Origin of the sequence: Spirosoma validum (genome assembly GCF_014699035.1) — a bacterium.
Taxonomy (GTDB): Bacteria; Bacteroidota; Bacteroidia; order Cytophagales; family Spirosomataceae; genus Spirosoma; species Spirosoma validum.
In genome coordinates this window covers 1-44,161 of the sequence record NZ_JACXAA010000028.1, presented here as the reverse complement: position 1 = coordinate 44,161, position 44,161 = coordinate 1, and the positions used below count along the sequence as shown (strand labels likewise).

37 protein-coding genes are annotated in these 44,161 nt (G+C 53.7%); 22 read left to right on the top strand and 15 right to left on the bottom strand.

Annotated features, from left to right (window positions below):
• Window positions 1–419 (bottom strand): outer membrane beta-barrel family protein (locus tag IC230_RS34320; RefSeq protein ID WP_262893206.1); only part of this gene is annotated, 419 nt, incomplete at its 3' end.
• On the opposite strand from IC230_RS34320, the gene IC230_RS34315 reads away from it, so the two are divergent.
• Window positions 396–563, top strand: coding sequence for a hypothetical protein (locus IC230_RS34315; RefSeq protein WP_223861007.1), 168 nt, complete (start codon window positions 396–398; stop codon window positions 561–563). The genes IC230_RS34320 and IC230_RS34315 overlap by 24 nt on opposite strands.
• Window positions 564–679: 116 nt before the next feature.
• Here the strand turns inward: IC230_RS34315 and IC230_RS34310 are convergent, their stop codons facing one another.
• Window positions 680–1,636, bottom strand: a complete 957-nt coding sequence (locus IC230_RS34310; RefSeq protein ID WP_223861006.1) for a TonB-dependent receptor — start codon at window positions 1,634–1,636, stop codon at window positions 680–682.
• 806 nt (window positions 1,637–2,442) lie between these two features.
• Between IC230_RS34310 and IC230_RS32855 the strand changes: the two genes are divergently transcribed.
• From IC230_RS32855 to IC230_RS34715, 3 genes are all read left to right on the top strand, one after another.
• Entirely contained in the window at window positions 2,443–2,688 is a 246-nt protein-coding gene (locus IC230_RS32855; protein ID WP_191043330.1) for a helix-turn-helix domain-containing protein, read from the top strand.
• Window positions 2,689–2,945: 257 nt separating this feature from the next.
• On the top strand, window positions 2,946–6,650 hold the full coding sequence (locus tag IC230_RS32850; protein WP_191043329.1) for a choice-of-anchor Q domain-containing protein: 3,705 nt from the start codon (window positions 2,946–2,948) through the stop codon (window positions 6,648–6,650).
• The gene (locus IC230_RS34715; RefSeq protein ID WP_317171889.1) at window positions 6,580–7,188 is read left to right on the top strand and encodes a choice-of-anchor Q domain-containing protein; all 609 of its coding nucleotides are present in this window, start codon (window positions 6,580–6,582) and stop codon (window positions 7,186–7,188) included. The genes IC230_RS32850 and IC230_RS34715 overlap by 71 nt, the downstream gene beginning before the upstream one ends.
• Before the next feature lie 443 nt (window positions 7,189–7,631).
• Here the strand turns inward: IC230_RS34715 and IC230_RS32845 are convergent, their stop codons facing one another.
• Both IC230_RS32845 and IC230_RS32840 read right to left on the bottom strand, forming a co-directional pair.
• Entirely contained in the window at window positions 7,632–8,099 is a 468-nt protein-coding gene (locus tag IC230_RS32845) for an RES family NAD+ phosphorylase (protein ID WP_191043328.1), read from the bottom strand.
• A 3-nt stretch (window positions 8,100–8,102) separates the two neighbouring features.
• The gene (locus tag IC230_RS32840) at window positions 8,103–8,531 is read right to left on the bottom strand and encodes an antitoxin Xre/MbcA/ParS toxin-binding domain-containing protein (RefSeq protein ID WP_191043327.1); all 429 of its coding nucleotides are present in this window, start codon (window positions 8,529–8,531) and stop codon (window positions 8,103–8,105) included.
• Window positions 8,532–8,806: 275 nt separating this feature from the next.
• On the opposite strand from IC230_RS32840, the gene IC230_RS32835 reads away from it, so the two are divergent.
• Window positions 8,807–9,373 carry a recombinase family protein gene (locus IC230_RS32835; protein WP_191043326.1) on the top strand — a complete coding sequence of 189 codons (567 nt, stop codon included), beginning with the start codon at window positions 8,807–8,809 and terminating at the stop codon, window positions 9,371–9,373.
• A gap of 169 nt (window positions 9,374–9,542) precedes the next feature.
• A complete protein-coding gene (locus tag IC230_RS32830) occupies window positions 9,543–12,056 on the top strand; it encodes an ABC transporter permease (protein ID WP_191043325.1) in 2,514 nt (837 codons plus the stop codon).
• A 309-nt stretch (window positions 12,057–12,365) separates the two neighbouring features.
• On the opposite strand, the gene IC230_RS32825 is transcribed toward IC230_RS32830, so the two are convergent.
• From IC230_RS32825 to IC230_RS32815, 3 genes are all read right to left on the bottom strand, one after another.
• A complete protein-coding gene (locus IC230_RS32825) occupies window positions 12,366–13,007 on the bottom strand; it encodes an LEA type 2 family protein (protein WP_191043324.1) in 642 nt (213 codons plus the stop codon).
• Window positions 13,008–13,031: 24 nt separating this feature from the next.
• Window positions 13,032–13,778: a hypothetical protein gene (locus IC230_RS32820; protein WP_191043323.1), complete on the bottom strand. Its 747-nt coding sequence runs from the start codon at window positions 13,776–13,778 to the stop codon at window positions 13,032–13,034.
• 180 nt (window positions 13,779–13,958) lie between these two features.
• Window positions 13,959–14,375 carry a YtxH domain-containing protein gene (locus tag IC230_RS32815; RefSeq protein WP_191043322.1) on the bottom strand — a complete coding sequence of 139 codons (417 nt, stop codon included), beginning with the start codon at window positions 14,373–14,375 and terminating at the stop codon, window positions 13,959–13,961.
• Window positions 14,376–14,742: 367 nt separating this feature from the next.
• Here IC230_RS32815 and IC230_RS32810 point away from each other — a divergent pair, with 367 nt between their 5' ends.
• Window positions 14,743–15,219 (top strand): response regulator, encoded by a 477-nt coding sequence (locus tag IC230_RS32810; RefSeq protein WP_317171888.1) that lies wholly within the window; start codon window positions 14,743–14,745, stop codon window positions 15,217–15,219.
• 371 nt (window positions 15,220–15,590) lie between these two features.
• Here the strand turns inward: IC230_RS32810 and IC230_RS32805 are convergent, their stop codons facing one another.
• Both IC230_RS32805 and IC230_RS32800 read right to left on the bottom strand, forming a co-directional pair.
• Window positions 15,591–16,058 (bottom strand): RES family NAD+ phosphorylase, encoded by a 468-nt coding sequence (locus tag IC230_RS32805; protein ID WP_191043320.1) that lies wholly within the window; start codon window positions 16,056–16,058, stop codon window positions 15,591–15,593.
• A 4-nt stretch (window positions 16,059–16,062) separates the two neighbouring features.
• Window positions 16,063–16,593 carry an antitoxin Xre-like helix-turn-helix domain-containing protein gene (locus IC230_RS32800; protein WP_191043319.1) on the bottom strand — a complete coding sequence of 177 codons (531 nt, stop codon included), beginning with the start codon at window positions 16,591–16,593 and terminating at the stop codon, window positions 16,063–16,065.
• A gap of 373 nt (window positions 16,594–16,966) precedes the next feature.
• On the opposite strand from IC230_RS32800, the gene IC230_RS34940 reads away from it, so the two are divergent.
• From IC230_RS34940 to IC230_RS32790, 3 genes are all read left to right on the top strand, one after another.
• Entirely contained in the window at window positions 16,967–17,245 is a 279-nt protein-coding gene (locus IC230_RS34940; protein WP_317171887.1) for a recombinase family protein, read from the top strand.
• Window positions 17,196–17,549, top strand: coding sequence for a recombinase family protein (locus IC230_RS34935; RefSeq protein ID WP_317171886.1), 354 nt, complete (start codon window positions 17,196–17,198; stop codon window positions 17,547–17,549). The genes IC230_RS34940 and IC230_RS34935 overlap by 50 nt, the downstream gene beginning before the upstream one ends.
• A 135-nt stretch (window positions 17,550–17,684) precedes the next feature.
• On the top strand, window positions 17,685–17,825 hold the full coding sequence (locus IC230_RS32790) for a hypothetical protein (protein WP_191043318.1): 141 nt from the start codon (window positions 17,685–17,687) through the stop codon (window positions 17,823–17,825).
• Between the two features lie 140 nt (window positions 17,826–17,965).
• Here the strand turns inward: IC230_RS32790 and IC230_RS32785 are convergent, their stop codons facing one another.
• Window positions 17,966–19,582: a PKD domain-containing protein gene (locus IC230_RS32785; protein ID WP_191043317.1), complete on the bottom strand. Its 1,617-nt coding sequence runs from the start codon at window positions 19,580–19,582 to the stop codon at window positions 17,966–17,968.
• A gap of 700 nt (window positions 19,583–20,282) precedes the next feature.
• Between IC230_RS32785 and IC230_RS32780 the strand changes: the two genes are divergently transcribed.
• Window positions 20,283–20,657 carry a hypothetical protein gene (locus IC230_RS32780; RefSeq protein ID WP_191043316.1) on the top strand — a complete coding sequence of 125 codons (375 nt, stop codon included), beginning with the start codon at window positions 20,283–20,285 and terminating at the stop codon, window positions 20,655–20,657.
• 319 nt (window positions 20,658–20,976) lie between these two features.
• Window positions 20,977–21,906 (top strand): hypothetical protein, encoded by a 930-nt coding sequence (locus tag IC230_RS32775; RefSeq protein WP_191043315.1) that lies wholly within the window; start codon window positions 20,977–20,979, stop codon window positions 21,904–21,906.
• A gap of 232 nt (window positions 21,907–22,138) precedes the next feature.
• On the opposite strand, the gene IC230_RS32770 is transcribed toward IC230_RS32775, so the two are convergent.
• The 4 genes from IC230_RS32770 to IC230_RS32755 form a co-directional block, all read right to left on the bottom strand.
• Window positions 22,139–22,486, bottom strand: a complete 348-nt coding sequence (locus IC230_RS32770; protein ID WP_191043314.1) for a hypothetical protein — start codon at window positions 22,484–22,486, stop codon at window positions 22,139–22,141.
• A gap of 129 nt (window positions 22,487–22,615) precedes the next feature.
• Window positions 22,616–22,933: a LytTR family DNA-binding domain-containing protein gene (locus tag IC230_RS32765; protein WP_191043313.1), complete on the bottom strand. Its 318-nt coding sequence runs from the start codon at window positions 22,931–22,933 to the stop codon at window positions 22,616–22,618.
• Window positions 22,934–24,185: 1,252 nt separating this feature from the next.
• Window positions 24,186–24,740: an RNA polymerase sigma factor gene (locus IC230_RS32760; protein WP_191043312.1), complete on the bottom strand. Its 555-nt coding sequence runs from the start codon at window positions 24,738–24,740 to the stop codon at window positions 24,186–24,188.
• Window positions 24,741–24,826: 86 nt separating this feature from the next.
• Window positions 24,827–25,444, bottom strand: a complete 618-nt coding sequence (locus IC230_RS32755) for a hypothetical protein (protein ID WP_191043311.1) — start codon at window positions 25,442–25,444, stop codon at window positions 24,827–24,829.
• 677 nt (window positions 25,445–26,121) lie between these two features.
• Between IC230_RS32755 and IC230_RS32750 the strand changes: the two genes are divergently transcribed.
• The 6 genes from IC230_RS32750 (at window position 26,122) to IC230_RS32725 (ending at window position 41,273) form a co-directional block, all read left to right on the top strand.
• On the top strand, window positions 26,122–28,173 hold the full coding sequence (locus tag IC230_RS32750; protein ID WP_191043310.1) for an ATP-binding protein: 2,052 nt from the start codon (window positions 26,122–26,124) through the stop codon (window positions 28,171–28,173).
• Between the two features lie 6 nt (window positions 28,174–28,179).
• A complete protein-coding gene (locus IC230_RS32745; RefSeq protein ID WP_191043309.1) occupies window positions 28,180–28,605 on the top strand; it encodes a response regulator in 426 nt (141 codons plus the stop codon).
• A 239-nt stretch (window positions 28,606–28,844) separates the two neighbouring features.
• Window positions 28,845–28,985 carry a hypothetical protein gene (locus tag IC230_RS32740; protein WP_191043308.1) on the top strand — a complete coding sequence of 47 codons (141 nt, stop codon included), beginning with the start codon at window positions 28,845–28,847 and terminating at the stop codon, window positions 28,983–28,985.
• A 95-nt stretch (window positions 28,986–29,080) separates the two neighbouring features.
• Window positions 29,081–33,100, top strand: coding sequence for an ATP-binding protein (locus IC230_RS32735; protein WP_191043307.1), 4,020 nt, complete (start codon window positions 29,081–29,083; stop codon window positions 33,098–33,100).
• Between the two features lie 135 nt (window positions 33,101–33,235).
• Window positions 33,236–38,872, top strand: coding sequence for a choice-of-anchor Q domain-containing protein (locus IC230_RS32730; RefSeq protein WP_191043306.1), 5,637 nt, complete (start codon window positions 33,236–33,238; stop codon window positions 38,870–38,872).
• Window positions 38,873–39,242: 370 nt separating this feature from the next.
• Window positions 39,243–41,273, top strand: a complete 2,031-nt coding sequence (locus IC230_RS32725) for an exo-alpha-sialidase (protein ID WP_191043305.1) — start codon at window positions 39,243–39,245, stop codon at window positions 41,271–41,273.
• A 132-nt stretch (window positions 41,274–41,405) separates the two neighbouring features.
• Here the strand turns inward: IC230_RS32725 and IC230_RS32720 are convergent, their stop codons facing one another.
• Window positions 41,406–41,852 (bottom strand): VOC family protein, encoded by a 447-nt coding sequence (locus IC230_RS32720; RefSeq protein WP_191043304.1) that lies wholly within the window; start codon window positions 41,850–41,852, stop codon window positions 41,406–41,408.
• Window positions 41,853–42,076: 224 nt separating this feature from the next.
• Here IC230_RS32720 and IC230_RS32715 point away from each other — a divergent pair, with 224 nt between their 5' ends.
• The 4 genes from IC230_RS32715 to IC230_RS34895 all read left to right on the top strand — a co-directional run bounded on the left by IC230_RS32715 (window position 42,077) and on the right by IC230_RS34895 (window position 44,058).
• Entirely contained in the window at window positions 42,077–42,427 is a 351-nt protein-coding gene (locus IC230_RS32715) for a hypothetical protein (RefSeq protein ID WP_191043303.1), read from the top strand.
• A gap of 266 nt (window positions 42,428–42,693) precedes the next feature.
• A complete protein-coding gene (locus IC230_RS32710) occupies window positions 42,694–43,185 on the top strand; it encodes a Crp/Fnr family transcriptional regulator (RefSeq protein WP_191043302.1) in 492 nt (163 codons plus the stop codon).
• Between the two features lie 112 nt (window positions 43,186–43,297).
• Window positions 43,298–43,987 carry an SDR family NAD(P)-dependent oxidoreductase gene (locus IC230_RS32705; RefSeq protein WP_262893205.1) on the top strand — a complete coding sequence of 230 codons (690 nt, stop codon included), beginning with the start codon at window positions 43,298–43,300 and terminating at the stop codon, window positions 43,985–43,987.
• Window positions 43,963–44,058, top strand: a complete 96-nt coding sequence (locus IC230_RS34895) for a hypothetical protein (RefSeq protein WP_394355516.1) — start codon at window positions 43,963–43,965, stop codon at window positions 44,056–44,058. The genes IC230_RS32705 and IC230_RS34895 overlap by 25 nt, the downstream gene beginning before the upstream one ends.
• Window positions 44,059–44,161: the final 103 nt, after the last annotated feature.

The window sequence follows — 44,161 nt, the reverse complement described above, 5'->3', positions numbered from 1 at the left end:
TGGGTGGTCTGAAAATCACCATCGATGAGCGTTTGTTCGAGTCGCAGACCCGTATTCAGGTTCCACTTGTGGCGATTACTGAATGTAAGGGCCAGGTATCCCGAATAAACCCGTTGCCGGTGGGCAAAATCGTTCGACAAAGCCCGCACCGGCACCAACTCTCCCGCCCCATCGACCGATTGATCGACGCGAAACTCGCTGCCGATGTTACGCAGAATGGCTTTGGCTCCCAGGTCAAGTTTGATGGCCGTCGTGTCGCGGCGGGTACGGCGGGTGAAGGGGTGGGTGTAGTCGGTTTGAACCGTGTATTCTTGGTTGCGGCTATAATTGCTACTGTGCTGGCGATACACCAGCTGGCTGTAGTCGGCTAGGGTAGCGGAACTATACCGGTCCGTATGGTAGAAATAATTATCCGGCATCCGGCTGTACTGGGTCAGAATCGAAAATTCCCGGGTGCCCTCAACGCCTTTTCTGGGGATAAATGTTTTGGTGTAGCCCAGGTCGATCTGCCCATTGCCGTACGGATTTCTGAACCGGACATCATTGCGAAATTGCTGGAGTAGGGTTCCGTCGGGTGCACTCAGCCGGTTATACGTGACGCTGTTGCTGGGAAAATCCCCCCCCCAGATGGTGGCCGCTGCGTTGAGCCGGTTGGTGCTATCCAGGTCATAGTCGATGCTCAGTTCACCATTGCCCGCGGTCGACAGGTTGCTGCTCGAACTCTGCTGAATAAGGGTGTTGAGCGGCAGCCCGTTGACGAAGGTTGTCCGGCTGGTTTCACTGCTGTTGATCTGCTGTTGATCTGCTGAAACTGATTGGGGTTCAGCGACAGCGCCATCCCCACTTTCTTAGTACGCAGGTTCAGACTGGCACCTACCGTTCGGTACACCCGGTCATAGGCACCGGCCGCCGCTCTGACCGATCCGCTGAATCCCTGCAAGGCTTTTTTGGTGATAATGTTGATGACGCCCGCTGACCCTTCAGCGTCGTATTTGGCTCCCGGGCTCGTAATCACTTCGATGGCTTTGATGGTGTTGGCGGGCATTTGCCGCAGGGCATCGGCCAGGTTACGGGCCATCATGGCTGAGGGTTTACCGTTGATTAATACCTTGATGTTACCACTCCCCCGCATCTGCACGTTGCCGCTCACATCGACGGCCAGCATGGGGACTTTCCGCATCACATCGGCGGCCGTACCACCGGCGTTGGAGATGTCCTGTTCGGCATTATAGACCAGCCGGTCGCCTTTATCTTCGATGAGGGCTTTTTGCCCCGTCACGGTTACCTCACCCAGGAGCTTGCCTTCGGGGACCAGCTTAATGGGACCGAGGGTTAGGGTTGGGGCCTCGGCCGTCAGGGCCACGGGTCGGGTTTGACTACGGTAGCCCACAAAGGAGATGGTAAGGGCATGCGTCCCGAAGGGAAGGGTCGTTAGCACGAAGGCGCCTGCGCTGTCGGTGGTCGTTCCGGTGATGAGCTGGGTGCCGTTCAGCAGGGCAACGGTGGCATAGGGGATGGGTTTGTTCGTCGTGGAGTCCGTGAGCGAACCGGTGATCTCACCCGTGTTGGCCCCCGATTGGGCCAGCGCGTGAGCCGCTACGGTCAGGAGTAGAAAAAGCCAGAAAAAGTGTTTCATGAACGGGGCTGAGCCGTCTTAGTTGATGAGCGGCCAAAGATAGGCTTCAAGAACGCAGTTGGCTCAGGCCTTAACATTGTTTAACATAGGCGTCCGGTTTTACGGACGGCTGTGGCTTTTGGCCGCTACCTGGTTGGCCATAATGTACCCGACAAAAATGTTGCCTATACAACTGTCTTACAAAAATGCTCCCTTGTGAGACAAAGCTGAATTTCCGTATCACCAATTCGGGCGTTTAATTGGGCAGCTCGTTTTGATAACTGTCAAGCGGTACCGCACCGGCGGACCGGCCACCGCGGTACTATCCGTAACATACGAGTAAGGGCCAACGAACCCTGATCGTCGGGCGTATTGGACGAGTGGCCGCCAGGCGGACGGCTTGTCCGGGCCTAGGATGGGTCGGGCAGCGGTCGGGTTGTTTCCACTATATTTTTGTCATGGCCGGGGGACAAACATCCTGGCCAGTGAATCTCACCGTATAGGTACTGGTCTACCGGGCCAATACGTTTGACGCCTGACCACCTAGGTCAAGCTTTCATCAGCCCCCCTATAGACCTCAAACAGGGGCAATGCCCCTAGGTCAGACAGGCCTTGCCAGGGCTGTGCCTGTGATTGGGCGTAACGGCCCCACTCATCAGCCTACCAGCCCAGCCGGTCCCTAAACCCCAAAGGGACGGTGCCGCTTTGATCCCCGCCGCCAACAGGGCCCTACCTTCACCGATCTGCCCGACCATCCGGCTTCCGGCGAGTTACAGCCGATCGGGTCGGATGGGGAGGCCGCCTTTCTGGAAGAACTGGCCCAGGCCATGGGCCTGAGCCGGGTGCACCTGTATCGAAACGTGAAAGCGCTGAATGGGCTCACCGCCACCGAATGGCTCCGCCACTACCGCTTGAAACAAGCGACCCGGCTGCTTCAGGCCGGCTGTTGGGTGAGCGATGCCGCTTACCAGGTGAGCTTCGAGAGTCCGGCTTACTTGGCCAAATGCTTCCGGGAGTTATACGGGCTGACCCCCACGGATTTTCGGAATCAGCCAACGGATAGGCCGATATAAGAAAAAAAAGGGCTCCCCGGCCTGATTTAGGCCAAAATGTAACATCTGTTATAGGGGCATGTAACATCTGTTATCGTCCAGGTCGTAGGGAGCCCCTAGCTTTGCGCCTGGGGGAAGACCTGCTGCCCTTCCGGCTCGCTATTACCGAACCGGGTAGACTAGTGAGCGCTTATGTTACAGCAGTACGTACTTGATCAGCCGGTTTTTTACCTCCTTCTCCCCCGTCAACTCAATCAACTCAATCAACGCGTACCTTTATGAAACCATCGTTTTACGAACTCAACCCGTGGGTGAAAACCCTACTGGTTCTTATTGTCCTGAGTGCCCTGGGCGGGCCTAGCCAGGCCCAGACCATCCGCTACGTCTCTACCACGGGTACTGCCACCGATCCGGCCAGTGCCACCAGTTGGGCGGCCTCCACCACGGCCCTGCAGGGGGCCATCGACGCCAGTAATCCCGGCGACCAGGTCTGGATCGCCGGGGGCACCTATAAACAGGTCATTCCCCTTGTCTTGAATACATTATTGGATACATTAAACCTGCCAACAGAAGTATTGAATTTGTTGAATCAGGACAACGGGTTCAGAATGAAAAATGGGGTGGCCATCTACGGGGGCTTTACGGGCCAGGAAGCCCGCCTGGACCAGCGGCCGACCAGTAGCCCCTCGTCCACCATTCTCTCGGGCGACATCATTATTCCCGGCGGCTTGGTAGGGCCTGGGCTTAAAAGTAGGCATGTCATCTATAACACGGGCCTTGACCATACGGCCGTCCTGGATGGGGTAGTCATCACGGCGGGAGGTGGGGGAGCAAACCAGCTACTGGTGTCTCTTTCTACGGGGCTAGGCGGGGGGATCTGCAACCTCAACAGCAGTCCCCGTTTTATGAACTGTCTGATCCAGGGGAACACGGGGACCCAGGGGGGCGGGGTCTATAATGAATCGAGCAGCCCTCAGTTTACCAACTGTACCATCCAGGGGAACACTATTTCTGGCCCAATAGCGATACTTTCTGGTGCTGGCGGTGGGATGACCAATAAGAGCAGCAGTCCGGTGCTGACCAATTGCCGCATCATCGACAATGCTTCGGTGGTTCAGGGCGGGGGCCTCTACAACGACCGAAGCAGTCCCCTGCTGATCAACTGTGTGATCAGTGGTAACTCGGCCAACCAAGGGGGTGGGGTGGCCAGCATCAACTACAGCAGCCCGCGTTTTGTCAACTCTCTGATCCGTGACAATTCGGCTGGACTGGTAGGGGCCGGTATCTATGATGAAGCGAGCAACCTGACGATGACCAACTGCACCATCACGGCTAATAGGGGGGGCACTGCGTCAGCCATTTTCCACGGCACCGGCCTCCAGGGTTTGTCCCCCGGCCCGATCTGGCTGACCAATTGCATTATCTATAACAGCGGTACGTTTGTTTTCGAGCCAACGGCTGCGCACGCTAGCTATTGTCTCTTCGGGAAAAGAACCAACACCGACAGGTATGGCTTTCCCATTCCGCCCCCCCAGGGTACGGGGAATCTGATACTGGATGAGGCAACGGATGCATACCCCTTTGTCAGTTATTTCGACGCTACGCTCATAGCCTGTAGCCCGGCCATCAACGCGGGGGACCCGAATGCGACCACCGATACCAACGGGTCGACCGATCTGGCGGGCAATCCCCGGCTTGTTGACTCCGCCATTGACATGGGGGCCTATGAGTTTGCGGGGCTAGGCAGCGCCGGTGGCTTTCCCATTCGTATCCTCCAGCAACCCGCCAGTGGCAGTGCGGTAACGGCCAGCAGTACGGTAACGGCCACGGTGGGGGTAAGCGGCAGTAACCCCACCTACCAGTGGTACAAAAACGACCTCAACAGCCCCGTCAGTGGCCAGACGTCGGCTACGCTCACCCTGACCAATGTGCAGTTGTCCGATGAAGGGGTCTACTTCGCGGTCGTGACGGGCTGCAATGCGCTCACCTCGACGAGCTTCTTTTTGAACCTGGAGTTACCCATCCGCTACGTAAAAGTGGGCGGCACGGGGTACGGTTCGTCCTGGACCGATGCCGCGGGCGACTTGCAGGCCATGATCAACAAGCTGGGCCAGCATCAGGTCTATGTGGCCGGGGGGCGCTATACCAGCTCGGCCAGCCCTGGCTCCTTTATAATGCGGAACGGGGTCGCCATTTACGGCGGATTTAACCCGGATACGCCCGAGAGCAGCCCGGCGAACCGGGCTTCGGTCAACCCCCTCACGAACCTGCCCTTCTCCACCACGCTGACCGCGAACCTGCCCTCCTCCACCACCACGGTGATCACCAACCCTGGCAACGTCTTGGTCAACGTCATTACGAACAGGGACCTTGACCATACGGCCATCCTGGATGGGTTTATCATCACCGGCGGTTATGCCAACGGCAGCAGCGGCACCAACAACCTGGGGGGCGGCCTCTATAACAGCAATAGTAACCCCCGGCTGCTCAATTGCATCCTGCGCCAGAACACGGCCCAGGGCAACGGGGGCGGGCTGTACAACACCAACAGCAGCCCCACCCTGATCAACTGTAGTGTGCAGGCCAACCAGGCCCTGGGTAACGGGGGCGGCCTCTACAATGTGAACTTCAGTAGTCCCCAACTGATCAATTGCCTGCTGTGGGGCAACACGGCCAGTTTAGGCAAAGCCATTGACAACCTGAATTACAGCCGGCCGACGCTAACCAACTGCATTTCGTGGAATCACGATGGACCGAGTGCCTTTCTCAACGAAGATGGCAACAGTAGTCTAACCGCGTCGTTTTGCCTGATCGAGCCCGATGCCACCAACTACAACGGGTCCAATACCCTAACGGGTGATCCGCGGTTCGTGAATGCGGCCGGGGGTAATTTCCGGCTCATGGCGGGCTCACCCGCTGTTAATGCGGGCAGCCCGGACGCCTATACGGCGGCTAGTGGCCCCGCTACCGATCTGGCGGGGCAGAGTCGCCTGTCGGGGGGCGTCATTGATCTAGGTCCTTATGAGTATCAGGCCCTGCCCACCCCGCCTATTCGCTACGTGCGTCAGAACGGGACGGGGGACGGCACCTCCTGGGCCAGTGCCGCGGGCGATTTGCAGAGCCAGGTCAACGCCCCCGGGGTGACCCAGGTCTGGGTGGCGGCTGGCACCTACACCCCCGGCCCCGATCGTACCGACCACTTCAGTCTGAAGAACGGGGTGAGCATCCTGGGCGGCTTTCCGCCCGCCGGTACGCCCCCGCTGACGGATCGGAATCCGGCCAGTTACACCACCATCCTGTCGGGCGACATTGGCCAGCTGGGGGATAACACCGACAACAGCTACCAGGTCGTTAGCAATACCAACAGCGGGCTGGACGGCACGGCCGTGCTGGAGGGCTTCCTCATCACGGGCGGCAACGGCAATAGTGGTGGGGGTGGGGTCCGCATCGAGAACGGCAGCCCGCGGCTGGTCAACTGCCTGCTGACGGGGAACCGGGCCTACCAGGGGGGCGGGCTCTATACCGCCTACAGCAGCCTGACGCTCATCAACTGCACCCTCAGCGGGAACACGGCCGACTACGGCGGGGGGATTTATACCAGCCGGGGCACGGTCGTGGTGATCAATGGGCTCATCCGTGACAACACGGCGACCAGCGACGGGGGGGGGTATGTTCACCAACAACAATGGGGACATCAGCCTGCTCAACGTAACGCTCAGCGGCAACTCGGCGGTCCGGGGCGGGGCGCTGCTCAACCAGGCCAGCAACCCCAGTCTGGTCAACAGTATTGTCTTTGCCAATGGGGAAGCCACTACGTTCGCGACCAGCATCAACAGCCCGACCTTCGTCATTCGCACCAGCTATTGCCTGATCGAGTCAACCGCTACCGGCTACAGCTCGGGCTCGGGCAATTTGACGGCCAGCAGCTCCCCCTTCGCCAGCCCGCTCCGTTTTCAGCTCCAGGCAGACTCCCCGGCCGTTAATGCGGGCAGCAATGCCGCCTACACCGGGGCCAATGGCCCCGCCACCGACCTGGGGGGCCAGATCCGGATTCAGAACGGGACGATAGACATGGGAGCCTATGAATTTAGCTTGCCCCCCGATCTGACCCCCATTCTCTATGCCCGGCCTTCCATTGCCGTTGGCACAACAGACATTACCCTGGTGGTGGATGTGGTGGAGCTGAACGGCGTGGCCACCAGCGGCAGCCTGACGCTCAAGCTGACCAAAGACGCTAAAGTTACTCTGAGCTGGCCCCAGAGTGCAACCTTTGTCGGGGGGCGAGGGGTGAAAAACGAGGGCTGGACGTTTAGCGAGACGGATCCGAATTATTACGTGCTGACGAGCAGTCAAGTGATCGGGGCTGGGGATAAACTCTCGGTTGGCCTGAGGGGGGTGTTGCGTCCGGGGGCCACTACAGGTGTGATCAACCTGAGTGTTATTGTGCTGCCCAGCGGCATGGCCGAAGCCCGCACCACCAACAACGCTGACGCCGATAAGATCGAATATTTCCAGCAGTAAAGAGCGACGGTCTACGATCAACTACCAGGTTAGGGCTATGATTCCAACCTGGTAATTGATCGTAGACCATCACATAATGCATTCTCACAAATCGCGCCCACCCGAGACGATTAAGCGGCATAGAACCCCCTGGGAGGTTGAGTGGTGTTTGGGCATGTAGACCAGATGTTGTTTAGAATGGGCTTACCTTTACCCCGGTGGGCTTGATTGGTAACCTTGTCCACGCGTCCCCTACGTAGCGGTTCTCCAACCTGACGCGTAGGGGTTTTTGTTTTTACCAGTTGACTACCTGGTTTTCCCGGCTGGGTTCTTTAGGTCACGGTAGCCGACTAAGTTTCCCGGTTAGTGGCGTATGTGACGGATTGTATTGAACAACTAGTAAAAGATTACCGTCTTATAAAAAGGCTCCTACTTGAGACAAAGTGGATTACTGTTCCTTTTGCCTACTTCGACCAAAGGCGAGGGTCAATTACTAATGGCTTCTCGTCAATCACCCGTATTGATGCGTAGCTGCTATGGGCCGGATGCAATAAGTAGTTGATGCCATCAGGCATAACCGAGGAGGGTACACCTAAGGCTAACACATCCGGTTTGGCTAACCAGTCAGCCAGAAGATGCTGACTACGGTTGTAAGTGTTTTCCTGCCAATAAGGCGGTAGCTGAGTCGCATTCAATACGCGCTGACTATCAGGGGGTAACTCCAGACTCAACAACCGATAGGTGGGTAACTCATCATAAGGCACCTGGGGCATATGCACTAAGATTTCCACCAACGCGAGTGCCGAATGTTCTGCCGTATAAAGAATGCCGACACCCGGCGGATTCCACCGGCCTCCGTTGAGCCATGTGCCGGTAACATCTAGGGGTTGGGCGGCATACTTCTGACGCACCACTCGATACACAACAGCCATCGCTTATCCGAAGATGCCATAGTCAATACGGCCCAGTACCCGATTCACCAAAGTATAGCCCGTAACAGTATCTAGTGTCTGAAGGGGTGTTTGGTAGTCAAGTTCACGTAAGGGGGCGCGCAACCAGTTGAGAGCAGTTGAAGCACGTCCTTCAAAGGTATCTAACATGTGTAGAAGTAAGTTCTCTAGCAGCAGCAGTCGCTCGGAGGCATCCTGACTAATGCGTTGATCAACTTTCAGCCGATGCAGGTATGAAGCTGATAAGTCTAAAGCAATCGCCATTTCTTTGTCGGTTAAGCCAACTAACCTTGCTACGCGGTCAGCTTCCGCTCGTAGCACGCCTTGCCGACTACGAGTGATAATCTCCTGTTCGGTCATGAGCCGGGGTAACAGGGCTTGATTAGGCGGTAAGAAAGGCAAAGAGATGGCCATAGGAATGAATTTTTACACTAAACTAACTATAAAAGTTCACTCGATCAAATTCGCCGTATGCTTGGCCAGCCTGATAGCATGTGATAGCGAGCGTACAGCAAAATGATAGTTTCTTATGAAGATGCAACTGACGGATTGTTAGTCGCATCTTCATAAGAAACTATAGCTAAAGTCATGGCTTTTAATTGGCTCCACCCCTACTGATTCACTTACGAAGTATATGGTTAGCCGCTGTTAGTTCAGACTCGCTCCCTTTTCTATATTGAAATAATAGTATGCTATTCGGCTACGCCCATGTTTCGACCCAAGATCAGAACTTGAACTTGCAATTGGATGACCTGAAAAAAGCAGGTTATCAAAAAATCTTCCAAGAGAGAGTTTCCTCAGCTAAAGAGAGGCCCCAGTTACGAAAGTTACTGGAAATGCTACGAGAAGATGATATGGTCATTGTTTGGAAACTTGACCGACTGGGTAGGTCATTAAAAGAACTCTTCACACTGGTCAACGACTTTCAAGCCAAAGGAATTGGCTTCCGTAGTTTAAATGATGCGATTGATACCACCACCGCTCAAGGCCGCTTGGTGTTCAACCTGTTTGCTTCATTAGCTGAATTTGAACGAGATTTAATTCGGGAACGGACCAAAGCCGGTTTAGCTGCCGCACGAGCTAGGGGACGCATCGGCGGGCGACCAAAAGGACTCACGCCCGAAGCCCAAACGAAAGCACGGGCTGTGAAGTCGATTTATTCTCTTAAAACCCATACGATTTTAGAGATTGGTCAGTTGTTTCACCTAAGCCGAGCGACAGTTTACCGCTACTTAGCTTGGCAAGAGATAAAGTAAAAGTTGCTTCATAAATTGGGCATTAAAAGAGACAATAGTTTAGGCGATCACCCGAGCTATTGAGCGGTTCAACGTCAGCTTGCCAAGTCTGGAAGAAAATACGAGTTATGGATTTTTTCGCAAAATAACATCTATACTCATAGTCCTAAAACCATGACCGATCTGTACCATGATCCCTTCTCCGAATGGCAACCGCTTCGTTGGGCCAGCAGCTAAACTCAATCGCTTCACCAATAGCATGCTTAATAATTACGTCAAAAGTGCTTGGCGCAGTGTAAAGCGCCAGAAACTGGCTTCATTTATTAATCTGCTCGGATTAATCGTCAGTGTAACCAGTTGTGTGCTGATTATGCTGTATGTGCAGCATGAACTTAGTTATGATAATTACCACCTCAAGGCCAACCGCATCTTCCAGTTAACGACTCAATTGACCGTCGATGGAAAAGAAAGTCATACGGCTTGGGCTCCTAACTTTATTGGCCAGCAGCTAAAGGCCGACTATCCCGAGGTCGAAGAGGTCATTCGACTGCAAGCCAATCTTGGCCACGTTTCCTTTAAGCTGGCCGCTCAGCCAACCCCTAAAGCGCCACGTGTAATTAGTCTGGATCAGGTGTACACCGTGTATGATCCAACCTTTTTGACCGTCTTTACCTATCCCCTGTTGACAGGTGATCCCAAAACGGCCTTAGTTCGCCCCGGATCGCTCGTCATGACGGAAGGAGTAGCCCGGCGATTGTTTGGTAACGACTGGAACCAGGGCAAAGGGGTCGTTGGTCAACTGCTCCAGTCAGGGGGCAATAGCTATCAGATCACAGGCGTGCTGCGCGACATCCCCTCCAACACCGATATGCCCTTCCAGGTACTGATTGCCCAAGAGCCTGGGAAACTAGAGAAGCAGGCGTGGTGTAGTAGCTACGTGTTGTTTAAACAGACCGCTAGTGGTAGCGACTTTTCCCCAAAACTGGCCCAAGTCGCTCAGCCCATTCAGGCGGACTTTGCCAAACGGGGTGGCCATATAACTTTTGTCTTAGAAAATCTGAGGGACATTCACTTGGAGGAATCTAAACTCTTTGATACACCCAAAGCCAATCAATCCTACTTACTGATCTTCTCGCTGGTAGCCGGGTTTCTGTTGCTGATTGCCTCCATCAATTATATCAATCTTTCTCTGGCTCAATCCGTTGGGCGAAGCCGGGAAGTGGGCGTTCGCAAAGCGATTGGAGCCGCTCGCTTCCAGGTGCTGATTCAATTTCTGAGCGAGTCTTTACTGTTGACCGGCCTAGCCATTGTGCTCTCGCTGCTACTGGTAACGCTGTTATTACCCGTTTATAACCAGATAACGGATATGCACTTCACGCTTTCCTCCCTGCTGACTTGGCCGATGGGGGGCCTGCTGGGCGCTATTTTTGTCATCGTGGGTGTTCTAGCCGGGAGCTATCCCGCTTTCTACCTGGCTTCTCTCCAACCCGTAACGGCACTAAAGGGCAAACTTGGTGCGGGCAGCAAATCTGCCCGAGCACAAATCAGTCAGTTGCTAGTGGTGCTCCAGTTTACGATTTCGATTACCATCATCATTGGCACACTGGTCGTCTATAAGCAATTGCACTATCTGCAACAGAAGAATTTGGGCTTTCAAGGGGGACAGGTATTAGTGTTAGATATTCCCCAGGAAGCCGTTAATACTGGCACTACAGCCTCCTTACAAAAGGCACTATCCGGCTTAGCGTATGTACAGAGTGTAGCGCTAATCGGCTCCCATTCGCTACCTAGCCAGGAAATGAATCTGTCCGCGTTCAATCTGGAAAGAGACGGAAAAATGCTACCACTGCCCCAACGATCCATCGACGTAGATGAAAACTACCTGACTGTATTGGGTATTCCCCTACTCGCCGGTAGGAATGTCGTCGATGCCAGAATGAGTAGCGTTAAGTACGGTGAAGTAGTCCATGAGGTACTCGTCAATGAAGCATTGGTGAGCAAGATGGGGTGGAAAGTAGAAGCCGCCATCGGTAAGAGCATCAGTCAAGGCCCACTTGGCGCAGAAACATGGCGCGGGCGGGTGGTCGGGGTCGTCAAGAATTTCCATTTTCAGTCCCCCCAACAGCCAATCGAGCCGATGGTCTTGCAAAACAATGCCTGGCAAGGGCCTGAAAAAGTGCTGGTACGTTTATCCACCGGCGCGCTAAAGGATCAGCTTAACTTAGTCGAAAGCCAATGGAAACAAATCTTGCCGGATCATGCGTTTGAGGTTACGTTTCTGGATGCAACCTTTGCTCAGCAATACCGTCAAGAACAACGCCTGGTTAGGATCTTTACCTATTTCAGTCTGCTAACGATTGTCGTAGCCTGCTTGGGTTTATTCGGTCTGTCCTCTTTTGCCACCGCTCAGCGAACGAAGGAAATAGGGGTTCGTAAAGTAATGGGTGCTGGGTCGTATAGCCTAATTTACCTGCTATCTAGGCAATTTATCTTGTTAGTTAGCTTGTCCATTCTGTTAGCGAGTCCACTGGCTTGGTTTACGATGCAGCGCTGGTTACAGGATTTTGCCTACCATATTTCGATTGGCCCTGGCGAATTTATACTGGCTGGCATCATAGCCTTTTTGATTGCTAGTCTAACCACGAGCTATCATGCGATCCGGCTGGCTCGTACGAATCCAGTGCGGGCTTTGCGGTATGAATAGTGATTTAGTCAGCCATGTAGACGAGGGGTAAGCAGATAAATAACATTTGCCTTAATCTCGTAATACGCTCCCAATTGAGACGATGAGGCTATTTGTCGCTAGATAAGATAGTGTTCCCGGGCTGGCTGGTATCAACTAAGCATTTGAGCCAAATAGCCGGAGCAGCCTATGATTTACCAAAGCACTAGGCCCCGACAGCGCAAGCTAGACAAGTTGGTGGTCATTCCTCATCTATGGCCATACGCGACTCGCGCCGTTTTAGTGTCGCTTGTCGGGTTAGGACTCAGAATTCAGTCCTTCGTGCGTTGGCTACGGTGCTGGTTTGTTGCTTGGGGAAAGCATATCCCGGGTAATCTCCTTGTCGATGTCAATATAGCCGGGGTATTTAACCTCCTTGTTGCCAAGCAGCAACGTTGGCTTTATTTTAAGTGTAACCCGGGACGGGGAAACCTGATCGCTGCCGGCCAGGCTACGAACCAGATCGACAAATGCGTTCCGTGTCGATGAACTGCTGATCAGGCTGTACGCGTTCGCGTTTACGGGTATGGGGACGATCGTTTTGCCACCTGCCGGTACTTCGACCCGCTGATTGACCGTACCCGAAGCCAGTTCATTGCCAGCCAGTAATAACTTGTAGTCGAACTGATTGATGGCTGCTACGTCGTTGGTCGGGTTCGTGATCTCTACGTTGAGGTTCGTCCGGAAGGGAACATCGTGACTGACCAGGCCAGCGGCAATTCGGGGGTAGTTAAGTGGATTGACGTCTTCCAGCCCCCGCATGTCTTTGAATTCCCGAATGTCATACCCGGCAATGGTCATGTTGTCGGCCGAGAGGATGGCGTAGTTGCTTTTGCTCAAGCCTTTGGCCTGCTGAACCTGCCGGTTGATGCCGCACCGGGAAAATAGCAGGGGTGCGGTGACTAACAGGATTGCTGTAATAATGTGTCGCATAGTTGTACGTGCGTATAGTGTTGACTAGTTCAAGCGATAGGTGAGAAGTACGTTAAGCGTCGGCAAATAACCATACTGACCAAGCTTGGTGTCGATCTCGTTGTCCAGATTGCCGTATAGCCGCTGGGTAACGCCGAGGGCATCGACGGCTGACCGGTTCGACGAGAACGTGTTTTTCGTGGTCAGAATTTTTCCCAGTCCCAGCTCTGTATTAAGGCCAAAACGGGAGTCGGCAAACTGGAACGAGCGCCCTACCCGCAGACCGGCAACCCAGAGGTTCGACTGTAGGTTGAAGACAAAAGATGGTGAATTGAGCAGGTTAAAACCGGAAAAATCTTGGTTGAAATAAATTCCCAGGCCATCAGCCGGTGTGATCGGTCCCGCTGAAAAATGAATGTACTGGCCATATAGCGTGCCATACCAGGGTGAGTTGGCATGAACCGTGACGCCCAGGCTCACGGAGCTACCCTGCCTGAACGAACGATCAATGACCCGGCTGAGGTCTGGGTCCAGCCCAAAGCCTTCCAGGAGCTTGAGTGTATATTGCTCGAAGGGGGCTGCGATCAGACCACCCTGCGCCTGAACGGATAAGCGCCTGCTAAACTGGTAGCGGTAGCCCAGCGTGTAGTTGAGAGGAATTTGTACGCCAGCAAATACCGTGTGGCTAGCCTGGAAAGGCCTGCCCGTGGTAAGGGAGTCCTGTCCCTGGCTCATGAAGGGTGAGCTAAATGGCAGGACGAACAGTAATAATCGGGCAAGTATATTTCCCATAGCTGATGCAAAAATTGACGGGTAGTAAAGTGAATCTCGCTTGATTGATAGCCATCGGTTACCAACCAGCTAACAGGGTGGGTTACAATTAATCTAACTCAATCTGGGATGGGTCGATCCGGCCTTGATGATCAAGAGGGTTGGGTCGAGTAGAAGCACTAATCAATGTCGAAACATTCATTAACCGAGCTTGCGGGTATCTTTAAACGTATCGATGGACGACTTGGCCTCCCTGGCCAGACGGTCGGCTTCTTTCAATGCTTCGTCGGCCTCTTTTTCGGCCTTGTGAGCCTGCTGCCTAGCTCGATCGACGTATCGGCCAAACTCGTCCTCGGCTTCATCAGCCGCCAGGCCCACGTTGGTTTTGATTGTGTTAATGGTCTGCTTGGCTTGCCAGCTGGTCTTATCCCATTGGTGCTGAAGGTCTTTGGTCTGGTCGTTGACTGTGCCCACGATCTGTTTGCGCAGTTCTTTACCGGACCGGGGAGCAAATAGAAAACCAACCGTCAAACCGGCGACCATCCCAGTTAACAGGCCTGCCAGATACGGATGGTCAGCGATGGAGTCATGTGGATACTTACGTCGTTGAAAATGCATGCTTGGAACGGGGTTAGTTGGGAAAATATAGACTGGTCGGCAAGCTAGAGTAGCCAACTCAGCGATGTGTAGCACTAAAAACTGTGCCAATTGATGTATATACATATAATTTATTGGTAATCAACTGCATAGTTGCACGATGATTGAGTAAAAACACTAAATATATGTAGGTGATTGTACTCAAATTCGGGTATCTGATTGCTCAACCTGTTGATTTCTGCTTTTCCGTGATCGTTGCTGACGAGCTGTCTGGATATGGACTCATCACCAGGTAATTAGGACTTGTGATTTCGTTATGGCACTGTCACGTAAGGCTAATAATAAGGATTAGAAAGGATTAGATTTATACGTAATCGGGGAAATCTAAATGAACAGTTATATCGTATGCCTGAGTATATTTACTCTATCAATTACTGCCCACCCACATTTAATGAGCTTGCCGCCAACTCTTTCTATATTTGTTATTGATGATGATGATGACGACCGGTTTTTGACACAAAAAGCTTTCCAAACCGATTTGCCCGCTACCCAGGTGTATGCCGTGGCAAGTGGCCAGCAAGCTTTTGAGTTATTTGGTTCACTGGAGGCTTTGCCCTCGGTCATGCTGCTGGATTTGAATATGCCCCGGATGAATGGTTTTGAAGTGCTGGCCCAGCTCAAGCAATCGGCCCGGTATCAATCGATTCCGGTGTTCATCCTGACGACCTCCCAAGCGGCCGCCGATCAAGAACGGGCCAAGGAATTGGGAGCAGAGGCATTGATCACCAAACCCACTAGCTATGCCGGCCTGGTTAGCGTTGCGCAACGGATTCGTCTTTGGTGGTTGGCGGGCTTGACTGGCTAGTCAGGGTTAGATCGTGACGCGCCTACTCAACTTGTCACCGCCTTGGGTCAGCTTTCTCTCACTGGGGCTGGTATACTAAAAAACCCTGCTGTCTGTGAAGGCAGGATTTCCCTCGCACCGCTCCGATGGACTGTGTGCGACCTCTGTTTTAGTCACACCCTTGTAAAACTAAAGCCTTAGACCGTTTCCCAGCCGAGGCAAAGGGGTTCAATTCAGATTTCCAGTTGAGCGTGATAGGTCTGTCCCTTTTAACGCACCCCAAAATGAGATGAGTAATTTATGATCGTTGCATTTATGATGAGTATTTATAGAGATAGTCCTTCACGAAGCAGTCAGTCTTCGGCGTCAATCTGATTATTCTCAACAAACGCTCATTTACGCAGTCGACTATCGAGTGGTATGGGAGATTGACCAATGACCTCCACTTCCGCAAAGGAAGCATGTTGGGGGTGCAACAAGAGATTGTACGACATCTCCAAGATGACCGATGGTACCGCTATGGCTAAGCAAAATGGGGCTTGCAACCATTCGGTTAGGATCGTTTGGGTTTCGCCTAAAGTACCACTCTTCCAATAAGCCGGTAGCTTGCTCGGATCAAGCCAAAAAATACTGTCAGCTTCGACAGGCAAACGCAGCCTACTTAACCACAGTTGAGGCAGTTCGGCTAAAGTTAAGGGAGGTAAATGCACTAATGTTTCCAGCAGAGCCAGTTCGGGTGTACGACTGGTATACAGGATTCCCATACCTTTGGGATTCCAGCGGCCCCCATGTCGATGGCTTCCCACAACGGATAATGGCTCCTGATGGTAAGGCTCTTTGTTAATACGATAGACGTCCATTGTCTTACCCTACTAGGCCCCACTCGATGCGACCCAGTACATCTTCGGCCAGTGAGAAACCTGATACCGTATCCAGTACAGCTAGAGGAGATTGGGCTACCACTGAGTCATTAGACAACGCAAGGGGCGTTTCTTTGATAGCTGGCTGAGTAGTCTGCTCAATGGGTTGACTAAAGCTCCCCATATCTCGAAGGGAGCCAGGGGCGATTAGTTCAAGATTCAAGTCCGTCTCTGGACGGTAGGCCAATTCAGCCAGTGGCGTACGTAACCAACGAACCAGCAGGTCGGCTCGTCCGTCAAAGACGGAAAGGCCTCGCTGGACGAGTCGCTCCAGCAATAAGAGTCGTTCACTAGCGGCCAAACTCAATCGTGTCGCCGTGGCTTTGCCATGCAGGCCTCTGATGGACATGTTCAGGATACGGGCCATCTCTTTATCGGTGAGTCCCACCAGGCGAGCGACTTCATCGACGCGTCGGCGCAAGACACCTTGTCGGGCTTGGCTAATAAGGCTGGTAACTGGCAGAACCGCTTGCATAAGCTAGGTATGAATGTATAGTGCAAAACTACACATTATAAATGGCAAATTTGCACTAAAAGTTTCTCACCCTACATACAACTCAAACATGTTAATCTGTATGTTTTAATTATACCTCGTTTAGTCAACGAGAATAGATGAAGGCGGGGTGGCTAGGCATGACTTCACCTAACAATATTCCTCAAATAAGTAGTTATCGTTACCGGTATCCCAATCTCAAAAAAGATGCTCCTTTGTGACAAATAGGTTTTATGATCTACTTCTGGAGCGTGGTGAAAGAAGATGGTTTTTAATGAAAATTCAACTCATAATCAGGCTATTGCATCTTCATAAAAACCATGATTTATTCATCAAACCTTTTTGAAGTACTACTATGCTATTTGGATATGCACGCGTGTCTACTCAGGATCAGAACCTAGCTCTCCAGTTGGATGACCTCAAAAAAGCAGGTTGTCAGAAAATATTTCAAGAAAAGGTGTCTTCAGCCAAAGTACGACCGCAACTTCAAAAGCTATTAGAGGTCCTTCGAGAAGGAGATACAATTATAGTTTGGAAACTGGATCGGCTAGGTAGATCACTAAAAGAGCTATTTACATTGACCAATGACTTTCAAATTAAAGGACCGGGTCGCCGGAGCGATCGGATTTCGTAGTTTGAATGACGCCATTGATACTACGACCGCTCAAGGACGATTAGTGTTTAATCTGTTTGCGTCGCTGGCTGAGTTCGAACGAGATATGATCCGCGAACGAACTAAAGCCGGTTTGGCGGCGGCACGTGCTAGGGGACGCATCGGCGGACGACCAAAAGGACTCTCGGCCGAAGCCCAAACAAAGGCACGGGCCGTGAAGTCGATGCATACTCTTAAAACCCATACGATTTTAGAGATTGGTCAGTTGTTTCACCTAAGCCGAGCGACAGTTTACCGATACTTATCTTGGCAAGAAGTAACATAACGGTTGCTTTATAAAATGGGTGTTCTGTTCGACGTATTTGACTATTGATTTAGGCTAAAACTTGCCTGAATACTTAAACACCTGAAACATCGAAATTTAAATACAAGCTATAGTTGGCAACCAAGATTTTCAACGATGTACAACGGTGTTTCAATTGAGGTAGTTGAATTGTGGATTAAGGAGATAAAAGCAGAGATAGGCTGGAAACCGAAAGGTAAACAGGTATTCCCACCCGAGTCGACCAGCGCATCATCGAACACATCGGCCAACCCATAATCCTTAATGTTCTGAATTCTTGAGAATATTGCTTTGCAACAAAAAAGGGAGACTTAACTGGTCTCCCTTTTTTGTTGCAAAGCAATTGGCATTATAAAGCAAATTGACTTTGATGTGAATGCTGATTGTGAGAAATTTAGTTATTTGACCTTCACTACCCAGTAATCATAATCTCCTCCTCGGTAGGGATCGAACTTATCGCCATCCTGATCGGATCTAGAAGTACCCGCTAGCGAAAAGCCTCCGTCCGAAGTGACTAACAGTGAATACATTATATCATTGCTACCACCGCCAAAGGTTTTATCCCAGAGTTTATTGCCACCACCATCGATCCTCACCAACCAGTAATCACTAGCTCCTCGGTAGAGATCGGACTTATTACCATCCTGAGTGGGGCCGGAAGTACCCCCCAGCAGAAACCCCCCATCTGAGGTGGCTACCAGAGAACGTAGTTCATCACTGGAACTACCGCCAAAGGTTTTATCCCACAATTTAGTCCCATTCCCATCGATCTTTACCAACCACATATCACCTTGTCCTCGGTTAGGATCGGACTTATTGCCATCCTGACCGGATTTAGAAAGGCCACCCAATAGAACTCCCCCATCCGAGGTGGCTACCATAGTGTACAGGTAATCATCGGCACTGCCGCCAAAGGTTTTATCCCACAATTTGGTCCCATTCCTGTCAATCTTCACCAACCACATATCAGAACCTCCTCCCCCTCGATTGGGATCGGACTTATTGCCATCCTGACCGGAGCTAGAATCGCCCCCCAGCAGAAAGCCCCCATCTGAGGTAGCTACCATAGAGTACAGACTTTCATTAGCACTGCCGCCAAAGGTTTTATCCCACAATTTGGTCCCACTCATATCGATCTTCACCACCCAGTAATCAAAGCGTCCTCGGTTAGGATCGGACTTATCGAAAATCTGGTCGGAGAAAGAATCACCGCCCAGTAGAAAACCCCCATCCGAGGTGGCCACCATAGCGGATAGATAATCTGAATTCCTGCCGCCGAAGGTTTTATCCCAGAGTTTATTGCCACTTCCATCAATCTTCACCAACCACATATCAGAATCTCCTTTGTTTAAAGCGGACTTATTACCCTCCTGACCGGAATCAGAATTGCCCCCCAGTAGAAACCCACCATCCGATGTGGCCAATATAGTGGATAGGGCATCACTACCAGTGCCGCCGAATGTTTTATCCCAGAGTTTGTTTCCATTTCCATCGATCTTCACTACCCACATATCATTTTGTCCTCGTTTGGGATCGGACTTATTGCCGTCTTGACCAGAGCTAGAAGAGCCCCCTACCAGAAAACCGCCGTCTGAGGTAGCTACCATCGAGCGTGGACCATCATTGTCTTTGCCACCAAAGGTTTTATCCCACACTTTATTAACCACCGGAGTTGCCGGTTTATTGATCGTTATCGTCTTCTGGCTACTGTTGATACCAACACTGTTGGCCGCTGTGAATTTAACGGTATATGTACCTGCCGTAGTAAACTGCCGCGTGAAAGTGGCATCGGTCGATACACGACTGCCGTCGATCTCCCAAACATAGGAGGTGGCGTTTGGGGAGGTACTGGTGAAGGTCGGTGCACAGGGGGCTATGCAACCATCGTTGGTTACGGTGAAGGAAGCCGTAGGAACCGTAGGGGGTTGTATCCCGTCTACGGGTGCTCCGTTCTTGCAATCCACTAGCAGGCCCAATAAGCACACCAGTAAGGTAAATCGTTTCAGATAGTTCATATAAGTCGTATTATGGAGAAAAAATAGAGATTGAGTTTAACCTGTATGATTCATCTACATAAATACCCATCAAGATTAAAAGGTAACAGGGTTAACGTATGTTACTGATTGATTTTGACAGCTATTAACTTTATCGGCAATCGAGTTGCTGCTACGAATTCTCAGCAAAGGCTGGGTTTAATAGGATAAAAGCTGGTTCTCAAAGGCGTCATCTGTTGGCCAGCTGCTGTAAATAATAACTTTCTCCGACTGGTCGTGTTTAGAGAAAATCTCCCAGCTATTTATATGGATCATGGAAGAAGAGTTACGACAGCTGGTTCATGATCTAAGGTGTGAACACAGCATTATTCACTGCACCATTGATGTGCTAGAAAGTCAGAAACCTGAGCTGAAGCAAAAAACGTTTCAGCAAATGCTAACTCGTCATTTAGCTATTGCTCAGTAGATGTTAACGGATTTAGTCTCATCCAGGTGGCAAGCAGATGCGTTCAATAGGGATAGTGGGCTGCTGATTGAATTAAACCGCTTACTCTATTATTTGCAGACTAAACGCCTAGACAGTATCCCTAGTTAGAGCCAAGACCAGATGAACTCACTCATCGATACACTAGTATCAATGGGCTTGGACGATCTAGGAGTTAATTAGGGTCCGTTTGCCGTTGCGCACCGCAACGGCAAACGGACCCTAATAGCGGACGCGATGGAGGCCGGGCAAGGGGTGCTCAAACAGTCGGCTGTCGGTCTGCTTTCGTCTATTGGTGAATCCATCGGTCAGGGTAAAGATCCACTGAAAGCCGGACTCAAAATAATTTTAGATATGCTGGGCGACTGGCTTATTCAGTTAGGCGCTGCTCTGCTTTTTGCCAGTGCTGCCCTTTTGGCAGCAGCACCGTTAACGTTTGGTATCACGTTGGCTCCCGGAGCAATGCACCAAATAGCCGGTGGACTTATGATCGTTGCGGGCGGGGCTGTCAAAGGCTATGCCTATGCCAGTATCTGCAAGTTCTGCGAACGTCTTTCCCGCATTCATTATTCCGTGCCGGTCATTGTAGTTTTTTGCTTCCCATATATCTGAAACAACTCTTGGATCAATAGCCGGATCAGCGTTAACAACCGGGTCCATGCCTTTCTCGTGGGTGTACTTCTGTTGCATCGGATCAGAGGAGCAATCCGTCAAACTCAGCAGGGACAAGACGTAAAGTAGTTGTGTTTTCATGGATCGGCTTTTAAGGGCTCATTAATTCGATTTGCGGGGCTTTCTACTGTCAGCGCTTACCTACCAAATTAGACCATTGACATACCAAATTGACGCCTTGGCATACATTTCCTCCGGTATAATAGCCAAAGTGCTTAGCTTTCCATGCATAATCTTCCCATAGAACAGAGGTCAATTCATGAAGTATTTCCTCCTGCTAAACTGTTTTCTGTTTATCGCTGGTTCGGTTGGCTTCGCTCAGGTGGGCATCGGCACCACTAATCCGAAAGCTACTCTACAAGTAACCAGCGCCAATAGCGGAGTGCTTATTCCGCAGTATGCTACGTTGGCCCAGGCAAACGCCAATAGCTTGCCAACCCTGAATGCTACCGACCACAAAGGGTTAATGATCTACATAGACGAAGCGGACAATCGGGGCTTTTGGTTTTATGATGGAGCCGCCTTTGTTAAAGTAGGCACCCCTACGGGCGTTCTACCCATTGCCAACGGAGGAACCGGAGCCACCACCGCTAACGCTGCCCTCAAGGCCTTATTGCCAGATCAAAGCGGTAATGCGGGTAAGCTATTGACCACAAACGGCACGAATGCCAGTTGGCAAAAACCGGCTTCCAGAACGCGTTCTATCATTTTAGATCTGGGAAGCATTGATGTTAGCGCTGAGCAGAATGGCAATCCCCCAGTAAAAGCAGCAATTGCTGAGAGGGCAAACCCGGTCATTGGTTTTAGTGAGGAGGGCAATCAACAACTCAAAACCCAAATACCTATTCCGGCCGATTGGAATGGCACTACGCCTTTTCAGGTGACCTTTTACTACCAATCGGCGACCACCTCGGGCGTATTTTATATGTTAGTAGGGGGAAGGTTCAGGAGCCTGAATGATGTTATTTCATCAACTAACGGTATACCTAATTATGGAGGCATTTTTTTCCCGTTTCAGGCAAGTTCTACGCCAAATGGAGTAATGAAGAAAACCATTACTTTAAGTTTCTTACCGTATAGCGCCAATAGCGAGGTTCTGTTGCTATTTATTCAACGAGCAACAGGCGCAGCCGATTCAGCCAATGATTACTTTAATTTATTAGGCATTCGGATTGACTACCAGGATTAATTTTCAAGGCAAATCATCCACAAAGACCCGTCGTGATTGGGCGGACTTTTTATTTGACGCTCAGAAGTTCGATTTGCGGGGCTTTCTACTTGCGAAAGTAGAACAACAGCTTCGTGTGGCTAAGCGCAAACGCTTGGCTATTGAAACAGGATTATTTATGTGGTTAAACAAACAAAAAGTCGGCCACTTGAGCAAGCCGACTTTCTAACAAATAAGACATTTAACTCCGCTTCTAAGGCTTCGCTGAACTGCTGCCTGAGCTGCCACTACCACTCTTCATTTTGCGACCGCTGGTCTTGTCGGAAGGCATTGTGCCCGACTGGCCCGAGGTTGAACTGTTGTCCATGTTGGTCGAGCTTTTGTGCATCGTACCCGAATTCATTTTAGAGCCCTTATTGCCCGAGCTTTTCATTCGGTCTGTGTTTGATCCACTCGTAGCGGACTGGGTCGACCCGCTCAGCGTTGAGGAGCCATTGGTTCCGTTTCCAGTCCCACTCGTACCGGGGTTAGGTGTTTGCGCCTGAGCGCTGAAAGCGGCTACGCCCAGTAGCAATGCTCCCATGATGATGACTTTTTTCATAGCGTTAGGAAACTGGCGGGTTAGTCAAACCAGTTCGTATCTAACCGCCCCTCTAGCTGAAGATGTTTAAAAATAATCTCATTTTAATGCCACTTTGCTCACGTCTGGCTCTTGGCCTCCCCAGGTCAATCATTTGCTGGAGAACATATCACTGATGAGTTGATGATAAACACGCGATACGCCTATTAGATCACCCGTCGAAAGCTGAAGCTTCATCGATCGGCCTTTGTCTTTCACTATTCCGTGTATATACATTGAATTAACGATGTCCGAACGGTGCACCCGGATGAAAGAAGCATACTGGCCAAAATAGTTGAGTGGCTTGGTGACCATGGCATAGCTGCCATCCTTGTAATAAATCCGGGTATAGGTAGCCTCCCCTTTTAGCCAAAGAATATCATTCAGCAGGACAGGTCTAGAAAAACCAGGCAAATTAATCGTATCCATAGTTGCGTTGATGAACCTAGACTTACGTTATATGAGCACATCTGGATTTGGTCTTGGCTATGTATGATTAGTTGGCAACGCCTAAGCGTCAGAGTATACAAAAAAGCCTTGCTCAAGTGATTGGCGGGGCTTTCTACTGACAGGTGAAATCTTGCCAATCAGATTGATATGTGTAGTTACACCAATTGTTGCCGCTTAGTCAATAGGCTTCTTGGCAGGGTAACTAGGCAGGGTAACCAAATAGGGCTTAGAGAGTTGAATTATTGCGCACAACTAGCGCAATCACTGTTGACGCAGAAACTAAAATAGGAGCCTCGGTTGATGGGCTCCTATTTTTTTGAGGTATATAATCGCTCGGATCGAGTAGCTACACGTAAATTGACCACTTGTTCAAACCGGGTATGACTAGTTAACTGATTTGTGAATAATCAACAGACCATTGATCTGATAAATCAATAAGTATATATAGTATATTAACTTCATAAGACAAACACGTTATATTTGTATAACCATTACTATGTACATTATAATTCACAAACCAGCCGGATTCTGTCAGGCTGGTTTTTTTGTTGAGGGGGCATTCTATATCAGTACCTTTTTTGTACCCTACGTAACTTGGATAGAGTGAAAAGGATAGACAAAAGTCCAAACAAGCCCGTTTGGCGTACATTTGAGCACTAGGTAAGCTTATGCTTACAATAGTGTGGATAGAAGCGGGAATGGCTACCGTTTAATGAATAGGCTATTACTATCCCTGTGGGAAGAGTTAATATTAAGACGGCATGCTCATAGAATGTTATTAGTTGGATACGCGACAGCCACGGCCCGGTTGGGAAGTGGCTGTTTGTGAGTCAAAGGCTCGGAATCCGCTCGAACCCATGTTTGGCTTATCAATACACTTGTCGATAAATCCACCGCTTACTCAATATCGTATCTATCCAACGGTATCGGCACTTCGTTCACCCTTGCCGGTATTAGTAGAGTGGTCCATAAAAATAGGAACCCGGCGGTTGAGGTTCCTATTTTTTTTCCAGCTCAATCCGATCGGTAGTAATCGGCCTCCTGGACAATGAGACTCATCCGGAAGCTAAGGTGGCTACCTTGGGTAACTGGTTGGCCGAATCCGTTTAGATGGCGCGTGCTGATTTCGGGGCGAAGCTGACCTACCATTGCCTTGTACCTATTTCAGGCTGGGAGTGGTCATCATAAAGCCCAGGCAGGCTGCCGGTGGTCTGGCCAACAAACCTGGCCCTTAACTCCTCCGGTAGTGATGAATATCTTGCCTGAAAAATTGTTGCAGTTTTTGAAGACCCACCCGACACCGGGTTTTTACAGTTCCTAGTGGTAAACCAAGCTCCTGGGCAATCTCCGGATGCGTCAAGCCACGGGTGTAGATCAGTTCCAAAACCTGTCCATACTTAGCCGGCAAAAGCGGGTAAACCTGCTCGGTTTGTAGTCTTTCCGGGGCGAGCGGATAAAGACAATCGCTCTCCCGCTCACGGATATACGTAGCGGCCTCCCGTCGAATCGTACGGCTTCGTAGCTCATCCATCGCCACGTTCCGGGCCATGGTGGCGAACCAGTTGTAAAGCCCGCCCTGATCGGCATCGTAGCGGTGTAGATGCGTCGAAATCTTTATAAACGTATCGTGAAGCAAATCTTCGGCCCGTTCCGGGTCGCCCACCAAGTTGATCAGTAACCTCAACAACGAGGGCGAGTAAGTCGTGTACAGGGTAGCCAAGGCAGCGGCTTGCACGAATTGACGGGTAGGGACAGCTTGCGGCTGGTTGAGGGGAAGGGTAGTCACTTTGATGCGCGAGAGGACGATGACCGCTTGTTGGCTAGGGTATTAAACCCGGTATTTTGGGAAAGGTTTTGTGCAGGTCGGATAAGTTAATGTTTCTGCAATAAAGTAACTAAGCGGTAGTTTTTCCCGCCATTGCTCCCGAGGTGGATGGTGGATGGACTGAGCGAAAAGCTGCGCTCAACTTTGGGTAGGCGTCGGGGCAGCGTACTGCGTAGGCTCTGGGGTTGAGCGACGATGCGGGCTCCAGTCCAGGTCGAGGCAATCACCATGCCGGCTGCGATTAAAATAATATCCTTGATGATGTACTGAGCGGCTAAAGAAGGGGCGTGGAGCGGTCCGGGGAAGAGCTCGGTCGAGAAGAGCAGTAAGGGCGACATGGCCCCAATCATCTGAGCCCCCATCAGCCAGACGCCCACCCGCAGAAAGCGACCCGTCAGGAAACAAACGCCAATGACACATTCCAGTGCTGCCACAAAATCCATCGCCCGATGGCCTGAAAATAGGCCCACCGTTAACAGAGTGGTGGTTCGGGTGGCCAACTCCTCAATGGGACTGATGCCGGGAAAAAACTTTAAGACGCCGAACCCCAGGAAAACCAGTCCCAGGGAGATTCGCAGCAAGGCAATACTATGGGCCACTAACCAGCGATTGATGGCCGTATCGAGTTGGTCAAACCGGTCAAACAGTTGAGTTATCGTTTTCATGCTCTTGCGTTTAGTCCATACTATGTACGCAAAAGCCGCCATCAACAGATTTACAAAGAGCTTCTGCCAAAAGGGGTTAACGCGTTTAGTGGGAGCCTCCACCAAACCGGTGGTTGGAGTACTAAGCGATTTAGGGAGCAAAGGGCCGATTGAGATCGATGCCAGCCGTTAAGAGTTGGATCAACTTTTAAGGGGAGCAGCATGATAGAGTTGATGGAAGATTGGCATGGGCACGGTACCGCTCGTCGCGCGCCGTCGCGGCCGGTTGGCGCGCACCGCTAAGCGGCCATCGGCTGAACCGGCTGCCATCCAATCGTAGGGATGTAGGAAGCCCCCTAGATACGTTTGTTGGTATCGAGTAGGGTACTTTTCTCCTAAATCGCTCGTTGATCGACACCGACCTGAATCCAGAATAGACTATCAATACCCTAGCCTTATTGACGGATTGGTCACAAATGACCCCTGGTTGCCACTCCCCACCCCCGGTTCGACCCTACCCTAGTCGGTTCGATTTGAAACCAGTGCTTTGTCGACCAACAAAGCCGGATCGGAATCGCCGGTTTGGCTCAGCGAGTGTTCTTGGTTCATCAAAGCAACTTAACCCCATTAGCCTAATTAGCTTGAACACTCGTTGCGGATCATCGGTTGAGCAAAAGCCACCTATAACTGGATAATTGATGAAAAAGAAGCCACCAGCGAATACCAGCCCCCAATCCGTGACGCCTAGTCTGGAATCCCAGTCGGCAGAATCCGTACCTACGCCTACCCGGGCCGATGACTGGGTACGACTGGTGCTGGAGGATGCTGATAGCTACTGGTGGCAGGTTGATCTGCAAACCAACCAGGTTCACTACGCGCCCAACACCGAACGTATGCTAGGCCGCTCGCCGGCCCCCACCTTGGCAGGTCACCTGATTTTTTTGCACCCCGATGACCAAGCGCTCCCCGCTCAGCAGATGGAGCAGGCCATCCAAACGGGCCGTGACCAGTTTAACTATTCCGTGCGCTCAGTGGCACTAGGTGCCCAAGTGCGCTGGTTTCAGGTGTCGGGTAAGATCCTGCGCGACGGGCAAGGTCAACCCAGGATGATGGTCGGCCGAGCTCAGAATATCACCGCTACTAAACAAGCCCAAGCCGACGGGTACCAGAGCGAGGCCCGGGCTACGTTCTTGCTACAACTCAGCGATGCGCTACGCTCACTAGCGGACCCCGTCGCTATGCAGATTACGGCGACCCGCTTAGCCCTGACGTATTTTGGGGCCGATCGGGCCTACTATTGCGAAATCGATGGCGACCAGGTGATTGTTCGCCAGCATGCCGCCCGGCCGGAGTTGGCCGCAATTCCCCCGAGTTACTCGCTGGTCCAGCTTCCCGCTATGAAAGCCCGGCTGCTAAGGGGAAAACCGGTCGTGGTTTCTGACGCATTGGCTACCGATGTACTGGATCCAGTCACGAGGCAACTATGTGTGCGATTGAGCATTCGAGCATACATCCAGATTCCCATCCTAAAAAATGGCCGGTTAGTGGCCAAGTTTTGCCTCACCCAAGATCAACCCCGGCTCTGGACGGAGATGGAGGTACAACTGGCGGCCGAAACGGCCGAACGTACCTGGGATGTCGCCCAACGCGCCCGTACAGAAGCGGCCCTGCGCCAAAGTGAAACCAAATACCGCACCCTGTTCGAGACCCTCAGCGAGGGCATTTGCTTAATCGAGCGATTGCCCCTGCGGGCGGATGGCCGACGCGATTACCGCTATATCACAATGAACCCGGCCATGCAGGCGCTGTTCCACATTCCCGACTTAAGCGGGCAGTCCATTCGTGATCATTTCCCGGATGAGGTCGAGGATTGGTATGATGATTACGACCGGGTTCTACAAACCGGCCAGTCCATTCGCTTTGAGCGGGAGTCCGAGCCGCAAGGCATGGTGCTGGAAATGACCATCAGCCGCGTGGAGGATGGCTCAGAGCCCCGGCTTTTGGTGGTCATGCATGACATCAGCGTGCGCAAACAGGTTGAACAGGTGCTTAAACAGGCCGACCGACGTAAAGACGAGTTTCTGGCCATGCTGGCCCACGAATTGCGCAACCCATTGGCTCCCATCCGCAATGGCCTCCAGCTCCTGGCCCAGACGCATCAGCAGGATCAACTGATGGGGACGATGCTGCCGATCATGAATCGACAGATGGAGCATGTTATGCGCCTGGTGGATGATTTGTTGGATGTGAGCCGCATCAGTCGGGGGAAGATTAACCTGCGAAACGAACGAATGGATCTGACCCAGCTGGTCGATCAGACGGTTGCCGCGATGCACCCGTTGTTTATCAACTCGGGTCGGCAGTTAAGTGTCCAACTGCCTGATCACCCCCTTTATCTGGATGGTGACCCGACGCGGTTAAACCAGGTGGTCACCAATCTACTGACGAATGGGTTACGCTATACCCAGGAGGGGGGGCAGGTGTGGCTGAGCTTAGCGCCATTGGGCGAACAGGTGGTGTTGCGAGTCAAGGATAATGGCATTGGCTTAGCTTCCGACCAGTTAGAAGTCATCTTCGAGTTGTTCATTCAGGTGGACTCCTCGTTAGCCCGTTCGTTTGGGGGATTAGGTTTAGGCCTGTCGCTGGTGCAGGAACTGGTGCAGCGACACGGCGGGCGGGTCGAAGCGCATAGTCCTGGTCTCGAACAAGGCAGTGAGTTTGTGGTCTATTTACCTACCTGCGGTGCTTGATCCTACATGACTACAACAACGACTACCAACCCCCAATTCTCAACCACACGTATCTTAGTGGTGGATGACAATGCCGATGCTACCCTGATTCTGGGTATGTCCTTGCAGCTAAAAGGGTACGATGTTCAAACTTGTCTCAATGGTCAACAGGCCCTGGAACGCACCCAAAGCTGGCGTCCCCAAGCCATTTTACTCGACATCAGCATGCCGGGAATGGATGGGTTCGAAACCATCCGCCGGTTACGGGAACACCCCTGGGGCCAGGAGGTAGTTATCATTGCTTTAACGGGTTACGGACAGGCGGAAGACCAGCAGCGGACCCGGGCCGCAGGTTTTGATGAGCATTGGATTAAGCCCGTGGATTTGACGCTGATGCCTACCAGGCTGCTTGAGCTGATTACTAAGAAACAGGCAGGCGCAGCTACGGAGTAGCTAATCAACGATTGTCTAAATCTCAATAAACGCTCATAAACGAGATGAATAGCTATTTAAGTATTTATAATTCGGGCGTTTTACGGGATGGATTTATGCAGGGCCGTCTTTGGGCCTGATTCCTAATGCGTTATCCAGATTAGGTAGCTGGTCAGTTGCCAACCAAGGGCGTCCCAGTGTGAGGCCAACATAAAGGTTAAACTCCCCCACCCATATGCCGTCATGCTCACGAAACGCTCGTGGCTCACCCGCTACAGTCGGGGCTTACAAACCGGCTAGCTGGCATCGGTCGATTGAGCGATGGCTTGACCACCCCCCCTGACCCTCTGACCAGTAACACGCCGACTGGGTTTCAGAACCACGGCTATGCCGGCGCGTGACGCGATCGCCTAAGCAAACTTTTGGTTCAACAACCAGTCCCGCCCATCGATTTCAACGTATATTTAGTGCCATACTTAGCCTATCACTCTGGAGCGTGAGAATTGGGGGAATACTAGCCGGGCGTAACTCAGGGATCGGCAAACTGGTAACAAGTTTATTTTTGGTCTGGAGCTGTTACGCACCACTAACCGGCCTGCAAGCCCAGCCCGTTCGCAAACCCATCCGGGTGCTCACCACCAAAGACGGCCTGCCCCAATCGTTTGTCTCGGGTCTGATTCAGGATGCCGATGGGTTAGTCTGGGTGGGTACCCGCAATGGCCTGGCGCGCTACGACGGGAGGCAGTTTACCGTGTTTCATCACCGACAGGGGGATACCTCCACGCTTTCCTCCGACGTGATCATCAGTCTGGCCAGCGACACTCACGGGCACATCTGGATCGAGCACGAATCAGGAGAAATCGACCGCCTGAACCCCCACACCCAACACATTGAGCCCATCAGCCAGCGAGCCCTGATGGGCCGCCAGCCGATGCACTTTGCCCGGCGGGGCTGGACGATTGATCCCCAGGGAAATCTGTGGGGAACCCAGCTCACTGGGGGCGTCTGGTGCTATGACTGGGCCCATCAGACGATTCGCCACTACACGCCCCAACGCCACGGCCTGCCTAATGACACCATTCGGGGGGTACTCGCCAGTCGGCGGGGTAATCGCATCTGGCTGCTGGGTCAAACGGCCCTTCGTCAGCTTAATCCGGCTACCGGCCAGCTTCGGACCGTTCGTTTGCCGCAGGCCATCAACGTCGATTATCTGCCGGCGCGCGCCGGTGGTACCATCCAGCTGCATGAGCGCAGCAATGGGGAGATCATGTGGGCCTACCACCATCAGCTCCTGGTGTTTGATCCGGTTACGAACCGGATCCGCCAATTCCCCCTGCCGTCGGTTTCGGCCACTTACCTGTGCTGGTTTTATACGGGTCCCAATGGCCAGGATTATGGTATGGCCTTTAACCGGGTTTACCGCTACGACCCGACTCGGGGGCCCGTCGTACTGGGCGAGCTGGAACCAGCATCGCTGGGGTCTGAATCGCTGCTGGTTGATCAATCGGGGTTAATCTGGGTGGGTACCGATGCGGCTGGCATTCACCTAATCGATCCGGCCGGGCCTTCCCTGGCCGTCTATCCCAATCAGTTGAGTTTCCAGGCGGATCTTTTTCAGCAGGAATTTGGCGTGTCGCTGACGAAGAGTTTTGGCTGGTCGCTGAGCAAGGGTGTCCTGGGCCCGTTGAGCTATAATCTGCGCTCTGCCTACGACGTCAGGAACCGGCTCTGGGTGGCCCTGCGTTACCAGGCCGGTTATCTGGATGAGGCCCAGCAACGATTCGTGTTGCTGCCGCCCATACCCACGGCCAAACCCACCACCGATAACCGGTTAGGCATTAGCGGATTGCATGTCGATCCGGACGGACGTGTGTGGACGGTGGACAATGACGGCCACGTAGCGGTCTTCGATACGCTGCGCCGGTCGTGGACCCGCTGGTTATCCGCCGATCAGCTGCGGCAGGTGGTGGCACCCCGAATTGTGCCGCAGGATATCGTGGCGGATAGGCAGGCGATCTGGATTACGGATCATCAGCACGGGCTGATCCGGATTGAGCGGGCTACCAAACAGGTTACGGTCATTAATCAGGCTACTCCCTTAGCCCAGCTGCCTTCGAATTTATTGCTGGGCCTGCAGCCCGACCCAACGCGGTCTACTATTTTGTGGATCGGTAGTCACGCGGGGCTGATCTGCTTCGATAAAACGAGGTTGCGGGGGCAGGTATTTACGACGGACAACGGTCTGCCGGATAATACCATTTACTCGGTCGTGGCTGACGACAGGGGGTATTTGTGGCTTAGTACCAACAAGGGGTTGTGCCGATTTCACCCCATAACCCGCCAGGTCCGTGTCCTCAGCACCATCGATGGTTTACTGGGCGATGAGTTCAACCGATTCCATCACCTGCGGCTGCCCGATGGACGGCTGGCCTTTGGCGGTCCCGACGGCTGGACCATCCTTGATCCGGGCACGATACAAAACGACCACTTTCAGCCGATGGTGGCCCTGACGGACCTGAAAATCAACAACCAGCCGGTATCCATTACGCCCGGTAAGGGCCTGCTGCCCGCGCCCCTAAACAGCCTGAGCGAGCTGGTGGTCCCCTACCGTCAAAACACCATTAGTGTGAGTTTTGCGGGTCTACAGTATGCTCAGCCCGCTAAACTTCGCTACCGATACCAGTTAACGGGCTACGATGCGGACTGGGTCGGGGCGGGCGGCTCACCCGTGGCTACGTATACCCAGTTACCGCCGGGGCACTACGGGCTGCGGGTCAATGCCACCAACACCACCGGCCAGTGGAGCCGCCACGTGCATACCCTGTCGATCACGGTCACCCCCCCCTGGTGGCGCACTAATCTGGCGTATCTGCTGTACATCCTGAGCGGGATTGGGCTGCTTCGGCTGTATGTCCGCTATCGCACCCAACGCGATCGAAACGCCCAGCGGCAACTGGCCCAGCAACGGGAAGCCGAGCAGCTCCGGATCGTGGATGAGATGAAGACCCGTTTTTTTGCCAACATCACCCACGAGTTTCGTACGCCACTGACGTTGATTCTTTCCCCCGCCGAAGCCCTGCTACGGGAACTGAGCCAGAGCCAGTACGGAAATCGACTGGCGTTGATCGAACGGAACGCGCAGCAACTGTTGGGGCTGATCAATCAGTTGATGGAGCTGGCCCGGCTGGATGCTAATTTGATGACCGTTACAGTCGTACGGGGACGACCGGATGAAGTGGTCAATGGGATTGTTCACACGTTCGCCGAAGCGGCCAGGGCGAACCACATCGCCCTGGCGTATCAGGCCGAGGGAATACATACGTACTGGTTTGATGCCGATAAGCTGGAACGGATCGTGACCAACCTAGTCGCCAACGCCCTCAAGTTTACCCCTGGTACGCCCGCCAGTCCGGGAACCGTTACCGTAACGCTGCGGACGGATGTGGGGTCAGGTCTTCAGTTGCGGGTGGCCGACACGGGCATCGGGATCGCTGCCGGGCAACTTCCGCACCTGTTCAATCGCTTCTACCAGGCCAATACCCGTACCAGCCACCAGTCGCCCGGTACGGGTATTGGCCTGGCCCTGGTCAAGGAACTGGTTGATCTGCAGAATGGGCAGATCCGGGTCGAAAGCCAGCCGGGCCGGGGAACGACCTTCTGGGTCGAGCTGCCCTACCTACCCGCGTTGGGTAGCCAACCGCTTGCCCCCCCGCCGAATGAGTTCCCCCCGTCAGGCGGGTTCACAGCCCTCCACGAGCCTGAAACGGCGTTGGTCCTGCTGGTGGAAGACAACGACGATATGGCCCAGTTCATCACCCAGAGTTTACCGGCCAGCTACCAGGTGCACCGGGCGGTGGATGGGCTGGATGGGCTGGAACAGGCCCGGGAAGCTATGCCCGACCTGATCATTAGTGACGTAATGATGCCCCGCCTGGACGGATTTGCCCTCTGTGAGTACCTTAAAACCGACGCCCGTACCGACCATATTCCGGTAATCCTGCTCACGGCTAAAGTGAGCCTCGACAACCGGATGCAGGGGCTGCGCCTGGGGGCCGACGACTATGTGGACAAACCGTTTCACCTGCCCGAGCTGCTGCTGCGGGTAAACAACCTGCTCACTACCCAGCGTCGACGGGGGGAAAGAATCCGGGCCGACTTACAGCTACCCGTGGCCGCGTCGGCGCCCGAGCCCCCGCATCCGTTTCTGGACAAGCTCTACCAGATCGTGCAGCAGCACCTGGACGATGCGACGTTTGGTGGAGAAGAACTGGCCAGCCAGGCCGGCCTGAGCCGGATGCAGCTTTACCGCAAACTGAAAGCTCTGACGGGGCTTTCAGCGACTGATTTTATCCGGACCTACCGGCTGAAACAGTCGGTGGCACTGTTGCAGCAGGGGTTCTCGGTGAGCCAGACGGCTTACGCGGTGGGCTTCGAGAGCCCGTCTTATTTTGGCCAGTGTTTCCGTGAACAGTTCGGTGAACCGCCGTCCCGGTTCGCTAAAAACGCCCGTGAATAACCCGTATAGCGTCTGAAAAGGCGCTTTTTTTGGTTTCTGTTACCACAGTGAGAGAATGTGTTACCAGCGTGAGAGTCGGTTCGCGAGAGCCGGTTTACCTTTAGCCCCACTATAGGTGTTACTTTCTTCTTTCGTATGAGACCAACTCTTTACTCGCTTCATCAGGCTCTGGGGAGCCTACTTATTTTAGGACTGCTGAACTTCCTGAGCTTCCTCACTCAGGCCCAGTCGGTGACGACTACCACCCAGAGTTTTTCCTACACCGGCCAGATCGTCACCTGGACCGTACCAACAGGCGTCACCTCGCTGACCATCGAGGCTCGGGGAGCCGAAGGGGGGGCTATTCAGGGGGGCACCGCGTCGGCGGGCAAAGGGGCCATCGCGGCCGCCCGGGTGAGTGTCACCCCCGGCCAGGCCCTGAGCATCCTGGTAGGCCAGTCGCTGAGTGGCCGAGCCGCCGGGGGCGGGGGCTCGTTTGTGGTGGCTCCCCCGGGCAGTACGACGGACCCTACCCCGCTGGTGATTGCGGGCGGGGGCGGGGGTGCAGGTTCCGTTGACTACCCGACCAAACACGGCCAGACAACTCCCGAAGGTGGTGGTAGCTTTCGTGGTGGTGGTGGTGGCTTCTATGGTCGTGGTGGTGGTAGTGGTGATGGTGGTGGTGGTGGTGGCCTGCTAGGCAATGGTGGTGGTACTGCTGGTGGTAAAGCCTTTGTGAATGGAGGAGCTGGCGGGTCTAGCTCTTTTGGAAATGGTGGCTTTGGTGGTGGTGGTGCTGGTGCTGCTGGTGGTGCTAGTAATGGTGGTGGTGGTGGTGGTGGCTACTCCGGTGGTGGTGGTGGCTACTCCTATGGTGTGGGTGGTGGTGGCGGCTCCTACTATACGGGTACTAGCCTAAGCCTGGTATCGGGAGCAACGGGCAACTCAGGCAACGGGCTGGTCATCATCACCTATGTTGCTCCAACTTACCCTATCCGCTACGTCAAGGCCACAGGCACGGGCGACGGCTCCTCATGGGACAACGCTAGCGGGGATTTGCAGACCATGATCGACGCCAGTGGGGTGCAGCAAGTCTGGGTGGCCAGCGGCCGTTACAGCCGCACGACGGGGGGAGTATCGTTTGTGATGAAGAATGGGGTGGCCATCTACGGGGGCTTTGCGGGCGGGGAGACGAGTCTTTCCCAGCGGGCGGGGGTCAACCCCGTGGCGGGGCAGGTCTCCTCCACCACCCTTACCATCCAGGGCAGCACGGGCTCGGTGATTTACAACGAAAACGGATTGACCGGTACGGCCATCCTGGACGGGGTCGTGATCACGGGCGGCAACGCAGATAGTGGGGGGGGTATCTACAATGTCTACAGTAGTCCCAGCCTGACCAACTGCGTCTTCAGCGCCAACTCAGCGAGTAATAATGGGGGGGGCATCTACAATGTCTACAGTAGTCCCAGCCTGACCAACTGCGTCTTCAGCGCCAACTCAGCGAGCGATGGGGGGGGCATCTACAATACCGGTAGTAGTCCAACCCTAACCAACTGCGTCTTCAGCGCCAACTCGGCGAGGGCTGATGGGGGGGGCATGTTCAATGGCAGAAGCAGTCCCAGCCTGACTAACTGCGTTATTCAGGACAACTCCGCCAACCAGGGGGCGGGCATCGCCAGTGTGAACAATAGTCCGGTGCTGCTCAACTGCCTGCTCAGGGGCAACACTGCCCGGGGCGATGGGGGCGCCCTCTATAGTATAATCGAAAGCACGCCCACCCTGATCAACTGCACCCTGACGGCCAACCGGGCCGCTAGTGGAGCCGCCCTGCGCAACAACTATGCGGGGACCCAGGCCCGGCTGACCAACTGCCTCCTGTGGGACAACCAGGAGGCCACCAGCGCCAGCATCACCAACGACTCGGAGGGCAGCACCACCGCTGACTACAGTTTGATCGGGGCGGGCGAGAGCGATTACACCAGCAGTGGCCCCACCAACCTCACCGCTACCCGTTCGCCCTTTGCCAGTAGCACTGACTATAGGCTCAACGCCTGCTCGATCGCCATCAACGCGGGTGACCCCAACAGTAATGCGACGACTACTGGTACAACCGACCTGGCGGGCAACCCCCGCTTCTATCAGAACGGGCGCGTCGACATCGGGGCCTACGAATACCAGGGTAGCCCCACTCAGCCCTTAGCCATCACCAGCCAGCCCCCGTCGGCCAGCAACGTAACAACCGGCAGTAACATCAGTGCCCCTGCCAGCGTCACGGGCAGCGTCACCAGCTACCAGTGGTACAAAGACAACCTCAGTAGCCCCGTCACGGGCCAGACCTCGGCTACCCTCACCCTGACTAACGTGCAGCCCTCGGATGCGGGCAGCTATTCACTGGTCGTCAGCGGGGCCTGCAATAGTGTCACCAGCACGGCTTTCAGTTTGAGCGTGAGCGCTCCCAGCCAGCCCATCCGCTACGTCAAACAGGGCGGCAGCGGTACGGGCGACGGCAGCTCGTGGGCCAATGCCAGCGGAGACTTGCAGGCCATGATCGACGCCAGTGGGGTGCAGCAAGTCTGGGTGGCCAGCGGCCGTTACAGCCGCACGACGGGGGGAGTATCGTTTGTGATGAAGAATGGGGTGGCCATCTACGGGGGCTTTGCGGGCGGGGAGACGAGTCTTTCCCAGCGGGCGGGGGTCAACCCCGTGGCGGGGCAGGTTTCCTCCACCACCCTCACCATCCCCCAGGGCAGCACGGGCTCGGTGATTTACAACGACAACAACGGATTGACCAGCACGGCCATCCTGGACGGGGTCGTGATCACGGGCGGCAACGCAGATAGTGGGGGGGGCATGTACAATACCGGTAGTAGTCCAACCCTGACCAACTGCGCATTTAGCTCAAACTCGGCGGGGGCTATTGGTAGTGGTGGGGGCATGTTAAATGACAACAGTAGTCCAACCCTGACCAACTGTGTGTTCAGCGGCAACTCGGCTAGTTACGGTGGGGGCATGTACAATACCGGTAGTAGTCCAACCCTAACCAACTGCGTGTTTAGCGTTAACTCGGCGGGGGCTAATGGTAGTGGTGCGGGTATGTACAGTTTCGACAGCAGCCCCCGTCTGACCAACTGCGTGTTTAGCGTTAACTCGTCTAATGGTAGTGGTGGGGGCATGTTCAATGCCGGTAGTAGTAGTCCCACTCTGACTAACTGCGTGTTCAGCAGCAACTCGGCGAGGGATGATGGTGGGGGCATATTTAATCTTAGCAGCGGGCCCCGTCTGGCGGGCTGTGTCATTAAGGGTAACTTGGCCAACCAGGGGGCGGGCATCGCCAATTATAGAAATAGCAGTTCGATACTTCTAAATTGCCTGCTCAGCGGCAATACTGCCCGGGGCGATGGGGGCGCCCTTTATAGTATAGAAGGGAGCACACCCACCCTGATCAACTGCACCCTAACGGCCAACCGGGCCGCCAGCGGAGCCGCCCTGCGCAACAACAATACGGGGACCCAGGCCCGGCTGACCAACTGCATCCTGTGGGACAACCAGGAGGCCACCAGCGCCAGCATCACCAACGACTCGGGGGGCAGCACCACCGCTGACTACAGCCTGGTCGGGGCGGGCGAGAGCGATTATACCAGCAGCGGCCCCACCAACCTGACCGCCACCAGCTCGCCCTTTGCCAGTAGCACCGACTTCAGCCTCAACGCCTGCTCGGTGGCCATCGACAAAGGCGATAATACGGCCAATACCACCCCCACCGATCTGGCGGGCAACGCCCGTCGGGTGCGCACTATTGACCTGGGCGCCTATGAATATCAGGGCAGTCCGGCTCAGCCTCTGGCCATCACCCAGCAGCCCGCCAGCGCCAGTAGCGTGCAGGTGGGGGCCAGTGTGAGTGTGCCCGTCAGCGTGAGCGGCAGTGTGAGCGGCTACCAGTGGTACAAAGACAATCTGAACAGCCCGGTGAGCGGTCAGACATCGTCCACGCTGACGCTGAGCAACGTGCAACTCTCGGCTGCGGGTAGCTATTCGCTGGTCGTCAGCGGGGTCTGTAACTCGCTCACCAGCACAGCTTTCAGTCTGAGTGTGAGTAGTCCCGTCCCCATCATCGCGGGCCTGGCAGCCAGTCCATCGGCGGTATGCGTAGGTAGTCCCGTTACGTTTACGGCCAGTGTGGGCAACGTAACGGGCAGCTACACCTACACCCTGACCAACGGCAGCAACCCGCTGACGGGCCGTGCCAGCGGCAACTTCAATCAGGCCGTAACGGCCAGCGGCTCGGGCAGCCAGAGCTTTACGCTGACGGTGAGCGCCAACGATCAGTCGACCAGCACCTCTACGAATCTGACGGTCAACCCCCTGCCGCAAGCGGGTCTGGTCAGCAGCGGGGCGCTGAGTTGCGCGGTGACCTCGGTGACGCTGACAGCCTCGGGGGGTAGCTCGTACACCTTTGCCAACGGTAATGGGGTCGTGGGCACGCCGGGCTCCGCCAACACACTGGTAGTGAGCAGTCCGGGTACGTATTCGGTGACGGTAGCCAACGCCAGCGGCTGCGTGTCAACGACTTTCGTAACGGTGAATGGGACCACCCAGCCCCCCACTCCACCAAATCTGCTGGCCAGTGCCACTACGACGGTCGATCAGCCTATCTCGGTGACCGCCAGCGGCTGCAGCGGGGCGCTGGACTGGACACTGCTGGGCGGAACCGGTAGCGCCAATGGCAACATCTATACCCTCACTACGCCCGGTAATTACACCCTCTCGGCCACCTGCGCCCAGAATGGTTGTACCAGTTCAGCCACTAGTCTGACGCTGAGCATCCAGTCGGGGACCTTCCGCTTAATTGCGCCGACGTATGATTGCCAGACGGGCGCCCTTACCTTCCGCACCCAGGGGGGCGATGGCTCTCTGATCGAATACTTCGCCATCGGCATCACCCCCTGGAGCCCCACCCCCCAGCACACTGTCGAGGCCGAACTACGGGAAGACCCCAAAAAGGTCGAGCTGCTGGCCCGCCAGAGTGGGGTGACTGTCAGCTATCGCTTCGATCTGCCCGCCTACTGCGCTGGGCTGCCCACGCCCCCCCAATCCTCGACCAATCCCGAACCGACGCTGGCTCAGGGCATCCCGGCCCAGACCGCCTATCAGCAGCAGAGCTACCGCTTCGATATACCCGCTGGTACGTTCGTCGACCCCCAGGGGGAAGACATACGCTACTACGTGCTGGGCTTGCCCCCGGGCCTGCGCTTCAACGGAGCCAGTATCACTGGCACGCCCACCCAGGCGGGCATGAACACAGTGACCGTGATTGGGGTAGACCCACTGGGGCAGACGGCCAACACCAGCTTCGAGCTACGGGTGCTGGCCCCCGTTCCAGACCTAACGGTAATAGTTTACCTGCGCCCTTCGCTGGTGTACGGCCCCTCGCCGATAAGTCTGGTGGTGGATGTGGCCGAGAACAATGGGGTGGACAGCCGTGGGCAGATCACGGTACGTATTCCCAAGGTGTCGGGTTTGAGTCTGAATTTCGATGCCGGAGTGAGCAAGGTGGGTAACCGGTATGTACAGAATGGTGCGTGGACTTTTTCGGTCGATAATGCGAATTATTATGAGTTGACGACCAATCGGTCAGTTGGTGGGGGCGATCGGCTGAGTTTTTCGCTGAGCGGGGTGTTGAGCCTAGGAGCCACCTCGGGGCAGTTGAGTGTAAGCGCGGTGGTGCTGGGTGGGGGCGAGGTGCGGCTGAGCAACAACTCGGATGCCGACAAGGTGGAGTACTTCCAGCAGTAAAGGCCGGTTGTCAATAAGGGTTAGCAACAGAGTTAGGAGCAAATGCCAACCAGTTGCTAATCCTATTCCTACACAGTATACCTTCTCACAAATCGCTGCCCAAAATGACACATTGAATCGTGTTCATAAAATCCACGGTTGCGGTACGAAATAGTAAACGCACCCAAAGAAAATTACTTATTGACGAGTTTGACAGGCCGTAAACATGGTAAGAAAAATGAACAGACAACCCGCAAGAATACCCCCTTAAATCCCTTAATTATAGGTAGTTATAAATCCACATGAACGTATCGTATTCTGTATTCAGATCACCCGTCTGTCAGCGGCTTACTTTGGCGGCCGGCAGGCTTATCCCCCTTTTGACTTTACCATGCTTATTCGTTTATTTTCAGAAAGCCTTCGGTCAGCCGTCCGTTACGGCGGGCTCGTTCAACTGGCCGGACTATTGATTGGCTATTTACTGCTGGCAACCCCGGGGCAGGCCCAGTACTGGACGCCCCGCACAACGCCCGCCGACATTGAGTGGAGCTCGGTCACCTACGGCAATGGCCTGTTTGTGGCCGTGGCCGCAACCGGCGACGGCAATCAGGTGATGACCAGCCCCGATGGCGTGGCCTGGACGCTGCGTCGGGCGGCGGGGAGTCTTACTTACCGGGCCGTGACTTACGGTAACGGGCTGTTTGTGGCCTTGGCTAGTAACTTGAGCAGTGACGGTGGAGAACAATACCTCGTGATGACCAGCCCCGATGGCCTCACCTGGACCCAGCACCCAACGGCTTATGCGCCTAGAATCGAGAATTCTCTGGATAGCGTCCCCGTGTTCGGCTGGCGAGGAGTCACCTACGGCAACGGGCTGTTTGTCGCCGTCGGCGCCCCCCAGAACAACCCCACCGGGCAGTTGCAGCCCGAACGGATTATGACCAGCCCCGACGGGGTTACCTGGACCGTCCGCACGAGCAATAATCTCAGTTTCCAGGGTCATTATTGGCGCTCGGTCACCTACGGCAATGGCCGGTTTGTGGCCGTGGCTGGCTCCAAGCTTAGCGCTGGCGGCCGGGCGATGACCAGCACCGATGGCATCACCTGGACGGTCGGTACGACGCCCGCCGATAACCAGTGGACCTCCGTTACCTATGGGAACGGGCTATTCGTGGCCGTTTCGGCCACGGGCAGCGGCAACCGGGTGATGACCAGCCCCGACGGCCTGAGTTGGACCCTGCGCACGACGCCCGCCAATAACGGCTGGCAGGGGGTCACCTACGGCGACGGGCTGTTTGTGGCCGTAGCGAATACTGGCTCGCCCAATCAGTCGATGATCAGTCGGGACGGGATCACCTGGACGTTACAGGATTTGCCGAACCAAAACGGCTACTCCGCGGTGACCTTTGCCAATGGCCAGTTTGTGGCGGTGGCCTCTTCATCGGGGGCATCGGGGGCTACCGGCAGTGGTCAGCGGGCGATGACCGCATCGGTAGCGAGTTTAACGGGCGATCCCACCGTAATCCTCAGCCAGCCCGTGGCTGGCACGGGGGTCTGCAGTGGGGCTACGGTCACGGCTCAGGTGAGCGTGACGACCCTTAACCCGCCCTTAGCCTACCAGTGGTACCGCTCCGGGGGCGCTCCGCTGAGCGGCCAAACCAGCCCCCTGCTGAGTCTACCTAACGTCCAGGCCGGCGATGCGGGCCGGTATTACGTGCGCATCACGGCGGGCAATGGGGTGAGCATCAACTCCACGGAGTTCACCTTGAGCGTGGTGGCCCGACCCAGCCTGAGCCTGGTGACTAGTGGCTCCCTGAGCTCCGCTACGCCCCGTGTTACGTTGACGGCTTCGGGGGGCAATCTGTATCAATTCGGCCCCGGGGCTACGCCCGTTGGCAACGGGCCGAGCGCCACGGTGAGCACACCCGGGCTGTATTACGTGCTGGGGACCGATACCAATGGTTGCTCCAACGTGGTTTCCGTCAGCGTGACTCAGGCCCCCAGCCCCGACTTGAGCCCTTTGCTTTACGTGCGGCCCACGGGCCTGTATGGCAGCTCGCCCGTTACGGTGGTGGTCGATGTGGTGGAGCTGAACGGGGTGGCCAGCCAGGGGGCCCTGACCCTGCGCATTAGCCAGCAGGCCGGGCTCAGTCTGAGCCTGCCCCCCACCGAAACGAACGTCGGTGGCCGTTCGGTGACCAACAGCGCCTGGCAGCTGAGTGGCCCCAGCGGTGGCTACTACACGCTGACCACGAGTCAGAGCGTGTCGGCGGGTGATAAGTTGAGTGCGGGGTTGAGGGGTAGCTATAGCGGGAGTGGCAGCAGCGGTGGTCTGACGGTGAGTGCGACCATAGCAGGGGGCGGGGATGGCAACCTGCTCAACAACACCGACGCCGACAAGGTGGAGTATTTTCAACAGTAACGAGCCAAGTTAATAGGATTAGCCAGCTAGTCAGGACAATATCCTAACCGGCTGGTTAATTTATACCTTTAGCTTGTGCTTTCTCAAAAAACGCTCCTCCGTGAGAGGAGCGTTTATGTATTTGCTTGTTTACTAGGCCAGCCGCCACTGCTGGCCTCTACTAAAAGGGATACAACAGGGACCAGAACGTTCAAGTGCTTCTGGGGTAACCGGTGTGAAGAAATTCACCAGATTGCCATCCGGGTCGCGAAACAGGAGCGAACGATTTCCCCAAGGCATAGTCGTCGGCTTCTGAACGAGCCTATCGCCAAGAATGTCGGCTAACTTCTGATACTCCCTATCAACATCATCAACCCGAAATTCCAGAATGACAGACTGATTACTGGAAGCCCTAGCTATGTTGTCTCCTCCAAAGAGTTGCAGGATACGCGTACTGCCGATGGCTAAGGTGGCTAAAGGCGTCTGTAATTCGGCGAAATCATCGGTATACTGTGTCACGGATAGTCCAGTGATCTGCTCGTAAAAGCGAACCAACGGCATTATGTCCGCCGTGATAATTCGAAGGGAAATAAAATTCATGGAATCGGTGAATTTGTTTTAATTCACACAAAGTACAGTAGCTCTACTGACAGCCGTATGTCAGCAGAGATTGCCTTATACTCATGATACTATCCATCTCTCTAAAGGCTCCTACATGAGATGAAACAGCTTTCGTTAATAAGCAGTATAAAAGGGGCAATTAACAGACTGCCCATTCCAACTCTTCTCATAAACTGGGGGTCATTTTGGCAAAGTAATTCTAGATGAGAGCCATAGTATTCCCAGCTATAAGCCTGTTGTTAACCATAGGCTCTTGTAAAACCGAAGAGGCACTTGCCCCCCGTTGTCCTAATGCTGGTGCTTTGGTTAAACAGGTTAAAAATCTAAGCGGTGTGGTGTACTATGATTCCACGCAAAGCAGCTATTTTATTCGGGTCTCCAATAGCTTTGATTCCCATGATCTAGGGTACACCTGCAACTTGACTACTGACTATCAAAAACCTGGTTTGAAAGTCAAATTCAGCGGTACGTATTATCAGAGTGACAAACAACTCGGATTTGTGGCGGGTGACAAGAATTATTACTTATCACTTAGTTCCATCCAAAAACAATGATACGCTAAATCAGCGTGTGACGAAAGTTCTCATAAATAGCTCTTACCTGAGACGAAATAGCATTCGTCTGGCTGAACTTCCATGGGATAGTTAATAAGACGGTACGATGTCTACGGACAAATTCGTTTTCATCATAGCCAAGACAAACCTTCTCGATTTTGGAAAATACCCCAGACTTTTCATCAATACTTCACCACATCGCTAAACACATAACTCTTACTGAGCAAGATAAGGTGTTGTTTATCTCCATGCTACGGGTGAGAAAGGTGAAACGTAAACAGCTAATTGAGCAACCTGGATTTGTCTCTACCTTTCGGACCTACGTCGTCACAGGGTCTTTCAGGGCGTATCTTGTTGGGCCTGATGGACAAGAACATACGCTCTCATTGGCCGTCAATGACTGGATGATCGGCGACCCGGGCAGCTTCATCTTACAGGAGCCAGCAACGTTGTTTGTTGAAGCCCTTGAAGAGAGTACTATCATTCAGTGGAGTTATGAGAGCGAACAGCTATTACTGGAAAAAATACCGCAGTTTGCGCTGGCTATGATGCGTAGAGCTCAACTGATCGCAGTCACCATACAACAACGGGTTATTGCTCAGTTAAGTCTGACGGCGGAAGAACGCTACGACGAGTTTGCGCAAAAACATCCGGTACTGCTTCAGCGAATACCGCTCTACATCATTGCCTCCTACTTGGGCATGACCCGTGAATTCCTCTCCAAAATCCGCAAGCAGAAAACGACCCTGAAACGTTAAGTAAACGAATGTGAACTAGTTCACCCTCATTTAGTAATCTACTTCACAGCCCATGTCATGGCCTTATCTGAACTTTGCTGCGTTAACCACAACGAGCTAGACTCAGATAACAATGAACGATTACAAAACTGAATTCGAAGGAAAGAAAGCCCTCATAACGGGAGGCTCAAAGGGCATTGGAGCCGCCACGGCTCAGCGTTTACTGGACGGCGGGGCCACCGTCGTTGTTTCGGCACGCTCTCCTCACGAGCAGACTCCTACTGATGCCATCTTTATTCAAGGTGACATTAGTACGCTGGAAGGCGCAACGGCTATCGCCCAAAAAGCCTTAAGCAGGCTAGGTGGCCTGGATATCCTGGTTAATAACGTAGGAACAACTACCCCTAAACTTCCTGGCATCGAGTCCATAACCGATCAGGATTGGATTGACTCGCTGATAATCAACTTTATGAGCGTAGTCCGGGTTACCAAGCCCTTGTTAGCGGCTCTTCGGCAAAGCGGTTCGGGGGCTATTGTCAATGTATCGGCAGGTGGCCTGCTGCCCTTTCATGGTTTCCTGGCTCATTATGGAGCTGCTAAAGCAGCCCTAGATAGTTATACAGGCTCTTTGGCTAGAGAACTGCCCCCCGCTGGGGTCCGGGTAAACCTAGTGACTCCCGGTGCAATCAAAACGGAGGGAGGAGATGAAGGACGTAAACTGTTGGCCACTGGGATGGGCATTACGGTTGACCAATTATTTTGCGGTATTCCCTTCGTAGGATCGGTACAGCTGAAGAAATGGCTGAAACGATTGCTTTTCTAGTCTCTGAGCGTGCTTCTTATATAACCGGACATGACCACTTTGTTACCGGTGGTTTTGGTGATCTGGCCTAATTGACAAGTCTATTGATTGTACACAGTGTACGTCGTCAAATAAAAGGGGACAAATGGGGTGAAAAGGGGAAGAGACAATTCAGTAAATTGTTTCATCTAAATC

Bases quoted from the DNA above. Each gene is read 5' to 3' on its own strand.
- IC230_RS32815 (WP_191043322.1), bottom strand. From the start codon at position 14,375: ATGCATTTTCAACGACGTAAGTATCCACATGACTCCATCGCTGACCAT.
- IC230_RS32730 (WP_191043306.1), top strand. From the start codon at position 33,236: ATGAGACCAACTCTTTACTCGCTTCATCAGGCTCTGGGGAGCCTACTT.
- IC230_RS32825 (WP_191043324.1), bottom strand. From the start codon at position 13,007: ATGCGACACATTATTACAGCAATCCTGTTAGTCACCGCACCCCTGCTA.
- IC230_RS32830 (WP_191043325.1), top strand. From the start codon at position 9,543: ATGATCCCTTCTCCGAATGGCAACCGCTTCGTTGGGCCAGCAGCTAAA.
- IC230_RS32835 (WP_191043326.1), top strand. From the start codon at position 8,807: ATGCTATTCGGCTACGCCCATGTTTCGACCCAAGATCAGAACTTGAAC.
- IC230_RS34310 (WP_223861006.1), bottom strand. From the start codon at position 1,636: ATGAAACACTTTTTCTGGCTTTTTCTACTCCTGACCGTAGCGGCTCAC.
- IC230_RS32785 (WP_191043317.1), bottom strand. From the start codon at position 19,582: ATGAACTATCTGAAACGATTTACCTTACTGGTGTGCTTATTGGGCCTG.
- IC230_RS32705 (WP_262893205.1), top strand. From the start codon at position 43,298: ATGAACGATTACAAAACTGAATTCGAAGGAAAGAAAGCCCTCATAACG.
- IC230_RS32790 (WP_191043318.1), top strand. From the start codon at position 17,685: ATGTACAACGGTGTTTCAATTGAGGTAGTTGAATTGTGGATTAAGGAG.
- IC230_RS32850 (WP_191043329.1), top strand. From the start codon at position 2,946: ATGAAACCATCGTTTTACGAACTCAACCCGTGGGTGAAAACCCTACTG.
- IC230_RS32745 (WP_191043309.1), top strand. From the start codon at position 28,180: ATGACTACAACAACGACTACCAACCCCCAATTCTCAACCACACGTATC.
- IC230_RS32775 (WP_191043315.1), top strand. From the start codon at position 20,977: ATGAAGTATTTCCTCCTGCTAAACTGTTTTCTGTTTATCGCTGGTTCG.
- IC230_RS34895 (WP_394355516.1), top strand. From the start codon at position 43,963: ATGGCTGAAACGATTGCTTTTCTAGTCTCTGAGCGTGCTTCTTATATA.
- IC230_RS32845 (WP_191043328.1), bottom strand. From the start codon at position 8,099: ATGGCTGTTGTGTATCGAGTGGTGCGTCAGAAGTATGCCGCCCAACCC.
- IC230_RS32810 (WP_317171888.1), top strand. From the start codon at position 14,743: ATGAACAGTTATATCGTATGCCTGAGTATATTTACTCTATCAATTACT.
- IC230_RS32855 (WP_191043330.1), top strand. From the start codon at position 2,443: ATGGGCCTGAGCCGGGTGCACCTGTATCGAAACGTGAAAGCGCTGAAT.
- IC230_RS32840 (WP_191043327.1), bottom strand. From the start codon at position 8,531: ATGGCCATCTCTTTGCCTTTCTTACCGCCTAATCAAGCCCTGTTACCC.
- IC230_RS32805 (WP_191043320.1), bottom strand. From the start codon at position 16,058: ATGGACGTCTATCGTATTAACAAAGAGCCTTACCATCAGGAGCCATTA.
- IC230_RS32720 (WP_191043304.1), bottom strand. From the start codon at position 41,852: ATGAATTTTATTTCCCTTCGAATTATCACGGCGGACATAATGCCGTTG.
- IC230_RS32755 (WP_191043311.1), bottom strand. From the start codon at position 25,444: ATGAAAACGATAACTCAACTGTTTGACCGGTTTGACCAACTCGATACG.
- IC230_RS34935 (WP_317171886.1), top strand. From the start codon at position 17,196: ATGACTTTCAAATTAAAGGACCGGGTCGCCGGAGCGATCGGATTTCGT.
- IC230_RS32750 (WP_191043310.1), top strand. From the start codon at position 26,122: ATGAAAAAGAAGCCACCAGCGAATACCAGCCCCCAATCCGTGACGCCT.
- IC230_RS34940 (WP_317171887.1), top strand. From the start codon at position 16,967: ATGCTATTTGGATATGCACGCGTGTCTACTCAGGATCAGAACCTAGCT.
- IC230_RS32780 (WP_191043316.1), top strand. From the start codon at position 20,283: ATGGAGGCCGGGCAAGGGGTGCTCAAACAGTCGGCTGTCGGTCTGCTT.
- IC230_RS34315 (WP_223861007.1), top strand. From the start codon at position 396: ATGGTAGAAATAATTATCCGGCATCCGGCTGTACTGGGTCAGAATCGA.
- IC230_RS32765 (WP_191043313.1), bottom strand. From the start codon at position 22,933: ATGGATACGATTAATTTGCCTGGTTTTTCTAGACCTGTCCTGCTGAAT.
- IC230_RS32715 (WP_191043303.1), top strand. From the start codon at position 42,077: ATGAGAGCCATAGTATTCCCAGCTATAAGCCTGTTGTTAACCATAGGC.
- IC230_RS32725 (WP_191043305.1), top strand. From the start codon at position 39,243: ATGCTTATTCGTTTATTTTCAGAAAGCCTTCGGTCAGCCGTCCGTTAC.
- IC230_RS32800 (WP_191043319.1), bottom strand. From the start codon at position 16,593: ATGCAAGCGGTTCTGCCAGTTACCAGCCTTATTAGCCAAGCCCGACAA.
- IC230_RS32820 (WP_191043323.1), bottom strand. From the start codon at position 13,778: ATGGGAAATATACTTGCCCGATTATTACTGTTCGTCCTGCCATTTAGC.
- IC230_RS32770 (WP_191043314.1), bottom strand. From the start codon at position 22,486: ATGAAAAAAGTCATCATCATGGGAGCATTGCTACTGGGCGTAGCCGCT.